The organism is Citrobacter sp. Ct235 (genome assembly GCF_030332305.1).
GTDB classification, from domain to species: Bacteria; Pseudomonadota; Gammaproteobacteria; order Enterobacterales; family Enterobacteriaceae; genus Citrobacter_A; species Citrobacter_A telavivensis.
Genome location: NZ_JAOWIC010000049.1, coordinates 56157 through 113542, shown reverse-complemented (window position 1 = coordinate 113542; position 57386 = coordinate 56157). Strand labels below are relative to the sequence as shown.

Sequence of the window (57386 nt, the reverse complement as noted above, 5' to 3'; positions counted from 1 at the left end):
TGGACAGACCGCGAACACCGTGAGCGGACTGCCCGTCAGGGCGAGCGAAGCGAGTCAATCCCCCCCTCACCGCCATATTTGATACAAAATCAATCAATTACAACGTAAAATTGGTTTTGTCCTGCATAAAATGCAGCATAAAGAAGCTCGTGTAAACGGGATTTTTTTGCATCTAAATTCCATGCTTTTTCGGACTTTATCTCGACTTAACTATTTAAAACCGCCAGCAGGCAGTTTCGCCATCCAGCACAAATCCGTTTAAACATGGTCTGGATCAGCACCAAAAAAGTGCGCCATCTGTACTATCGTTCCCTGCCTTCACGTACCCAGCTCCATATTTATCTCGGAAGCGATGTACCTTTTCCGCTGGACAAGACTGACTTTACCTTTTTCATATTCTTTCCCTTCTCGCACGTTCCATGTGCTTACCGCCCGTTTTTTCATCTGAGAATAATGATTTTCCCGTTTCTTACTATACCGCCTTCATTCAACATCTATGAGTAACTGTAATGGGGGCCTTTTATGTCAGATAAGTTTATCCGCGTTGCTGAAGTTGAACATCGGACGGGATTCCGCCGCGCTTGGATCTACCGACTGATAGCACAGGGAGAATTTCCGCGCCCAGTCAAAACGGGAAAACGTGCGGTATCCTTTATTGAAAGAGAAGTGGATGCCTGGATTGAGGATAAAATCAATACCCCAACCTCCCGAAGATGATACCGTTACTGCAATAACAGTCTTATTAATTTGTAGTAACAATCCAGTTATTCATTTGATGACATCTGCCGCTATACGACACTAAGAAGAAAGGTAAAAGACTCAATAATTCACCATGCGGCCAGAAATCGCGGAGTAAATAGACTGTAATCATTGAGTAAGGGGACGGTATAGTGACCACCGCAGGGATCGGCCAAACTCTAACCCTAAGCGATGGCGACGTTTGATGGGCAGCTAATAACCTGGCCATGGTTTCCAAAGCAACCTTTAACTCAACCTGATTTTTAGCCACCGTTAAACTGATACGAATGGCATTCAACGTAGCCGTTCTCGCCGCGAAAAACGTCTGCCGGCGCAACGCAAATCCCCCGCTTGAGAACAGAGCTCGACCAATTCGGGTTTCTCGAAAGGAGCCGTAAGCCACACATGTGGGCTTGCGCAATCAATATCCAGCATATATTGCCCCACGAACTTACGCGCCAGGCCCCACCGTTGCGCCACTTCTTTACGCTGCCAGTTTAGCCTTTTTTCAGCCGTTCCATCCTCAACCCACTGATTCGTTATCATCAGACTTAGCGAAGATACCGCCCAATGCGTTAGCTGAGCATCCGGATCTATCTTGTTCAGTATGGGGACTGAGGCCGTGATATATCCCAGTCGTTAGCCCGCCGCCACTGTTTTAGAAAAACTGCTGATAAAAACGCTTCGCTCTGGCAATAAAGCGCTCTGCGGTGGCCGTTCAACCAATCCGCCATAGACATCATCATTGAATAAACTTTTAATCTATCTATATTTTTTCTTTCAAGAATACGTATTATTGTATTTATTAAAAAAACACTCGATATAATATAAAACGGTTCCATCCTGTTATATTATATCGAGCTACATATAATTTTTTCAAAAAACGCGTTATCAAAGTATGTTATTTTGAATTAAGAAGTCCCACCATGGAATACCCACCACCATGTGAACAATAAATGTCAGTAAAGCAACGATAGTACCGACAATCCACCATGACTTAATATCGTTGTAACCCGCAGCAAAAATAATGGGCCCGGCAGCACCACCATAGTGTGTGATACATCCACCATAAGAGTTAGAAAACAGAATGGCTAAAGCCAGGAGTACAGGGGCCGTTCCGGTCACAAGCCCTACCGTTGCAAATACAGGAACCATAGCTGCCACATAAGCGCCTCCTGAAGCGAACAGATAACGAACTACTATGCTTAAGAAGACAATCATCATAATAGTACTGTTCCCCCCGTCTAAGAAATCGAGGTGATCAGACATAAAGGCCGCCAGCCATTTGAAAAAGCCTTCTTTACTCAAGGTGGCGCTGAGTCCAATAATACCGCCATACCAGATCAAGGTATTCCAGCCGCCCTTATTTTGCAGAACATCGTTCCAGCAAATAATGTTAAAAACAAGGGCTCCGACCATCGCGATCACTGCAACAGAGGATTCGTTAAGTCCCAGATAGCGTGAGAAAATCCATCCCAGTAAAGCGGAAATGAACACAACAACAAGACCTTTCTCTTTTCCGCTAATCGGTCCGAGTTCATTCAGACCAGCAGTGGCGATTTGAACATTGTCTAACTTCTTTAATTCAGGACGTGTGATTTTGTAACCTATCCAGGGGATAACCGCTAGCATCAAAAGCCCTACAGGCACGCCCGCCAGCGCCCAGCCAACCCAACTTATCTGGATATGAAAAATGTCCGAAATTAACTGAAGTGCTAAAGCGTTTCCTGCAAACCCGGTTAAGAACATATAACTTGTAGTTTTCGTCACCATGTACACATTCACCATAAGGTAACGCCCAGCTTTACACGGACTTTCGTTTGGCGTTGAACCCAACACCAGGGCAATGCTGTTGATAATAGGAAATACCACTCCCCCTGCGCGCGCTGTATTCGAGGGGGTGGCCGGGGACAGAATTAAGTCCAACAGCGCTGTGACATAGCCAAGTCGCAGGGTCGTACCTCCGAACTTTAATATAAACCAGTACGCCAGACGTTTCCCTAACCCGGTAGTCACAAACGCAGCGCTTAAGGTAAATGCGCTAAAAACAAGCCATGTTGTTCCCGACGAATAACCGCTCAGGACATCCATCGGTTTTACGGGGGAGTCATTGAAGTTTGCCAGCGCGATACATGACAACGCCACTGCTGTAAGCATGATGACGGGTTCAGGATAAGGTTTACTCACCAGCCCGACAATGGATGCGAGATAAATACCAGCCAATATCCATGCTTCCTTTGTCAATCCTTCTGGTGGAGGAATAATGATGAATAATAATATTATTAAAACAAGAAGAGCTATTTTTTGCTTTTTTGATTTCAACATGAGTCACCCCGGCGACAAGCCATTCCGTTGGCAGCAGAAGCTTCAGAGATAAAGACGCCTCTGCTGTATTAGGTTCTGTAACTATTGTTTAATTAAAAAAATAGTTAAATATTCTTAACGGCGAACTTTTTAATAACATCCGTCTCATTAACCGTTGATTGATATTCTGGTAATCGATCAAAGTTCAAATAGCGATAAGTGTCATCACGGGTGTCATTGATTCTATCCATATGCCAGAAATATTGTTCAACCGTCGGCATTTTCCCAACAATCGCAGCCACAGCGCTCAGTTCTGCAGAAGCCAGAAAGACCTTAGCGTCGGTCCCCAGGCGATGGGGAAAATTTCGGGTTGACGTGGATACGACATGACTACCTTGCCGAACACGCGCCTGATTCCCCATGCACAGCGAGCACCCGGCGGGTTCAATTCTGGCACCGGATTTAATAAACTTATTGAAATATCCCTCGCTGGAAAGCTGTTGCGCATCCATTTTTGTTGGCGGTGCCAGCCAGAGCCTTACGGGAATTTCACTGGAATCTGAAATAATTTTACCCGCGGCGCGGAAATGGCCAATATTCGTCATGCAGGATCCAATAAACACTTCCTCTATTGGTGAACGCGCTACTTCGGATAGCAGACGGGCATCATCCGGATCATTCGGTGCACAAACGATGGGTTCGGTAATTTCAGTCAGATCGATGTCAATCACTGCGGCGTACTCAGCGTTTTTATCGGCAACCAGAAGCGACGGATTAGCCAGCCAGGCTTCAATTTCAGCAATGCGTCGCTCAAGCGTTACTGCATTTTCGTAACCCTGACGAATCATCCAACGCAGCAGGGCAGCATTGGAGCGCAAATATTCCGCTACATTTTCTTCTTCAAGGCGAAGTACGCATGCAGCAGCAGAACGTTCTGCGGATGCATCGGCCAGCTCGAAAGCCTGCTCCGCTTTCAGCATACCGAGCCCCTCGATTTCAAGGATGCGACCGGAGAAAATATTGATCTTGTTTTTTTTCTCAACCGTCAATAGACCTTGCTTGATGGCAAAGAACGGAATGGCGTGAACCAGATCGCGCAAGGTAATCCCTTTTTGCATCTCACCTGTAAAACGGACCAGCACAGACTCTGGCATATCAAGCGGCATAATTCCGGTTGCCGCGGCAAACGCGACCAGACCGGAGCCCCCCGGGAAAGAGATTCCCAAAGGGAAACGCGTATGAGAATCTGCCCCGGTTCCTACCGTATCCGGGACAAGCATACGGTTTAGCCAGGAGTGGATGATGCCATCACCCGGCTTTAGTGCAATGCCGTTCCGGCGGGTAATAAAATCAGGCAGCGTTTCATGCAGCTTCACATCGACCGGTTTGGGGTAGGCCGAGGTATGGCAAAAAGACTGCATAACCAAATCTGCCGAAAAACTCAGGCAGGCCAGATCGGTAAGCTCATCGCGCGTCATTCCTCCAGTGGTATCCTGAGACCCCACCGTTGATACTTTCGGTTCACAGTACTGTCCCGGGCGGATCCCTTCAACACCGCACGCTTTTCCTACTATTTTCTGCGCCAGTGTAAAGCCGGCCGATGAAGGTGCCGGTGCCTTTGTCTGCCGGAAAGCGTCGGAAGGAGGAAGTCCCAGCGATTCACGCGCCCTTGCTGTCAGGCTTCTGCCAATGATCAACGGAATACGCCCCCCGGCACGTACTTCATCAAGCAGCACTTCTGTTTTCAATGAAAATGAGGTGATATACCGTTGACTGTCATTTTCGCGAATTTCACCCTGGTACGGCCAGAGATCAATCAGCATTCCCATTGATAGTCCGGAAACATCCATTTCTATCGGAAGCGCACCAGAATCCTCAAGCGTATTGAAAAATATAGGGGCAATATTTCCACCAAAAACGAATCCACCGTTTCGCTTATTCGGTACCCATGAAATGTCGTTACCAAGATGCCATAAAATGGAGTTAGTTGCCGATTTTCGGGAAGAGCCGGTGCCAACAACATCCCCGACGTAGACCAGCGGGTAGCCCTCCTTCTTCAGTTGCTCAAGTTGCTGAATTGGCCCGCGACATCCGGGTTCATCCGGGTTCACGCCATCTCGCGGATTACTCAACATGGACAGCGCATGCAGAGGAATATCAGGACGTGACCATGCCTCAGGTGCTGGCGACAAATCATCCGTATTGGTTTCCCCTGTAACTTTAAATACTTTAAGCGTTATTTTTTCAGGTAGCTCTGGGCGGCGTAGAAACCATTCGGCATTTGCCCATGACTGAATTACGTTTTGCGCCCAAATATTGCCTTGCTTCGCTTTATCTTCAACATTGTTAAATTTTTCAAAGATAAGAAGTGTAGTGCTTAATTGTTCCGCCGCACTTCTGGCCCATTTCGGATTATCCAGTAAATCAATAAGCGGCTGAATATTGTATCCACCCTGCATAGTCCCCAGCAGCTCAATGGCCTGCTGAGGTGCAATAATATTCGCTGGGTTTTCTTCTTCTATTTGCTGATAAAGGTAATCCGCTTTCAGTTTCGCAGCAGGATCGACTCCCGGCGGTACGCGATGCGTCAGCAGTTCAATAAGCGTGTTTTTATCCTCACTTCTCCCGCTAACCAGAGATGTAATTAATGCTTCCGTTTGCTCTGCGGTTAAGGGTTTAGGCGGAATATTTTTTAACGCACGTTCATGTACATGCTTGTTATAAGCTTTTAACATATGCTCTCCGGATCAGATATGACTTATCTGAATTGTGATCATGTAATAGATAAATTAATTTTTGTTAAACCTGGTTTTTATTCTCGATCTTTAGGCCTTCCCCAAATTCCGCCAGTTGTTCGAGGCCATATTCCCACTCCCCGAATCCGGATTCTGTATTGATATGCCCAGCATCACCGATATCAATGACGTGTGCGCCCCAGCATTCGGCCCAAAACTGCGCACGTTTAAAAGACATTAACGGATCGTTTCGACTTGCGAACATGATGCTCGATGTATGCAATTTCTCAGGGAGTACCGCCTCGTCCAGTTCGAAGAGCGAAGGCTCCGCTGGCGCAACCATGACAATACCTGCGATATTCATTTTGTACGTCTGAACCAGGCGACATGAGGCAAGCGCGCCAAAACTGTGTCCAACCAGAATCGCAGGTAGATGACAGGTGACTAACTCGCGACGGATTGCACAGATCCAGGCGTCGATATCAGGCTCCAGCCAGTTTCGCTGGCTGATCCGCTTCCAGAAAGGAAAACGACGACCCCAGCAACTTTGCCAGTGATACTGATCACTGTCTCTCAGCCCTGGCACCAGAATGATTGTGAACATCTCACTCAGTTGTTCCAGACGTTGCGTAGTCATAACGTTGTCCCCTCCACATTCAGTGCCCCCATCAGGCCGGATAATGCGAAAGTACCCAACCAACGGCAAGGAGGTCCGCACTACCGCCAGGGCTAATATTCTTTTTAATCAGTGCGTTATCCATATCCATCAACGCTTTTCTGAGCTTTTCGCCTGACAAGTTTTTTATGTTGAGCACTCTTTTTGCATAGCGCTGCACATATTTCAGGCCTTCCAGCCCTCCCCGAAAAACCACATTGGTATCAGGATTGGTTGCCATCAAGGCCAGTAGCATCTTCAGTAACGCATCCTGTTCAGATAACCCCTCCCGCAACGATTTTTCCCACTGCGGCAGTCCGTACTGCCTGACGGTGACAAATCCACTCTCGACCTCGCCACGAGCCCCAGCCATCCCAAACGATTGAAAAATATGTTCACCTTTGGTTTTTGCCTGCCCAGTTTTGCTAAGTTCATTGTCAACCAGGCCCGCACACATCGCACTGGTTTCCCGGCACAGATTGCTCTGACTGAGCGTTTTGTTTTGTTTAAAAAGACGTCCCGCAGCGGCGCACAGTAGGCCAAGTGAAAAAATCCCGCCTTTATGCGTATTTATGCCACCTGTAGCCTTGAACATCGCTTGTTCGCAGGCAAGCCCTGTTGGCCTTATCGCCAGGAGAGTTTGAGAGGCTGGCAAATTCGCTGTGGCTTTCCCTTGCTCAAAAAAACGGGGAAACCAGGGAGTGACGGCGTGAATGCTGGCCATGAAGTGTGTGATAGTCATATCACGATGTGCGCCATTATTGTCGCTATCAACCAGCCCCGGCTTAGGTGTTAATTTCACCTCCCGGTACATCGCTTCAGCGGACAGCCAGGCGATGCTCTGCGACGGCTCAGCCTGCTTAACGTTGACTGCTAAAGTAGTCATAGGTTAAATCCTCAATAACTTGCGCAAGTTCATTCAGAGAATGGCGACGCATACGCGAGCAGACATGGGCAGGTTCATCGCAAATGAAGCACCTGCGCATAGGCTGATGTATTGCGCTGCGCTTGATTAAGCCGGATTTAGGGCAAAATACATCAATGTCCCACAAACGCCCGAGGGGATGGTTATCTTCCAGATGCGCCGTGACATGTTTTATCATCCAGGCTGGCGCTGATATGGACCAGAACGCCTCTGGCCCGGTAGGCTGGAAACGGATTTCGTGTCTGGAGACTCCCCATCGATGCTTTTGCAGCAACGGATTAAGGGCTTCTTTCGCCTCTGCCATCACCTGGCGGGCCAGGGGGGTATCTTTCACCTCTCCTGGCCAGACGAGCGTTGTTGAAATCACCGACTGCCCGAACCCGAGCAGCCACTCTTGTTGCAGACTTGCGCGCGCTTCTCTGGCTTTAAGGACATCCTCAAGCGTGAGGACCGCACATGATGCTTTTGTTGTTTCGCGGATCATTCTTTCACCTGCCTTACCACATCAATGACGCTACCATCGCGATAGCGCACAACACCGACAATACGGGACGTAAACTCGATAGGTTTGGGTTCGCCAGAAATCACCAGAGCGCTCTGGTAGAGGGCCTCGATATCAACAACCGGTAAACCGGCGGCAATCAGCTTCTCTTTGACTTCCGGTCGGGCAGGATTCACAGCAATACCATGGTCAGTGACCAATACGTCTATGCTTTCACCCGGGGTAACGCGGGTCGTGACGTGCCTGACGACGGTAGGAATACGGCTGCGAATCAGTGGCGCGACCACGATAGTTAAATTCGCGGCTGCCGCAACATCGCAATGCCCGCCGGAAGCGCCGCGCATGACGCCATCGGAACCGGTCAGTACATTGACATTGAAATCCGTGTCAATTTCCAGCGCGCTTAAAATGACAATATCAACGCGATCGCAGCAGGCTGCTTTAGCAGCAGGATTGGCATAAACGCTGGTTGAGATTTCAACATGGTTCGGGTTTTTCGCCAGCGAAGCACCTGCGGCACCATCAAAACTTTGCGTGTCCAACAGTTTGGTGATGAGCCCTTTTTCATGCAGATCCACAATGCTGCCGGTAATGCCACCTAAGGCAAATCTCGCAACAATATTCTGTTTGCGCATGCGTGATTCCAGAAATCGCGTGCAGGCCGTCGACGCGGCGCCAGAACCCGTTTGCAGTGAAAAACCATCACGGAAATAACCTGAATGCTCAATCACATCGGCGGCAGAGCGCGCAATCATCAATTCACGCGGATTGCTGGTCACGCGAGCGGCACCTACGCTGATTTTTGCCGGATCGCCCACACTGTCGATTTTGACAATGTAATCAACCTGATCCTGAATAATGCTGGCGGGCATATAGGGAAACGGTTCAATACTTTCCGTCAGCAACACCACCTTTTTGGCATATTTTGCATCGACCATTGCGTAGCCCAGCGAACCACACCGGGATTTGCCGCCGCTGCCGCTGGCATTGCCATACTCATCGCAGCAGGAGACGGCCAAAAAGGCGACATCAATAGTAATTTCACCTTTCTCAATCAAATTGACCCTGCCGCCATGCGAGTGGATCTGTACTGGTTCTTCCATCAGTCCATGTGAAATCGCATCGGCTAATTCACCGCGCATGCCTGACGTATAAATTTTGGTAATAACACCACTTTTAATATGTTCAATCAGTGGCACGTTGCAGGTCATCAGAGAACTTGATGCCAGCGTCAATCCTTTTAAGCCTTTTTCCGCCAGTTTGGCCATAACGTAATTTATCACTTTATCACCCTCGCGGAAGGCGTGATGAAATGAAACGGTCATACCATCATGCAAATCGCAGCGGGCTAAAACGTCATCTACTGTGTCGAAAAGTTTGCGTTGATATTTTTGATGGGGATCAACGAGATAGGGGGTATGCGTATTGGCGCCGGTAAATAGCTCATAATTATGCTTGCTACCAGATATGTTATGAAGTGCTTCAGCTAAATGACTCATCGTTTAATCCTGTTGCTATAGGGTGAATGGAGATTACTGACGAACGCCGGAGGCATTTTTTCTATCAATAACCACACGGGCATGGTTAATGATCGGCGCATCAATCATTTTGCCGTTCAGTGAAATCACCCCAAGTCCATTACGTTCACCTTCTTCGGCTGCTGCGATTACACGTTCTGCATAATCAACTTCTTCCTGAGTTGGGGCGTATGCATTATGTAAAACATCGATTTGCCGAGGGTTTATCAGTGACTTGCCGTTGAAGCCCATACGCTTAATTAAATCGACTTCTTTTAAAAAACCAACTTCATCGTTAATGTCAGCATAAACCACATCAAAAGCATCAATACCCGCTCCGCGAGCGGCATGTAATACTGCGCATCGCGCATAAAACAGCTCAGTGCCGTCTCCACGTTCAGTTTGCATATCCATGACATAATCAAACGCCGCCAGCGCAATTCCCATTAAGCGTTTAGACGATTTGGCGATAGCGACGGCATTAATAACGCCTACTGCAGATTCAATTGCCGCCATTAATTGCGTCGATCCGACCGGTCGACCGCAACTTTCTTCAATACGGACAATTTCACGCTCAAGCTGATAAATATCTTCCGGCGTATCCGTTTTAGGCAAACGGATAACATCAACACCCGCCCGTACTGCTGCCTCAAGATCTTTTAAACCAAAGGGGGTATTTAGCGGATTAATCCTGACGACTGTTTCAATATTTTTATACATGGGATGCTGTAGGGCATGAAAAACCAGCAGTCGGGCGCTATCTTTCTCTTTTAACGATACCGCATCCTCAAGATCAAACATGATTGAATCTGGTTTATAAATATAGGCTGTCGAAAGCATTGCGGCACTAGAACCAGGCAAAAAAAGCATACTGCGACGTAATTTTTTCATCATAATTTTTCCCAAACAATTTCTTTACTGTCCGTTCCCCGGAGGATGGCAGCCTGCATTCTTGCCCGGATAACACAGTCCAGCGCACCTTTGTCCTCAACGATAATTTGGCCCTGCGTAATGTTAAATATGGAAAGCGTTTCCTTCACAACCGCAGTAATCTGTTCGCCAAATTGTTTGTATACTTCACTGTTAATGGTGACATCCAACCCTTCCTCACAGGGACTAACTTTGACAACCAGGTCACTTGACTCCAGCGTCCCGGTCATTGCCGTATTGACTATTTTCATATTAACTTCCTGAACAATTATTTATTAAGCACCTGCCAGTTCTGGATCTGGCTGTGTAGATTGATTTTGTGATAGCCATTTAAACAAATAAGGCATCGTAGTTGTTGGCACTCTGCTTTTAACAGCCTGAACGTCTCCTTTGTCTAATAATTTTCTGACTGCGGAGGCAGATATCGGAAAATTATTATCATCGGTCATTCTCTTAATCTCGTTAACTTTTATGCTGGCTGCTGGCATTGTCATTTCATCTTCTAGCCAGTGGTGCATTGCGCAGTTATATTGTGCTGTCACTTTGCAAAATGGTTCTGTGCCAACAAAACGCTGGTTAATATTTAAGGCTGGCGCGATGTAGCGCCGGAACATCATCAAATCAATGGCGGCATACACTTCATTAACGATTTGCTTTTCTTTGAGAAAATAACCTGGAAAGGTCCCGCGAGAAATAATATATTTTGACCCAGGATGAACCGTAATATTAGGTAAATGACACGAACCATCCTGAACCATGGCGAAGCGTTCCCGAAAGGAAAACGTGGACAAGTCCTCTTCGACGACAAAAACGTGCAGCCAGTCACATGCTTTTGCTGCCTGCTCAATCAGATACTGGTGACCTAATGTGAATGGATTGGCATTCATGACAATCCCCCCCACATTTGCGGCCATCACCAGATGATGATTGCGTAATTGTCGGCAGTAACGATGGATCCCCACTGGCGTATTCTCCATAAGGGCCGCGCGGTTATCGAGGGTAACCAAGGGATAAAATCCGCCTCCCTGAAATGACTTAACATTCTTCGGATGGGTCAGGAGAAAAAGTTGATGTTCTCCGTTCTGAATAGACTGCAATTCCGCTTCATGGATAATTTTCAGCCCCAGGGATGTCCCACGCCACGCCCTCTCGACAGCAATGCATTTCAGCGTATTACCCGCAAGACCAGCACAGGCAACCAGATGTCGGTCACAACGTGCAACCACAAACTGCTCGATATCTTCATCCATGCCCAATCCATTACGCTTTAAAAAGAGAACAATCTCCTCTCTTAAAGCGCCATTGCTAGTTTCAACTGTTTCGAATTCTAGCGGTTGGTCGGTAAGCATCTTATTTCTCCTGAAAATATCTTTTATTTTTTCGACAAGGTTGTCCGAGCCACCGGTTATTACGAAGCCAGCAAGTCTCGCTGAGGCTGAGATTCCACAATCGTATTCGTTAAGCGCCCGATATTTTCAATTACCACTTCGACCCGATCGCCTTCGCGCATAAAAAGAGGAGGTGTTCGTTTTTTCCCGACGCCGCCAGGTGAGCCTGTAATAATGACATCACCCGCGCTGAGGGTGGTGAAGGTACTGATATAGCTAATCAGGTCAGCGACTTTATGGATCATACTGGCCGTAGAATCATTCTGAACTAACATGCCATTCAGATATGTCTGGATAGAAAGAGTATGCGGATCAGGAATTTCATCAACGGTTGTCATATAAGGACCGAATGCCCCCGTCTGACGCCAGTTTTTACCTGCCGTAAACCAGGCATGCTGCCAGTCGCGCACTGAACCATCCATATAGCAACTATAACCGGCAACATGAGTCAGGGCGTTGCTCGCATCGATATTGCTCCCCGGCTTGCCAATAATAACGGCCAGCTCTCCTTCATAATCAAATTCGTTTGATAAGGCGGGTTTAACAACGGGTGTTTCATGGCCGGTTTGCGAGTCAGGAAAGCGCACAAATAGGGTTGGTGCGCTGTTAGTTTCAGCGAACTCTTTACGCTTATCAGCATAATTCATGCCCACGCAGAATATTTTCCCCGGTGCCTCAATCACTGGCAGGAAAGTAATATCCTCAGCCATGATATCAGCGTGGTTGTCAATATACTGCCTGGCGACGTCAATGGCATTCCACTGAAGGAGATCTTTCAGTGTTGGATATTGATGACCAATTTTATTGCCAAGATCAATAATACCGTTATCGGTAAAAATGCCGTAGCTTTTACGATCACGATGGCAGTAGCTTGCTAATTTCATAGTGAAACCTGTTTTATCTCTTTCATATTCTTTTTTGTTCACGCCGCTTAGGCGCGGCGTGAACGACGAGTTAATTATTTACAGATTCAGCGGTAACCAGCGCTTTTCTTTCGCTGGAGGCTAAATAGGTTGCGACAATGGCACCCACACCAAGTAAAGCGATGATGAACGCCGTCATCCCCTGCCAACCCATGGAGTGGAATATGAAACCGTTCACAAAACCGATAACCGACCCCCCCATGTAGTAGAAGAACAGATACAGTGCAACGGCCTGACCACGTGCCTGGGCGGCGTTTTTGCTGACCCAGCTCAGGCCGATGGAGTGACACCCAAAGAAGCAACCGGTGAAGATGACCGAACCAATAATAAAGGTGACAACGTTCGACGTCAGTGTCAGCAGCATTCCCAGCGCCATCAGGATGAACAGCACCCGCAGGACGTTCATGCTGCCGTATTTGGCAGACAGACGCCCCGCCTGAGGTGCGGTAAAGAAACTCAGTGCGAAGCTAAATGACAGCAGTCCAGCATTAGCCGGGGAAATATGGAACGGTTCGCCCTTCAGGAAGAAGGCCAGGTAATTATAAAGGGACGTAAATACCCCAAAGATGATGAAGCTGATAACAAAGGCCAGAGCCAGTTTTTTATTTTTAAAATGTGCCGCGCCACCTTTTACTACACGCAGCACGTTCAGGTTTTGCGTAGGTGTAAATTTTTTAGATGCAGGCAGCAGGAAGTTTACCAGAATCGCCACAACAATCAGGCTGACAGCAAAACCGTAGAAAATGGTATTTATTGAAATATGTTCAATTAACTGACTGGCAATAATACGTCCGGACATACCGCCCATCGAGTTACCGAAGACAAAATAGCCGGTGACAACGCCTGCCACAACAGGTGCGACTTCTTCACTGATATAAGCCGTTGCCGCAGCGGCAATACCGCTGAGAGCAAGCCCGATAACTGCACGTAAAGCAACCAGCATTGCCCAGGATTCTACCAGCGGACACAGCAGGGTCAGGAAACCACCTAACAGCAGAGAGACAATAATTAATTTTTTTCGGCCATAATGGTCGGATAACGTGCCGGTAAATAAAAGTCCAATAGCCAGAAGCGCCGTTTCAGCAGAGAGAATAATGCTAACCTGACTGACCGGTACATCATATTCAACAGCCAGAATCGGCAATAGTGGCTGAATAAAGAAAAGCGAGGCTAATTCAGCCAATCCAGATAATGCCAGCGCAAGGATGACACGAATATAGGTACTGGTCTTAGATGGGTCCGGACCGTTCAGATTCTTTACCGCATTAGTTATAGACATAATATCCTCAATATTATTTTTTTAGGTACAGAGTACAGTAGCTCCAGGGAGCTAAGGGTATTGTTGGTTGCAATAATGAAATACTTTTAAACAACTTCTGTTAGAACATGTTCCGGAACACAAACAGTACCTTCAAAAAGCTTTCTGGAAGTTCGAATCACTGCCGCGCGAGTTTTCTCGATCTCATTTCCCTCTTTTAGCAATGAGACAGAAATTTTCCCGCTTGGATGTTCAATATTAACGATGTTGGTATAAGGTGTTTTGGGTTGTTCTGAGATAATCTTATACGCCACGGAGCCTTCAATAAGGGTGGCCGTTGAAATACCAATCGATCCGGTAATTGCCAGTGATTTATGGCAGTTGTGCGGCATAAAGTAACGTACTCTGATCGTACCACCCGCGCCCGGTTTACTCAGCAGAACCGGTTTGGGGATCACTTTATCGGTGACATCGCCAAGTCCCATTGCGGCACCGGCCTGGCGGCGAATGTGTTCCAGTCGCGTCATAAATGCCCGATCCGCTTCAAGCTCTGCCGGAGTTTCACCACCCGTTTTTCCCATCTGCGTGGCATCCATCAGTACCATCGGCATCGCCATATCAATGCAGGTCACTTCGACACCATCAAAGAGGTCTACCGCGTTACCGGTAGGCAGCAATTTACCTGTCTTGCACCCCGCCGAGTTCAGGAATGTTAGACCCACAGGTGCTGCGGTGCCCGGGACGCCGTCAATGTGCGTATCGCCTTCATAATTAACATAAAAATCAGGTGTCTGCACTTCGGCATCAACCAGCGTACCGGTGTTGAGATTACGAATACGCACTGTCGTTACGGGGTTTTTTGCTTTCACAAGACCTTTTTCAATCGCAAAAGGGCCTACAGCACACAACATGTTTCCGCAGTTTGGCGTGGTATCGACACGGCGCTCATTGACCATAACTTGTACAAACAAATAGTCGACATCTGCATCAGGGCTGTCTGATGGACTCACGATCGCCACCTTGCTGGTCTGTGGGCTTCCCCCACCAATACCATCAATTTCGAGTTCATGGCCTGCGCCCATCAGGCCAAGCAGCACCGCATCACGCTCCTCAATTTTTGTTGGTAAATCGCTGGCCAGAATAACCGGACCTTTGGAAGTACCACCACGCATCAGTACGCAAGGAATCTTTAACATTTTGTTTTCTCAATTTCGCCTGGTAGTTAGAACAACATCAGGATTTCATAACCAGATAAATAACTCTAATGTCAAAAAACGAATGATTAATACGCTTTGCGTATTAATAGACGTTAGGTTAGTGTGAGCATTACACGGTGTGCCAGGAGTGAAATCTCATGCAACATGAGCTACAAGGTATACAAGCATTTGTTAAGATTGCAGAAATCGGATGCTTTACAAGGGCATCACATTTTCTACACATCTCACAACCCGCATTAACACGCAGAATTAAAAAACTTGAAGAGAGCCTGGGAACGACCTTATTCGAACGGTCAACCCGAAATGTAAAACTCACAGCGGTTGGAAGAGAGTTTTTACCTAAGGCAAAGAATTTAATCGATTTCTATGAAAGCTCGATCCTGAGCATTAAGGAAATGGCTACACACCAGAGCGGTGTCATCACTTTATCTTGCCTGCCTACAGCCGCCTTTTATTTTCTTCCTTCCGTCATAAGAGATTTTAACCACCATTATCCTAATATACGTATTCGAATCCTGGAGCACAGTGCAAGCGACTGCCTTGAAGCAGTATTAAACGGCGATGCTGATTTCGGCATAAATATGATAAACATCACACATCCTAATATCGATTTTACCCCTCTCGTGAACGAACCTTTCGTTCTGGCCTGCCGGCGTGACCATGAGTTAGCGCAAAAATCGTTGGTTCTTTGGGAAGATCTGGTGAATTTAAGACTCATTGGCGTAAGACGTTCAAGCGGTAATCGGTCGTTGATCGACCAGGCGTTTGAAGGCGTAGAGTGGAAGCCCAACTGGTTTTATGAAGTCAGGCATCTGTCGACATCGCTTGGCATGGTGGAAGCCGGACTTGGCGTTGCGGTGGTTCCCAGTCTGGCAATGCCAACAGATGAGCATCATATCCTTGTCAGCCGCCCACTGGTTGAACCCGTTATTCGTCGAACGTTAGGGCTCGTGCAACGCAGAGAGACGTCGCTGAGTCCAGCTGCAGAAAAGTTCAGAGAGATGCTTTTACAACTTTGGTCCCAGGACGCAAATAGCCCATGGATTGGAAAGTTTACAACATAAGCCAGTGTTTCACTCCATATTCTTTACATTGTATGCGGGGGTTAATCCAGGGTAAGCATATGTCTCCAGCGAAGAGCCCCGCTGCGCAATATGCTTCTTATTCTTAAGTTCACTACCCTTAATTTCCTGTACCGCTTCCGCGCATTCACGGAACGTTTTTTGTTTACGTGCGGCCTTTTCCTGATGCTCTTTTCTGTCATGCTTTTCCTGCAGGGGATCAATGCCATTACGAATCTGCTTACGAACCTCACGAGCCTTATCACGAGCTTCAGCTAATGAAACTTCCTGACAGGGACCAAGCCCCATGTTCAGACGCCGGGGAACCGTCTTACCAGCCCTGTTGATACGGGTTCCCATCGCCACACTCAGGACCCATGCGCGTGAGCGTCCTGCAATCCGCAGGTATAATCCATCCACCCCACCAACGGCATAACTCCCGTCAGCTTTGAGTCTGGAGTGAGCAGGCTGCCCGTCAGGGCGAATCAAGCCCCCCCAGAATGCCCCCCTACCTGCGCTTGATTTAATCGGCCGTTAATCATGTTAATGTGATATCCCTTTTATATTTGTGGACAACACAATGAGCGTGCTTTACGTCGTCGTCTTAACCTATGTCAAACCATTGCATGAAATTGATACGCAACTTTCCGCCCATGTTGAATGGTTAAAAAAAGGTTACGCCGCTAATCTTTTTCTGGCTTCCGGACGCAAGATCCCGCGACCAGGAGGCGTAATACTCGCGAAATGCGATAACGAGGAGCAACTCAAACACTATTTGGCACAAGATCCCTTTCAACGCTCCGGTGTCGCTAATGTTGAATTGATTCCATTCGAACCCTCGATGATGGTCACTGAATTGCAGTCTCTTTTATAATGCTTAAAAAACAAAGCCCGGTCTCCCGGGCTCTGCACGCAGCATTAATTAGAACGACCAGCTTATCCCTGCAGCCGCACGCCACGGAGACTCCACATTCGCCCCGTTGCCGTAACTGGCGCTAATGTGTCCGCTCAAATCCTCAGTGAATTTCGCGCGAATACCCGCCTGGTATACCCCTCGGGTTCCGGACAGATCGTTAACGAAATGTCCGTCATCATTCACATTAACCTTATTGTCATCAGCGTATTCCTGTCTCACCGCCGCTTTCACCCATGGCTGAATCTCAACGCCATTATTCAGCGTCACATGATAATCGGTCTTCAGGCCAGCTTCTGCTCGAGCGATACGCGTGTTGTCCACTTCGGCACGCATCCCGTTTGAAAGGGTGTACTTGTTGCTGTCGGTGGTAAACCCAGTAAAGGCCGCATAAGGCGTTACGCCCAGGTCGCCTGCGGACAAACGCATTCCGCTTTCAAGATGCGCACCCGCACCGTATGCACTGTAGCTGCCATTTGCCGCGCCGCCACCGGTCATTCGGCCTTTGACATCATTTTCAAAACGGTTCACTTTCACAATGCCGTCGACATAAAGACCATTGTTATGCTGCCAGCTTGCATAAGCGCCCAGCGCGTAGCTGTCCACATTGCCTTTACCGCCACGGTCGAAGCCTACGTTCGAATGTGAGTAACTGAAAAATCCGCCTGTCGTTATTCCACCGTTCTCGCGCTGGAAATGACGATCCGCACCAATCGTCACCCCGCTCAGCGTGTGATCGAAACCCGCCCCCGCCGAAGTGGATACGTCATCACGCGTATTGTAAACCGTGCTCCAGACGGCTCCATCCCGACTGAATGAATCGCGACCATCCATACGTTCACGCACACTATCCAGTTCTGCATCGAATACGAGCGACTCCACTGCGGCCATATTCAGTACGGCAGCCGTTGAGGGTGTGATGCGTTTTTTAACGATCTCAGGCTGTGGCTTCACCACCGGTACAGAATCAGATGGAGTATCTGGATTCGGTTCAGGTTTAGATTGTCCCGGTTGTTCAGGTTCTGGCTTTTGGGTCAGATCCGCAATAAGCGACCACTGGCCCTCTTCTTTTTCTTTCAGCGTGTATTGGTATGTACCCAAATCGACTATGCCATCTTTATTACCCAGCGCAAATGTTGCATCACCGCTTGCTGTTTTTACCAGCAACAGACTTTGATCTTTATCCGGGCTAGAACCCGTATCTTCGACAAAAACATTGAAAGCGCCAGAGGCATTTCCAGTCACATCAAGAAGATCACTTTTCCACGCAGACACATTGGTTTGCATGTAAAAGTCACCTTTTCCTTCCAGCGTATCCAGAGTCAGGGTGTTCCAGCCACTGCTTTTGCTAACTGGCATGTCATGCAAATAAACTTTACCGCCGTCCAGTTGCAGGGCTTTCAGTGAATATGCAACATCTTCGGCACCCGCATTCAGTCGGAGTGTGCCCTGACCGCCAACCTTAACATTCGCGGTTTCAGTCATGGCCTCTTTATAAAGAACCATCTGACCACCATGAATGTTGAAATCACCTTTGACCTTACCTGTTTCGGCATAGAAAGAGCCGCCAAAAATATCTGCACTCTCGACGGTTCCACCCTTTAAATAAAGTGAACTTTCATTGTTAAGCGTGGTTTTCTCTGCGGTTCCGCCTTCATTTATGAAGCCCTTACTCGAATTATAGAGTCTGGTATATAAGGCCCGGCCACCCGCAACGACATGCAGCTCGCTCGAATCGTAAAGTTCAGAGTTTACTGCAGTCCCTGCCACGTATTGATAACCTTTGCCCTTAACAACCGTGCTTTCAGCAACTCCACCTCTTTTTACATTCTGTATGCCGTCCGCAATTTCCGTCAGGATTGCACGGCCTTCGACATTTTGTGTACCGCCATTGTTTATATGAGTATTATGCGCCAGTCCAGAGAATCTAACTTCCTGAGTCCCGCCGTCAATATTCACGCCCTCTGTTTCGGCGAAAACATCTTGTGTTCCACGAACTGTCGTTTCTGTTGCTAAACCATATTCGACATATTGAGAGCCGCCAGCCTCGATAGTACTGGAATAGTCCTTGCCACCCATGAGAAGGAAGAGCCCGCCAGATTCGACCGTAATATTCTCGCTCGTAGCACCGTCTTCAAGATAGAGTCTTTCGGGGCCTATAATAGTCGTATTTTCAATAGATTCTCCTTTACCCACCACGGTTATTTCTTTGATTTCATATCCTTTTGTGGTAGCAGCTAATGCAACAGGTATATAACACGCAATCGCAGAAAGAAATGTCAATGACTTTATTTTCATCAAAACTATCTCTTCACATATCCTTAAACATAAAGTTCCATCTTAAATAACAATTTTTGCTATCTCCGCGTGATTTATAGCTGAAATACGCGAAAATCATGATACTGGTGATAATAATTTTTTCAACCTAAAAACATTCTTTATTATTTTTTAATAAGATCGGAATTTCCGAAGAATAAGTAAAGTATAGAAAAGAATGAATGGCAATTAGCTTGCAAATTAATATTACCCATCGAAATTAGTAAAGGTGAAATATAAATTACACTTCGGCTTAAATATTTTTCTTTTCATTGTGGGGTATTATTAAAAAACATAGTGTTCGTTCTTTGCGTAACAATAAAAACAAAGCCCGGTCTCCCGGGCTCTGAACACAATGGTGCTTAGCTGTACGCATTCAGCGTTCGTTGGCAGAGCGCCGAGCGAACGCAATCATCTTTACTGAAGCGGACAATCCCTATCATCTCATCTTCTTTAAAGCGGCCCAGCGCGTCACTGAGTCCTGACTGAACGTGAGAGGGTAAATCGCACTGGGTAATGTCCCCATTTACGATAACCGTCACGTTCTCCCCGAGGCGCGTTAAGAACATCTTCATTTGCGCAGCAGTGACGTTCTGAGCCTCGTCGAGAATGACCACTGCATTTTCAAATGTACGTCCGCGCATATAGGCGAACGGCGCGATTTCCACCTTACCGATTTCAGGTCGCAGGCAATACTGCATAAAGGATGCCCCCAGTCGTTTTACCAGGACGTCGTAAACCGGCCGGAAATACGGGGCAAACTTCTCCGATACATCCCCAGGTAAGAAGCCGAGATCTTCATCAGCCTGCAGAACTGGACGGGTGACAATGATCCTGTCTACATCTTTATGTATCAGGGCCTCTGCTGCTTTTGCCGCACTGATCCAGGTTTTGCCACACCCGGCTTCGCCCGTAGCGAAAATCAGTTGTTTACTCTCGATAGCATTCAGGTAGTGCGATTGAGCCTCATTGCGCGCCATGACAGGCGTGGTGTCGCGACTGTCGCGCGCCATGCCTATCGCTTCTACGCCACTCATCTGCACAAGCGAGGTGACCGATTCTTCTTCACGCTGTTTATGACTACGTGAGTCCCGTCTCAGCACACGTTTTGCTTCACGACGAGCTTTGATCACTGCTTTTTGTCTTCCCATGGATAGCACCTTGAGTTGTTGGTATTCATCACACGCGCCGCTGGCAGCGCGATTATGCGCACGAACATCTGAGGGTTGGCTTCCTTGTAAGCCATAGCTTGCCTTTGGAAAAGACGCCACACACGGCTACGCGCACCGAATATGGCGTCAGTAACACGAGTAAGAGAGGAAAGTGAGTGAAATTTAGCGGTGACGAGGTTGCTACCGGAGGAGAGACTTCCGCGTAAGGGACGGCAATAACTGTCAGAAACGTGTCCACGAGAGGACTTTACCATTCGCGATCTCCATAGTGAATAAGCATCACAGCCGGGAACTACCGCTATTACGTATAATTACATCAGAACTTAGCAAGAACGCAACAATAATTTTACCTGACGTTAACTAAATTCTCATTTTCTGCTGGCAACAGTCTCTTACGGGGATATTACAAAATTATTTCAAAAAACGGATCATATAAAAAAAGAATATTTTCATAAGCGTGAGACACAGCATACCCCGCCCGCAGACGGGGTTTCACTGTCAGGCTTCAAGCAAAGACTGGCCCAGATAGCGATCGGCCTGCTTAACACCCGGTAGTGCGAAGAAATAACCTCCGCCAATCGGCTTAACGTACTCTTCCAGCGCTTCACCATTCAACCGCTTCTGCACGGTCAGAAACCCTTTTTCCAGATCATGTTGATAGCAGACAAACAACAATCCCATATCCAGCTGTCCGGAGGGCGTCACGCCGAGGGAATAGCTATAGCCGCGGCGCATCATCAGGCTTGACTGCGTCTGCGCCGTACGCGGGTTCGCCAGACGAATGTGGCTGTCCAGCGCAATAACATTGCCCTCCGGGTCGCTGGCGTAATCCGGCACGTCATGCTCGTGCTGCATACCCAGCGGCGCGCCGGAGTGCTTATCGCGACCAAAAATGGTTTGCTGCTCTTTGAGCGGCGTGCGGTCCCAGAATTCGACGCGAAACTGAATCAGACGTACAGCCTGATAAGACCCGCCGATTGTCCACTCTGGTTCCCCCTGCTCCGCCGTTACCCACACCACGTCCTGCATCAGTTTTGCATCGCTGCTGTCCGGGTTCGCCGTGCCGTCTTTAAAGCCCAGTAAATTGACCGGGGTCTCTTTACCTTTACTGCGTGCTGCATGGTCGGAAATAAACCCTTCCCGCTTCCAGCGAACGCTCAGTAAATCCGGCGTGTGCTTGATGACATCACGCAAGGCATGGATCACCGTGTCCTGAGTGTTGGCGCAAATCTGCAGCAGCACATCCCCATGACAAAGCGCCGCATCCAGCGAGTCATTCGGGAAGCGGGTCATTTTTTGCAACGTCTTTGGCATCTGTGCCTGCAGCCCAAAGCGATCATCAAACAGCGAATACCCCACCGACAGCGTCATGGTCAGGTTATCCGGCGCGATGAAGGCACCGAGGATCCCGGAGTCCATCGGCGGCAAACGCGGATTCGCCGTTTCCGGCGCCGGTCCGCCGGTGGTCAGGAAGGCGATGCGTTTCGTCAGCAGGCGAAACAGTCGTTCAAGATCACCTTTGTCGGTCGCCAGTACGTCAAACGCTACCAGCATCATTGAGGCCTGTTGTGGCGTCAAAATACCCGCCTGATGGGGACCATAAAAAGGTTGTGTTTCGCTACGAGCATCCGGTGACAAGGTACCCGGCGCGCTTTGCGGTTTTTGCGCGTGCGCAACCGGGCAACCACCGACTAATGCCAGCGCGCCACCAAGCGCGCCCATTCCTTTCAACAAACGTCGGCGTGACGGTTCGCTCACGCCGTTTTTATCATCATGCTGCATGGTGCTTAATCCAGACCCAGTACACCGCGTAATTGCGCGAGATCTTCCGCCAGCGTCGTAATCGGGCCTTTCAGCGCGTTACGGTCCGCATCGGTCAGTTTATCGTAAGTCTCAAAACCATCTTTAGTGCGATATTTGGCAAGGATGGTGTCCACTTTTTTAAAGTTCGCATCCACTTTCGCCAGCAACTCCGCGTTGGATTTCTGCAGTTGCGGACGCAGCAGGTTTACTATCTTCTGCGCACCGTCAACGTTAGCCTGAAAATCCCACAGGTCAGTGTGGCTGTAACGGTCTTCTTCGCCGCTGATTTTACTGGCCGCGACTTCTTCAATCAGCCCTGCCGCGCCGCCAACCACTTTGGACGGCGGGAAGGCCAGTTCACTGATGCGTTTTTGCAGTTCCAGCACATCGGTATTCAACCGATCGGCGTATTTCTCCATCCCTTTGGTCGAGTTATCACCAAACAGCGCTTTTTCCAGACGGTGGAAGCCGGTAAATTTCGGATCGGCGGCTTTTTGTTCGTAGTCGTCTTCACGGGCATCGATACTGCCGTCAAGATCGGAGAACAGCTCAGCAATTGGCTCAATACGCTCGTAGTGCTGACGGGTTGGTGCATACAGCGACTTCGCTTTCTCCAGATCGCCCGCTTTAATGGCATCAGTGAAGGCTTTGGTTCCCGCAACCAGCTGCGCGGTCTCTTCGGTCACATAGGCTTTATAGTCGGTGATGGCACCGCCCAGACTCAGCAACGCATCACTCTGTGCGGCATCTGCCGTCGCGCTGCCTTTGACAATCAGCTTCCCTTTCGGATTGGTCAGCAGGCCGCAGGTCATGTCATATTCGCCCGGTTGCAGATTGGCCGTCATCTTCTGGCTGAATCCCGGCGCAATGTTTTCGCGCTCTTCAACCACCATCACGCCCTTCAGGATCTCCCATTCCAGCGCTTTCTGACTGTGGTTTCGAATGAGGAACTGTGTTTTGCCGGCATTAACCGTAATGCTCATCGGCTCACATTGTTTATCGGTTACCGTAACGTTAACCTGCGGAATATCCGCAGCATGGGCAGTAAAAGCAGAAGCAAACAGCGCAGCCATGCCAAGCTGCAGCGCACTACGGCGAAAGTGATTCGTCATGACCATCCCTTTAAATAAGTATGTTGTAACTAAGTAAATGTCTGCGTCGCAAAGCGTCAAGGTGCTGTGCGGGACGCGGTTGTGCCTGTGCGCGGCGGCAATGCAAATACCACCAGCGCCGGTATCAAGTAGATAAACCAGACCGCGACCTCACTGACGCTCGGGGCTTCCTGGTAGCCAAAAATGCCTTCCATCAGGGTGCCAAACAGAGAATGCGTCGAAAGGATGGCGCTCATATCAAAAGCCACGTCCTGGAAGTGGTTCCACAATCCGGCCTCATGGAAGGCGCGAATCGCGCCCGCAGCAAGACCTGCTGCCACCAACAAAATGAACAGGCTGGTCCACTTGAAGAAGGCGCCCAGATTCAGGCGAATACCGCCCCAGTAGAGTAAGAAACCGAGAACAACAGCGGTCGCCAGTCCCAGCATTGCGCCAACCGGCGGCCAGATCCCGACGTCCTGTTGGAAGGCGGCCAGCAGGAAAAAAACGGATTCCAGCCCTTCGCGCGCCACGGCGAAAAAGACCATCATGATCAGCGCCCAACCGTGGTGGTTGCCGCGCTGTAAGGCGCTGTCGACCGCCTGTTCCAGTTGAACTTTGACGTTGCGCGAAACCTTACGCATCCAGAACACCATCCAGGTGAGGATCACCACGGCAATCACCGCAACGAGACCTTCAAACAGTTCCTGCTCCTTCTGCGGAAACTCACCGGTGGTCTCGTTGATAAAGATCCCTAACCCGAGGCAAAGCGCCGCCGCCAGAAATACGCCAATCCACATCACGCCAATCCAACGACCCCGTTGGGTGCGCTTCAGATAACTGGCAATCAGGCTGACAATCAGCGCGGCTTCCAGCCCTTCACGCAACATAATTAGAAACGGAACAAACATGCCTGACACCCTTAAACGTTATTCTTAGTCAACTGATGCAAAGAAAGGTAAATTACAGTGATAGTGATTATCATTACGAAAGAAGAAAACTCAAGCGGAATGTAATGATAATGATGTCAGAATGTAAATGCTTAGCAGAATAATGGTTATTGCAGGAAGTCATCGCTGACAGCGACAAAAAAGCCCGCACGAAGCGGGCCTGATATTCAGTGGACTGAAGCGTTAGCTTTCCTGCAAACGCGACGGCGGTGCGGAGTGGTAGTGCGCATCTGCCTCAGCAAAGCGTTTGAGCATCGCCGGGGATGGCGCTTTACCCAACAGACTGAAGACGACGATACCGAGGCTACCGAAGATAAAGCCCGGAATGATTTCGTACAGATCCAGCCAGTCAAAATGTTTCCAGACGATCACCGTCAGTGCGCCGATAATCATCCCGGCCAGCGCACCGTTACGGGTCATGCGCGGCCACATCACGGAGAACAGCACCACCGGACCAAACGCGGCGCCAAAACCGGCCCAGGCGTAGCTCACCAGACCCAGCACCCGGTTCTCCGGGTTCGCCGCCAGAGCGATGGCCACCAGCGCGACCACCAGCACCATAATGCGACCTACCCAGACCAGTTCCTGCTGGCTGGCATTTTTACGCAGGAACGCTTTGTACAGATCCTCAGTGATGGCGCTGGAGCACACCAGCAGCTGGCAGCTCAGCGTTGACATCACCGCCGCAAGAATTGCAGACAGCAGGATACCGGCAATCCATGGGTTAAACAGGATTTGCGCCAGTTCAATGAACACGCGCTCCGCGTTCTGATTCACGGAACCTGCCAGCGCTGGGTTATTATTGAAATATGCAATACCGAAGAAACCGACCGCAACCGCGCCCGCAAGACAGAGGATCATCCAGGTCATGCTGATACGGCGCGCATGCACGATGCTGTGGTGGGAATCCGCCGCCATAAAACGCGCCAGAATGTGCGGCTGACCAAAGTAGCCAAGACCCCAGCCCATCAGGGAGATGATGGCGACAACGTTCAGCCCTTTGAGCATATCGACGTTTTCAATACTCTTTTGCTTGATGACTTCCAGCGAATCGCCAAAGCCCCCAACGCTAATGATGACGATCACCGGCGTCAGGATCAGCGCAAAAATCATCAGGCTGGCCTGCACGGTATCCGTCCAGCTTACCGCGAGGAATCCGCCAATAAAGGTATAGATGATGGTGGCTGCCGCGCCCGCCCACAGTGCGGTTTCATAGCTCATGCCAAAGGTGCTTTCAAACAGACGCGCCCCAGCCACAATGCCGGACGCACAGTAAATAGTGAAGAACAGCAAAATCACCAGCGCGGAGATAATGCGCAGAACCCGGCTCTTATCCTCAAAGCGCCCGGTGAAATAATCCGGCAACGTCAGGGCGTTATTATTATATTCGGTATGCACGCGAAGACGTCCGGCCACCAACTTCCAGTTGATCCACGCCCCTAGAGTCAGGCCGATGGCAATCCAGCTTTCTGAAATCCCCGAAATGAAAATCGCGCCCGGTAAGCCCATCAACAGCCAGCCGCTCATATCCGATGCGCCTGCGGATAACGCCGTCACGAAAGGCCCAAGGCTGCGGCCCCCCAGAATATAATCATCAAAGTTCTTGGTTGAACGCCAGGCGATAAAACCAATCAATATCATGCCAAAAATGTAGACACAGAACGTCACCAGCATCGGTGTACTCATTGCCATAAACTCTCCAGACTCTTCTGTTTTATTGCCCTGCCGGAACGTGGCAAAGCATGTTGTATTTCCCAGGCGACCGTATCCTGCCGGAAGCGTGAGTTATTCACAATCGATTTAACACATCATTTACATCAAATTTTGCTGCCAATGAACTCTAATTTTCGCCAGGTTGCACTCTCTCACACTTTTTCCGGTTGCACCTTTTAAAAGTGTTAAGTGTCGCAGAGAAAAAGATAGCGTTATTACTTTTCCCAACGTCATACATCTTTCTTTTATTAACATTTCATTCATTTTTAAGCTTGTCGTACAGGTCACATTTAACGTGGTTGCACAAAGTTGCAACATGGTGGATATTTCTCGATAACTATAAGCAGTGCATTATCGAACAACAGGAGCAGATGGCATGGGAACCACCACGATGGGGGTTAAACTGGATGACGCAACGCGCGAGCGTATTAAGTCAGCGGCAACGCGAATTGATCGCACCCCGCACTGGTTGATTAAGCAGGCAATCTTTAATTACCTGGAAAAACTGGAAAACGATGACACGCTACCAGAACTTCCTGCGCTGTTAGCCGGAGCCGCCAACGAAGGCGATGAGTCGACGGCACCGCAGGAAGAGATCCATCAGCCTTTCCTGGAATTTGCCGAACAGATCCTCCCTCAGTCGGTCTCTCGTTCCGCCATCACCGCCGCGTACCGCCGCTCTGAAACTGACGCCGTTTCGATGCTGATGGAGCAGGCGCGTCTGCCGCAGCCGGTGGCCGAACAGGCCCACAAACTGGCTTACCAACTGGCGGATAAACTGCGTAATCAGAAATCGGCCAGTGGTCGTGCCGGTATGGTGCAGGGGCTGTTGCAGGAGTTCTCCCTCTCCTCGCAGGAAGGGGTGGCGCTGATGTGCCTGGCGGAAGCGCTGCTGCGTATTCCGGATAAAGCCACGCGCGACGCCTTAATCCGCGACAAAATTAGCAACGGCAACTGGCAGTCACACATTGGCCGCAGCCCGTCGCTGTTCGTCAACGCGGCCACCTGGGGTCTGCTGTTTACCGGTCGTCTGGTTTCCACCCATAACGAAGCCAGCCTTTCGCGCTCCCTGAACCGCATTATCGGTAAAAGCGGTGAACCGCTGATCCGCAAAGGCGTCGATATGGCGATGCGCCTGATGGGGGAACAATTCGTCACCGGGGAAACCATTGCTGAGGCGCTGGCAAATGCCCGCAAGCTGGAAGAAAAAGGTTTCCGTTACTCCTACGATATGCTGGGTGAAGCCGCGCTGACCGCTGCCGACGCACAGGCCTATATGGTCTCCTATCAACAGGCGATTCATGCAATTGGTAAAGCGTCGAACGGGCGCGGGATCTATGAGGGGCCTGGGATCTCTATCAAGCTCTCTGCCCTGCACCCGCGTTACAGCCGCGCCCAGTACGATCGGGTGATGGAAGAATTATATCCACGCCTGAAGTCGCTAACGCTGATGGCGCGCCAGTATGATATTGGCATCAATATCGATGCCGAAGAGGCTGACCGTCTGGAGATCTCCCTCGATCTGCTGGAAAAACTGTGTTTCGAACCTGAACTGGCCGGCTGGAACGGTATTGGCTTCGTGATTCAGGCCTACCAGAAACGCTGTCCGTTCGTCATCGATTACCTGACAGACCTGGCAACCCGTAGCCGTCGTCGCCTGATGATTCGTCTGGTCAAAGGTGCTTACTGGGATAGCGAGATCAAACGCGCCCAGATGGACGGTCTGGAGGGCTATCCGGTTTACACTCGCAAGGTCTACACCGACGTCTCCTATCTTGCCTGCGCGAAGAAACTGCTCGCCGTGCCGAATCTCATCTACCCGCAATTTGCGACCCATAACGCCCATACGCTGGCCGCCATTTATCAACTGGCCGGACAGAACTACTATCCGGGCCAGTATGAGTTCCAGTGTCTGCACGGGATGGGTGAGCCGCTGTACGAACAGGTCACCGGTAAAGTCGCGGATGGCAAACTGAACCGTCCGTGCCGTATTTATGCGCCGGTTGGCACCCATGAAACGCTGCTGGCGTACCTGGTACGCCGTCTGCTGGAAAACGGCGCCAATACCTCCTTTGTTAACCGCATTGCGGATACCACGCTGCCGCTGGACGAACTGGTGGCCGATCCGGTCGACGCCGTCGAGAAGCTGGCGCAGCAGGAAGGTCAAACCGGTCTGCCGCATCCGAAAATCCCCCTGCCGCGCGATTTGTACGGCAAAGGTCGCGATAACTCGGCCGGTCTGGATCTTTCCAACGAACATCGTCTGGCCTCGCTCTCCTCTGCCCTGCTCAACAGCGCGCTGCAAAAATGGCGGGCGCTACCGATGCTCGACACACCGGTTGCCGAGGGGGAAATGAGTCCGGTGGTCAACCCGGCAGAGCCGAAAGACATCGTTGGCTATGTGCGTGAAGCCAGTGAAGAGGAAGTGGAACAGGCGTTGCAAAGTGCGGTGAACAACGCGCCCATCTGGTTTGCGACACCGCCACAAGAACGTGCCGCCATCCTCCATCGCGCAGCCGTGTTGATGGAAGGCCAGATGCAACAGCTGATCGGCATTCTGGTACGCGAAGCCGGTAAAAGCTTCGCCAACGCCATTGCCGAAGTGCGAGAAGCGGTAGATTTCCTGCACTATTACGCCGGCCAGGTCCGTGACGATTTTGATAATGAAACTCACCGCCCGCTCGGTCCGGTTGTCTGTATCAGCCCGTGGAACTTCCCGCTGGCTATCTTCTGCGGACAGATTGCCGCGGCGCTGGCCGCAGGCAACAGCGTCCTGGCAAAACCGGCAGAACAGACGCCGCTTATCGCGGCCCAGGGGATTGCCATCTTGCTGGAAGCTGGCGTACCGCCGGGCGTGATACAACTGTTGCCTGGACGGGGTGAAACGGTAGGCGCGAAGCTGACTTCCGACAGTCGTGTGCGCGGCGTGATGTTTACGGGTTCGACCGAGGTGGCGACGCTGCTGCAACGTAACATCGCAACGCGTCTGGATGCTCAGGGTCGTCCGATTCCGCTGATCGCCGAAACGGGCGGCATGAACGCGATGATCGTTGACTCGTCCGCCCTCACCGAACAGGTCGTGATCGACGTACTGTCCTCGGCGTTTGATAGCGCCGGGCAGCGTTGTTCCGCACTGCGCGTGCTCTGTTTGCAGGATGATATCGCCGACCACACGCTGAAAATGCTGCGTGGCGCGATGGCCGAATGTCGGATGGGCAACCCAGGGCGTCTGACGACCGATATCGGTCCGGTTATCGACAGTGAAGCCAAATCCAACATTGAACATCACATTCAGGCTATGCGGGCGAAAGGTCGTCCCGTGTTCCAGGCCGCACGTGAAAACAGCGAAGATATCCGTGAGTGGCAGAGTGGTACATTCGTTGCGCCAACCCTGATTGAGCTGGAAAGCGTTGACGAGTTGCAAAAAGAGGTCTTTGGTCCGGTTCTGCACGTCGTGCGTTATAACCGCAACAACCTGGACGCGCTGATTGCGCAGATCAACGCCTCTGGCTACGGCCTGACGCTGGGCGTTCACACTCGTATTGATGAAACCATCGCCCAGGTCACCGGCTCGGCGCACGTGGGTAACCTGTACGTCAACCGTAATATGGTGGGGGCGGTCGTCGGCGTACAACCGTTCGGCGGCGAAGGGCTGTCGGGTACCGGTCCGAAAGCCGGTGGGCCGCTCTATCTCTACCGTCTGCTGGCAAACCGTCCGGAGAATGCGCTGTCTATAACCCTGGCGCGTCAGGATGCGGACTACCCGGTGGACGCCCAACTCAAAGCTGTGCTGACCCAGCCGCTGGAAGCGCTCAGCGAGTGGGCAGCCGATCGCCCTGCGTTGCGCCAACGCTGTCAGCAGTTTGGCGAACTGGCGCAGGCAGGTACGCAGCGTCTGCTACCGGGTCCCACCGGTGAGCGTAACACCTGGACACTGTTACCGCGTGAGCGCGTGTTGTGTATCGCGGATGATGAACAGGATGCGCTGGTACAACTTGCCGCCGTCACCTCGGTCGGTAGTCTGATTTTGTGGCCTGACGATGCCTTCCACCGGGACCTGGCGAAACGTCTGCCGGCAGCGGTTTCCGCCCGTGTTGAGTTTGCGAAAACCGACAGCCTGACGACGCAGGCGTTCGATGCGGTGATCTTCCACGGTGATTCCGATCAGCTTCGCGCCCTGTGTGAAGCGATTGCAGCCCGTGAAGGCGCGATTGTCTCGGTGCAAGGTTTCGCCCGTGGCGAAAGCAATATTCTGCTGGAGCGACTGTACGTCGAACGCTCGTTGAGCGTGAACACGGCCGCCGCCGGGGGGAACGCAAGCCTGATGACAATTGGCTAAGGCTGTGGTTAATTAAGGCTCCGGAAACGGGGCCTTTTTTTATGGATCCAGAGGGAATGATGAAACGAATACTACTCACCTGCGCTGCGCTGCTGCTCAGCGGTCAGGTGCTGGCCGATGATTGCGCAAATGCCAGCACGCAAGCGGAAATGAATGCCTGTGCCGTTACCCAGTACCAGACGGCAGACAAAGAATTGAATGAAACGTATCAGAATGCGCTGAAACGCGCGGCCCCGCCCCAGCAGGCGCTGCTGAAAAAGGCGCAGACCGCGTGGATAGCCATGCGCGATGCCGACTGCGCGCTCATCAGCTCCGGCACCGAGGGCGGTAGCGCTCAGGCGATGATCGCCAATCAGTGTCTGGCGGATAAGACCGCCGAACGGGAAGCGTTTCTCGCCTCACTGCTACAGTGCGAAGAAGGCGATATGAGCTGTCCGCTGCCGCCAGCCAATTAACGGACGCGAATTCCCTCAATAATCATGCGCTGAACGTTCTCAACCGTCTGATTAAAAAAGGTTTCGTCACGCAGCGTTGCGCCCGTCACCGCCTCCACCTGAGGTGCGAAATCGGCGTAATGCTGTGTTGAGGCCCAAATCATGAAGATCAGATGCTGCGGGTCGATCGGCGCCAGTTTGCCACTCTTCACCCACCCCGCAATCAGCGCGGACTTCTCATCAATCAGCGTTTTCAGATCGCCGGTCAATTCATTCATCAACAGCGGTGCACCGGCCAGCATCTCCATGCAGAAAAGGCGTGAGGCCTGCGGGTAGTCGCGAGACACTTCCAGCTTCAGCCGGATGTACTCTTCAATGGCGGCCAGCGGCGCAAAATCTTCACGAAAGGCCTTTAAGGGTGCCAGCCAGATATCCAGAATCTGTCGTAGCACTGCCACATACAACGCCTCTTTTGACGGGTAGTAATAAAGGAGATTGGTTTTGGAGACGCCGGCCTGTTCGGCAATTTGCTCAATGCGTGTGCCGTGAAAACCATATTGTGAGAACGCATTTAATGCGGCCGTCAGAATCGCCTCGCGTTTCGCACTGACCGCCTGCGAGCGCTTACCTGTTTTTTTCCCCGCATGTTGAACCATGCCCCTCTCCTTGTTCCGTAAATCTGGCAGTGGCGCATAGTCTGCGGGGCGTTTCATTTCAGTTCAACCTGACAGGCAAAAAAAACCGCCGGAGGATCCGGCGGCGGTGGCATCATCACGCAGAGATAGCACGCTTTCGTGATGATTTTCCGGGGTAGCAGGCCAGGCCTTTACGAATTGCGGTTGCCGTGGCTACTTTTGCCCCCTTTCTTACCGGCTTCTGATGCACGCTGCGGGTCATTCTTGAAATTCCCCCCACTATGCTGACCACCTTTACGACCTGCTTCTGATGCTCTTTCACGGTCTTCGGCAAAATTGCCGGAGCCGCCGCGATGGTTTGCCATTTCTGACCTCCGTCATTGATTAGACATCGTCGTGCCCAGGTGTCGGGGAGTTTCCCCTCGCGGCGTATGACTGACGCCATAACGTTCGCCGCGTGGAACTAAGCATAGTGAACACCGGTCGTTCAGGAGGAGATTTGTAATATTCTGTAATATCTTTGCCCGCGTATGGCTTTATTGTGGTCAACAAACCGCATAATTGTTTCTTATGGCAAAAGAAAGCCCGCGCGGAAAAAATGTATCATGATAATTCATGAACGCTCCGTCGGCATGAGGCCGCTAAATATCATGATTAAATTTATTATAAATCAAAGAAATGTTTCTAAAGCTTGCACTCTCGTCGACACGACTTATCTTTAAATAAGTGCAGCAATGAGCTGCTTTCGATAAACCGAGGAGTAGTGCAAATGGCAAAAGTTCTGGTGCTTTATTATTCCATGTACGGACACATCGAAACGATGGCACATGCGGTGGCAGAAGGAGCAAGCAAAGTGAATGGCGCGGAGGTCACCATCAAACGCGTACCAGAAACGATGCAGGCGGAAATCTTCGCTAAAGCAGGCGGTAAAACACAAAATGCCCCCGTCGCAACCCCGCAGGAACTGGCTGATTATGACGCCATTATTTTTGGTACGCCGACACGCTTTGGCAATATGTCAGGTCAGATGCGTACCTTCCTGGATCAGACAGGTGGACTGTGGGCGTCTGGCGCGCTGTATGGCAAACTCGCCAGCGTTTTCAGTTCTACCGGGACAGGCGGCGGCCAGGAACAAACTATTACGTCCACATGGACTACACTTGCCCATCATGGGATGGTGATTGTCCCTATCGGCTACGCCGCACAAGAGCTGTTTGATGTTTCGCAGGTTCGCGGTGGTACGCCTTATGGCGCAACGACCATTGCCGGTGGTGACGGTTCACGCCAGCCAAGTCAGGAAGAACTCTCTATTGCGCGTTATCAGGGCGAATACGTTGCCGGTCTGGCAGTGAAGCTCAACGGCTAATCTTCAACGGGAGGATAAGAATGCCAACTCAAGAAGCGAAAGCTCATCACGTCGGTGAGTGGGCAAGTCTGCGCAATACATCGCCAGAAATAGCCGAAGCCATATTTGAAGTTGCCGGATATGACGAGAAGCTGGCAGAAAAAATTTGGGAAGAAGGCAGTGATGAAGTACTCATTAAAGCCTTTGATAAGACAGATAAAGACGCGCTCTTCTGGGGCGAACAAACCATCGAACGCAAAAACGTTTAATCCGTCAGTTCCCCCGCTCGCGCGGGGGAATCTCACTTACTTCGCGGCCTCATTCAGCAGCGCGTCAAACTTGTCAATCGGACAGAAACCATTCGCATCAATCGGGCATCCTTTCAGCTCCAGCGTGACGCGTTGCGCCGGTGCTTTCAGCGTCAGCACATCCGCATTACGCAACTGATCTGAACTCTGATACACATACTCGATTTTCATCAGATCGCGGTTGGCTTTCGTGTCATGCCAGCGCTGGAACACAATCTTGCCACCGATCGGCGTACGTTCGTTCTGATCGTGTAGCTGATAGGGTTTGAACTCCAGTGCGGAGAGCAGCGAGGCGATGTTTGAATCATGCCCCACCAGCACGGTGATTTTCGGCGCTTTCGCCTGTTCGGTTACCAGCGTTTTGTCGATGTATTTCACCAGCGGTTTCGCGACATTGCGCGCGACTTCCGCAGAGGTAAACAGGCTGTCCTGGTAGCCGTTTTTCAGTTTCGACAACACCTTCCATTGCTGATCGGATTTAATTTCACCCCAGGCCACCTGATCCATCGGGAATCCTTCGTAGTATTGCAGCGTGAAGGCGTCCACCAGCGAATTCCCCACTTTCAGCGGTCCGGAGACCCCCGGTTCCTGCTCATCGTTCGCGCTGAAGGTGTCTTTGGCCTCCGTCAGAGAACACTGCTGTTTCTCCTTGCACGAAGGTGAATCTTTGTAGTTGATCATCTGCTCCAGCAACTTGTAGCTGTCATCAAGTTGCATCTGGCTACGTTCTTTTTCCATCGCCTGCACGGCTTTCTCACGGAAAGCCGCCGAGTCATCGGTGATCACCGGGTTGAAGGTTGGGTCCATGGTGCCCATTTTTTCCTGGTGATGTACCGGAACATCACAACCGGGGAACGCGCCGGTGATAAAGAACTGGGCGGTCGCCACCGTACGTTGCAGACTGTTAGCATAGGTATAGACCGTCTCCGGTGCCGGGCACTCGCCGGATTTCACCATCCCCTGCTCTGCCAGCCATTCACGCATGTAATGACCCATATACACTTCCAGCACGCCACCTTTGGTGGTGAGCTGTCCGCCCGGCACATCCCATTCAGGCCACTTATTCGGTGTGGACTGCTCCAGCACGCTGCCATTATTCGCCAGCGGTGCGCGTAAGTTGTGTCGACTCATCATCAATACTTGCTGTAGCTGATAGCCTTCCGGCGCGGCTTGCGCCTGTGCTGCAGAAGACAACATCACAACCCCTGCCACAGCGGCGGCAATTAACGATTTGTTCATCCCTACGACCTCGCGTTGTTATTCGTCATCCATAATTGTGACAGATATATTACACTTTTCCGGGAACGAGACCGCAAAACCGGGATTCAGCGCATCATCTGGATGCCAAATATCATTTGCAGCTTGCGGGTCCCGGAAGGCGTGAAGGTGACATGGCGGCTTCCCGGTGTCGTGTTGATCCACCGTTGCCCGGCAAACCAGGTCAGCAGCGCTGCGCCGAGCATGCCGCCCAGATGATAACGTCGCTCACTCCAGTCCAGACAGCCGCAGCTAAATTTGCGTCGTGACGCGCTGGCCTGTACCACGACGCCCAGTTCCGCCAGTTTTTCTTCCCCCAGAGGCGTCAGCGTTTCGCCATCCGCCGTCAGCCACTGACGGGAAACCAGCGTATCAAACAGCCTCACCGCCACTTCCCCCGCCAGATGGTCATAACAGGTCCGGGCCTGTCGTAAACCCGGCGGGGTGCTGATTTTTCGCGAAGCGGTTGATGCCCAGGCCACTCCCATCAGGCGCTCCAGCAGTTCAGCAATGTCAGCACTTGCCAGGCGAAAATAGCGATGCCGCCCCTGGGAGAGCGAAACCACAAACCGCTGCTCGCACAGACGGGCCAGATGCGCACTGGCGGTGGAGGCTGAAATATCCGCCACCGCACTCAGTTCCGTCGCCGTCCATGCCCGACCGTCCATCAGCGCACACAGCATTCGGGATCGCGATTTGTCCGCCATCACCGCCGCCGTCAGCGCCATTCGCGACTCCAGTTCGCCTTCTTCTTCATTCACGACTACTGACGTCATACAAACCTCTCTGCCTAGGGGATGATTTAACGATGGCACGAATGTGTTATTAAGTCACAGCGCGGATGATGATGCACGGAACATCATTTCCACGCTCAGTCCCATCAGACAGAATAAAAAGCAGCGTTTAAAGACAACGGGCGAGATCGCTCGTCGGATACGGGTGCCGGCCCACTGGCCGATCAGCGCCGGAACGATGGCGAATACCGATAAGCTCATCGACTGCACGGGTAGCGCGCCGTGCCACCACAGTCCCAGCGCTAACGCCAGCGTGGAAAAGGTAAAAGAGATACCGAGCGCCTGGACCAGTTCATCCTTCCCGAAACCCAGCGACTGGATCCACGGCACCGCCGGCATCACAAAAACGCCCGTTCCGCCGGTCAACAACCCCGTGGCAAAGCCGACAATCAGCGAGACTGGCTTTTCACGCTGGGGTGAAACCGCGATCCGTTTTCCCGCCAGAGTCCAGAGCGCATACACCATCAGCGCCAACCCCAGTGCAAACTGAGTGCGGGAGGTCTCGCCGCCCGTGATCCAGACGCTGGCCAACAGCGTGGCAATCACTACCGTAAGCAGCATCGGCCATAACCGCTTCAGCAACGTTCGGGTATTCCCGCCACCGCCAAACTGAAACAGATTACTGACCAGTGAAGGCAACAGCAGCATGGCCGCCGCCGCAACCGGTGAGATCAGCGAACCGAGGATCCCCATCGCCACGGTGGGCAACCCCATGCCGGTGACGCCTTTCACCATCCCGGCAAGGACAAAGGTCAAGGCAATCATCACTATCTGCTCGGGGTCGAATGCAAAAAGAAGGGTCATGCTTCCTGTTCCTGTCAGGAGAAGATGACCCATCCTGAATGTTCGCGATAGCGCTTGCTTCGTCAGCCAGCGAAATATGGCTTCAGGCTATTCAGAAATAATGACCTCATGGCGGATGTTACGCGCGCAGTAGGTCGTCCCGTCTTTGAGATACAATTCCTGAAAACGGGTCTTGTCCACCGACTGCTGCAGCAATGTGCGTTCGGTATCGACAAACTCTTTTTGCACGCGGTAATGCACCGCATCCTGCGTTTCAAACGCGATAAACTCGCGGGTGGCGTAGGGCTTATGTTTCAGTTTGACATAGACGATATACTGTACCGTGCTGAACGTAAGCCCGGTCTGCGCGGCAATCTCCTTCATGGTCAGCGGTTCATCGGACTCATACAGCGCCTGTACCTGTTGAATTCTCTTCTGGTTATACGTTGATACGCGCAGGCTGAGTTTCAGCCGGTAAGCCATATTGCGCACCACGGTCACATTGGTGCACAACATCTGCGCAATGTGTTGCGTCGAGAGGACGCCTGCGTTTTCACGCAGGAGCGTCAGGCTCTCGTCGTTCCAGATAAATGCCATCAGCGGTATCCCTCCACCGAAAACTTATCGCGCCGCGAGACGGGCGAACGTGGCGGCTAATTCAGCCGGTTTACGCATTCCCTGATGCCATTCCAGCACCCGGCCCTGTGAGTCAATCAGAACCGAGGTCGGCGTGCCGATGACCTGATACCTTTCCTGGGTTATCTTCATCTGGTCGCGAAGGACCGGATACGACACCTGATGCTTCGCCAGTAGCGCATCCAGGCTGACCGTTCCCGGATCGGTATTTACCGCCACCACCACCACGCTATCGCCCCATTTTTGGCTTAGCGTTTCCAGCGAATCCATCTCCGCCAGACAGCCGCCGCAGCCCGCAGACCAGAAGTTCAGGTAGATAGACTTTCCCTGCCAGCGATCCAGTCCGGATTCCTTGCCCTGTAAATCGAAGGCCGCCAGCGCCGGGGCCGTTTCGCCCACCGCCAGTTTTTCCTCTTTGCAGCCGCTGAGCAGTACCGCCAGTGAGAGAATGAAAACGTTAAGCCAGCGCATGTTGCATCGCCTCCTCTCCCTGATACTTACCGTGTTGCAGACGTAAAATGCGATCGGCAAACTGCCCGAGCGCCGGGTTATGCGTCACCATCACGATCGTGCGCCCCTGGCGATGTAAATCGGTAAGTAGATCTAACACCCGCTGTTCATTCTCTTCATCCAGGTTGCCCGTCGGTTCATCGGCAAAAATGACCGGCGGCTCATTCACCAGCGCCCTGGCAATACAGACACGCTGCTGCTCCCCGCCGGAAAGCTGGCTCGGCAAATGGGTCACGCGGTGCCCAAGCCCGACCTGTTCCAGCACGTTTCTGGCCGCCGCCTCGTCCACCACGCTATGGTAATGCTGCGCCAACATGATATTTTCCAGCGCGGTTAAAAAGGGAATGAGATGGAATTGCTGGAATACCAGGCCAATCTTCTCAGCGCGAAAACGGCGACGTCCCTCTTCGTCAAGCGCCGCCGCGTCAGTTCCGTCAAGAAACACCTGACCTTCCGTTGCGGTGTCCAGACAGGTGAGAATGTTCATCAGCGTCGTTTTCCCGGAACCGGAGGCCCCCATAATGGCGACGAACTCCCCTTGCGTAATCCGCAGGTTAATATCATCCAGGGCGGTAACGTCGCCGAACCGTTTATAGAGGTGACGCGTTTCGATCGCCACCTGTGGAATCTGCGTCACGGACATGGCGCTATTCTCCTTTCAGCACTTTAGCGGGTTCGACGCTGACCGCGCGCCGCACCGGAACAATCGCCGCCAGAATGGCGACCAGTAAAGACAATACGAGGGTGATGGGCAGCACCGGCAGACGCAGCGAGATTGCCGCGTTGAATACCGTCAGTCCCAGTAGTTGCGCCAGCAAATAACCCAGCAGCCAGCCGCATACCACGGCCGCGAGGGCGATAATGCAGGTTTCCAGCAAGATTTGCCGCACGATGTCGCCATTGCTGGCACCCAGCGCTTTTTGCAGGGCGAACTCGCGGGCGCGTTCGCCCACTATCGCCATCAGGGTGGTATTCACGCACAGGGAAGAGAGCGCCAGAATGACCAGCGATACCAGTCCCATCAGCCCTTTAATTTTATCCAGCACCTGCCCTTCGGACGCGGATACCTTACGTACCGGACGAATCTCCAGATCCGGATACTGGCTTTGCAGGCGACTGGCGTAACGATCGACCTGGCCGACATCGTTACTCACGCTCAACAGGCCATGGCTGATTTTTCCCGGCTGATGTAGCCAGGCCTGCGCCACGTCGAGACTGACGATCAGCATGTTGTCCGTGGCGTCACCCGCTTCGACAATGCCTTTAATCTGCAGATTTTTTCGCTGGTTATGATCGACCAGCGTGACGCTATCGCCGGGCTGAACGTTGAGACGCTCCGCCAGCTTAACGCCAATCATCGCGTTGCGATCGTCAAAGCTGACGCCAATCCAGCTCCCCTGCACCTGCCAGTACGGCACCAGTTTTTGCAGCGATTCAAACCAGACGCCAACGATCACCACTTTTTCCAGTTCGGTACGCGCCATGCCGTACAGCCACGGACTGGCACCATGAACCAGCCCCTGCGGCGCGTCATCCAGAATCGTCTGTAGCGCCTGCTGTGGCATACTCGCACCGTGCCCCGGTCCGATGTAGAAATTGGCGCCGAAGGTGCGCAGTTCTTCACTCATTTTGGTATTGATGTCGAACCATACCGCGCTCAGCGCCGTCACGATGGTCGCTCCCACCATCAGCGCGGCAAAAACCACGCTAACCCGCTGAAAGCGCAGACGCAGTGCTCGCCACACCAGCAACCAAAGCATTGTCCGTTTAGCGGCCATACAGCACCTCCACGGGATACAGTCGCGCGATGCGTCGCGCCGGGAACCAGGTGCCGATCAGGGCAATCAGCACCGCAACCACGAGTACGCACGGCACCACAATCCAGGCGAAATCGAGCGGCGCGTCGAACAACATCACGCCAATCGCTTTCGCCAGCCCCCATCCGGCAACGCATCCCAGCGCCCCGCCGGCCAGTCCACTGGAGGCGGCTTCGAGGTAAAACAGCAGCATTATCTGCCACTGGCGTGCGCCGAGCGCCTTCATCAGACCGATCTCTTTGGCGCGCTCCATAATGGTGCTGGTCATCAGCGAGGCGATCCCCATTGCCGACGCCGCCAGCGCAGCAATCGTCACCACCACCATCAGTAACTGAATTTTATCAATCACCACCCCTTCAGACGCGGCGACCTGCCAGACCGGACGCACCTCAGCCCCGGAGATCGCCTCTTCCAGTTGGTGGGCAATCGAAGACACATAAGCGGTGCAGTACCAGAGGTCGTACTCTTCTGCATTCAGTGCATCCAGATTTTCCCGCGCGCGGCGCGAAAGCTCATTTTCCGGTACGGTCAGCGCCGAAACGCGAATGGCCTGTACTTTGCCGGGCAACCCCAGCAGCGTCTGCGCGGTCGCGAGCGGCATCACCAGTTGGCTGTCTTCCTCGCCGCCGCTGGAGAGGATGCCGCTGACAGTGACATGGATTGTCGTATCCGCATTGTTTACTACCAGCGTATCGCCCACTTTCCATCCTGTTTGTCGCGCCAGTGCGTGTCCCACCAGCGTTTGTGGCGTACTGTTCTCTCCTTCCTGCGGCCAGTCGCCGGTCACCTGCCAGAACGGACTGACCGTCTTCTGTCCGGTTTCGTATCCCTCTTCATCAGGAATATCGACCGGTTGACTAAAGAAGGTTCCCAGAATGCGCACCGCGTCACCGTTAGCGGTGACCTCACCGCCCAGCATCGGCGCAAAACCGACAATGTTATTGCGCCAGAAAATATCTTTGATATTCGGCAATTCGGCTTCATCAAGGAAATCCTGTCCCGAGAGCGGATTGCTGCTTTCGCTGAACAGTGCGGGTAATGCCGCCTGCCCGGCAGGCTCAATCAGGATATTCGCGCCGTAGGATTTGAGTTCACGGGACATTTTGTCGCCGATGTCGATAGACACCGCCAGCAGCGCCGAAATCAGGCTGGCCGCCAGAAACACGGTGACAATCGCCAGCCCTTTACGCCGTAAGTTGCGTCCCCAGGATTGTCGTAACATTCGCCACAGCATCGTTACTCCTCCCTCAGTTCAGCAGGGACAAACTGTTCAGGCGTCTTGCGAAAGCGGTCATAGTTCGCTTCGGATGAGAAGAACCAGGTCTTACCGCCGTAGCTGTATTTGAAGTCTGCCGCCGTATTGGTTAGCGTTGAGCCGTCGACCGGATCGGTTACCTGAATGGTCATCACCGTCGAGAAGTAGTTCACGCCAGCGGCCAGTTCTTTACCGGGGATCACCAGCTCTTTTTCATCGTTGTGCCAGTTTTCAATCGGCACCGGGTTGCAACCGCCGGGTTTACCAATGGAAGGGATAAAGATGTGTACCCCGCAGGCAACGCAGATCACCTGATTGCCTTCCATCACATACCCCTGGTCGCCGCACAGCAAACAGGCGTCGAACACCACGCCAAAGCGCAGTTTGTCGGGGTAACGGTTGATGATGAAAAAGCGTACGGCTTTGCCATCGTCAGCCACCCAGACAAAGCGATGCAGCTTACCGTCGCGGAGTTGTTCAACCGGCAGATGGACACTGCCGTCGCTGTCGAGCGTTACCGGGATCGCTTGCGAAAGTTGCGGCGGTTGAGAAGCGACGTTGTCCCACCACAGTTGTCCGGCAATCACCACCACGGCACAGCCGAGGGTGACCAGCCAAAGCCGTAGCGCATTACGCCGCTGCGCCAGCGCCAGGCGATGTGCTATCGGTTCATCTGTAGCCCGCGTCAGCCGGTGGGCGCTCAGCAGCGACGGCAGCCAGCACAGCGCCAGAAGCAACAGTAATCCCGCCGCCATCCAGTTATACGCCGGGGCGTTATTGGTGACTTTCGCCACAAAGCTCAGCAGCGATTTTGCCAGCGGCAGCACCTGCAGTTTCATCAGCAGCAACAGCAGACTGCCGCTTAACGGCAGCCACAGCATCACCAACAGAATAAAGGTGAACGGCCAGAACAACACGCGGATACGGCGCAGCAGCATGGCGCAAAGCACGCCAGCCAGACAGAGGATGGCGAAAGCAAGGACCACTGCCGTCAGATTCAGCAGCAGTTCAGTATTCAGGACATGCGTGCTGGTTAATCCACCGAGATTCGGGTCGAGCGCCCAGTGACGCGCCGCGCCAAAAACCAGGATGCCCTGCCAGAGATAGCGCACGCGGTTGCCCACCCACCAGAAGCTGAGTACAAACAGCAGCGTGACCATCACTTCCGCTCCCACCAGTAACAACTGTACCGGTTGTGATCCACGGAGCGTCAGTCCCGCCAGCACGCCGGTCGCCAGACCGACTACCAGCGTCCAACCCAACGGGCGCAATGAGGGAGGATCGTTTCGACTCCAGAGGACACCGGAGAGTAGCGCGATGCAGAAAAAGACCTGTAGCGTGGTGACGAAAAAGTAACTCATGACATCGACTCAGAACAGCGGATTGACTCAGCCGGGACGAGCATTCATCCCGGCGCATCGGTTTTCTTAGTTCAGACCGACGTATTTAAATTCGTAGCTCACATCAAACGGTTTCCACCAGCGACCGACACCGGTGTCACTGTCGGTGTGACGGTGCATACCCGCTTTTGACGGCGGCTCAATGTGGTATGTCACTTTGTAGTTGCCCACACCCATCATTTTGACGTTCGCGCCGTAGTGAGGGCCATCGCTGGCGACCATCGGCATAAACGTCCCTTCCTGTTTTTCACCGGTATCGCTGTTGACCAGGGTGTAGCTGATGGTCAGATACGGGATCCACTCACCTGCGCCAAAGCCGTTTTTACTGCCTTCGACCGCGTGAATATCCGCCTCAAGGTGAATATCGGCTTTCGCTGCCGGTAAGCCCATGCCGCGCGGCTCCATGTCGATCGGCTGCAGGTAAACGGCGGCCAGCTCCATTTCATTCATCACGACAGGCTCGCCCGCCGGGTACTCTTTAAAGGCGAACGCTGCCGGTGCGGTGAAAATTCCGGCCATCACTGCGCTGGCAATCAGGGTTTTCTTCATGGTCATCAGACATATCCTCTCGTCTAAAATCACAACTACAGAGTGTTTTTTATTGTTTCCCCGGGAACGGCGCTTTTACGCCGCATCACCCACAGCGCAACCAGCGCAGCGAGCAGTAATACCGCCTGCGGTAACAGCGTTTCCACATAGGGATAAATCCCCAGCCAGCTGATTTCCGGGAAGCCGTTAATCAACGTTGGCTGGAACAGTTTGCCTTCCACCAGTTCCAGAACCCCCTTGCCCGCAAATACGAAGGCCATCAGGTACATGAAACTGCCGGTAAACATAAAGAAGGGTTTCAGCGGCAGACGCACCACCGAATAACGCATGACCAGCCACGCCGCCAGTAATACGACACAGCCAATGACAAAGCCCGCGCCGATCGCCATGTGTCCGGCGACATCGTTGGCATCGCCTATCAGGGCGTAGTAAAACAGAACCGTTTCGGCGCCTTCACGATAGACCGCGAGGAAACTGGTCAGCCACAGTCCCACCAGCGACCCTTTCGACAGCGAGTGCGACAGTTTGCCTTCAAGCCAGGCCTTCCAGTGTCGGGCTTCCACTTTGGACAGCAGCCAGTAGCTCATGAAGAAGAGCATCACGACCGCAATCAGCATTGTGATGCCTTCCAGCAACTCCCGACTGGCGCCCGAGTTGGTAAACAGCAACTGGAAAATCACGGCGGTTATCACGCTGGCAACCAGTGCGACGATCACCGACTGGCGAATCAGCGGCAGCTTATCCTGATGATTGTTTTTCACCATGTAGGCGACAATTGCCGCGACGATCAGCAGGGCTTCCAGCCCTTCACGGACGATGATCATCAGGCTATAGAGCAGCAGGCTCCACTGCGTCTCTTCCCCTTCACCAAGCATCGTTACCGCTTTTTGCAGATCCTGCCCGAGCGCGCTGGCTTCTGACTGGAGTCTTTCCACCGGCTGACCGGCCTTCATCAGACTGACCAGACGGGTAAAATAGGCCTCCAGCGTGGTTTTAAACGCCGAATCACGGGAGCCGATTTTGTTTTCCATGCCGCTGGCTTCGAAGCGGTCGAAATAGCTGTCCTGCACATCCAGAATGGCATTCTGCGCCTCGCCGCGCTGATACCGCGCGATAGCCTCCTGAATACTCTGATTAATGCCATCCGCCACTTCACCCCAGTTTGCGCGCGAACTCCCCTCCTCCACCGCCGGCGCGTTATCCGCAGTTTGCGGAGGCGCAATCTGCTGATCGTCGCGGGTTGTCGGCAGGCCGGGCAGAATATCCTCGATATCCTGTAACAGCGTAGTGACCTGATAAGAGACGTCGTTGAGGCGATCCGGTTGGGCGGCAAGGGCAATCAGCGCGGAGAACTGTTGGTTGATAGCGGCGGCATCTTTGGCCGAGCGATTCTGCCTGACCGACATTTCCATCTCAGAGTTTTTGAATCCCTGATAGTGCGCCTGCTGAACGTGTTGACTGGCGGTGACGTAGTTCCCGGACTGATAGTCGTTCACCGCCTGGGCCAGCAGATCGTCGATCGTCCGGAAGCTCTCCTGCCAGTGGACGGCGATATCCGTTCGGGTGAGCGCACTGTGCTGTTCTTCCGCGACCAGTCGGTGTCCGCCGTCCAGCACCGGTTCGACTTCACGTAGCGATGCCTTCAGCCAGTCAATTCTCGACTGCACGTCTGCGATCGGTTTTTTCTCGCCAATCATCCGCCGGATTTCACCGAACGCGCTCTCCATCTCGTAGCTTTTGCTGGCAGAAATGTTGATGCGAATGGGGCCTTCCAGGTTTTCGAACACTTCGAAGTAGGCCATTTGCACCGTGCGACGCGCCTCATCGGTTTGTTGCTGAGAATAGAGTTCTGCTGTTTTATCAAGGCGTTGCTCAATATCCTCAATAAACGGAGCATAGTTTGTCGTGGCCCATACGCTAACGCTTATGAACAGACTGAAGAGAGTCACCAGCAGTGAGAGGCAAAACTTACGCACGTTACGCACCAAAGAACACAAATGATAATTATTATCATTATCGATTTTTGCTGGTGTTGTACATGACCTGGATCATAAAAATGTCAACGGGTGACAACTTATGTAAATTTATTTCATCGATATGTGATGGAAGGCGAAATCTGACGGCGGGTAATATACCCACTCGCCGTCTGGAATTGAATGACTACGTTGCGTAAATCCGCAAGGAATTAATGATGCTGCGCCCACTCGCTTAAATGAAATTATCCGCAGGCGAAAATCACTCAGCGATTCAACATCTCTGGGTCCTGTTTTAACCGCTGTAAAAATGGGCCATAGCCCTGTTCACTGATCCAGTAGTTAATACTCTTTTCAACGCCCTTTGACGTCAGCGTCGCACCGGAAATACCATCAACGGTATATTCATCATTCTTCCCTGATTTCTCCTGAACTATTTTCAGCACCGGCGTTCCATTGTCATCTGCCACTTTTTTCCCCGGCCATTGTTGACGCCAGTTTTCATCTTTCACTCTGGCCCCCAGAAATGGCGTCTCTCGCTGCTGGTAATAATACAGATTGTTCACCGTACGGCCGTCCAGTCCCAGAGAGAGAAACGCGTGCATCATCGATTTCGCGCCTTTGCCTGAAACAGGAATGATAACCTGCTGAATCTTATTATACTTATCTTTTACCAGGTAAACTTCTGCCAGCGTACAGCGCTGGCGAATCTGTGCGGGATCATGGTCCGGAGCGAGTTTTTTACATCCTTGTGCGGCCGTTTTATCCGTCACCCACTCGCCAGAATCCAGATTCACCGAGCGCTCGATAATCGAACGCTGATACAGGTTCTCTCTCGATTTTTTATCCTGAGAATCCGCTTTAAGTAAGCCCGCAGCCTGTAAAACAGCGGCATTTTTTTCTTCTGCCGTCGGTTCCGTCATTTCCCCCTGAAACAACATAAACCAGGCGACCGCAATCAGAAAAATAAGAACACAAAGCACCATCATTGATGCAACAATAATTTTACCCTTGCGCATTTCTTTATAATCCATGTAAGCATTAACATCGTAATATCGTTACATGATATGCCATCACTCCTGGCAATTTGCAATAATAAAAACCGAGAGAATATATAATCAACCCGACTTAACTTTCGTCTTAAATATTTGAATAGCGTATTATTACGGCTACTTTATGGCGTAAAAGCGCCGGGTTTCCCCGGCGCTTTATTCAACTGACTTTCGCCCACCATAGCCGCAGGACCATCCCCCAGTAGCTGGTCCAGCCACTGGTGGTTGAAACGACCTGCCCTTTCGACACCACGACCAGCGTGGGGGTAACGCTGATATCCCAACGGCGGGAAAGTGCCCCGTTGGCGTCGTTAATCACGGGAAAGGAAAGCCCTTTACGCGCCAGCCAGTGCGTGAGTGTCTGTTCATCTCCCGAGCGCAGCGCGATGGTCAGCACGTTCTTCCCTTGAGCCTGCAAGCGGGCAACGTCCGGTGTGGTATAGCGGCAGACGCCACACCAGGTGGCCCAGAAATAGATGAGCAACGGTTCTTCCTCGCTCAATGCCGCCAGCGTCACCCGTTCTCCATCCAGCGTGTTGAGCGGTGTACTGTTGAAAGAAGTCGGCGCCTGCGGCGCGCGCCAGGCATCCATCAGCAGCATCCCGCCAGCCAGCAGCGTCAGAAAAATCAGACCTTCACGCAGCCAGCGCCGCAGCTTACTGACCATTCGCCACCGCCAGTTTTTCTTTGACGACCTCTTCAAGCACCTCCCAGGAGACGGCGCCAGGGATCAGTTCATCACCAACGATTGTCGCCGGCGTGCCCTGGATGCCAATCAATCGTGCCAGTTGCAGATTGGTACTCAGCGTTTCATTGCTTTTTTCATCCAGCGTGACCGGGTTGGCAGCCGATTTTTCCTGCGCCTGCTTAATGCTAACGTCCGTGTGATACCCCTTCTTTTGCATCAGTTTTTCATGCAGCGCGAGGAACTGCTGCGGATATTCACGCCAGGTGGTAAGCGCCGTGCGCGCAGACAATACCGAGCTTTCCCCTTTGAACGGCAGCGGTTTGATGACTACCGCCACGTCAGGGTATTTCGCCACAATTTTCTCCAGCAGCGGATCAAGCTGTTTGCAGTATGGACAGTTGTAATCCGTGAAGTTAACCAGCGTCAGTTTTGCCTGTTTTGCGCCAATGCGCGGACTGGCGGGATCGTTAAACAACGCCTCCTGAATGAGAGCTTCGATCTGTTTTTCCTGCGCTGGGGTAAACGGCGCACTTTCTTTGGCGAAGCTGAACGCGCTGAACAGGGAAAATAACAGGATTATCAGGGATTTCATGGTGTTTCTCCTTTCGCCCCGGCCAGCATGTTTAACAGACCGTCACGCGTTAATAATGTCGGCAGCGCCTGACCTTTCGGTAAGCCGGGGCCATAAATTTGGTTATACGGTACGGCAACCTGACCGCGGGATGTCAGAAACGCGGTGATGTCATCGGATGGCAACGTCCAGTCGCCGCGCAGGGCCACAACATCCGGCTGCTGTAGCGCCGCCTGCACCGCGTCGGTGTTCAGTACGTTGTATTTATTAACCTTGCAGGTAATGCACCAGTCGGCGGTCACGTCAATGAATACGCGCTTATTCTGCGCAAGCGCATCGGTAATCGCCTGTTCACTGAGCGGTTGCCAGTGGACGCTCTCTTTCGCCGCACTCTGGGAGGTAAAACCCAGATGAGGCAAAAGCAGCGTTGCCAGCCAGAGGGCAGAACCGAGCATCATCAGGCCGAGCAAGCGTCGCAGCCCGTTCATCCAGCGTCCCGGCTTCGGCAGACGAAGCGCCAGACCAGGACGCAGCGCGACCAGCAGCCATGGCAGGCTCATCCCGACGCCGAGGGCGAAGAAAAGCCCCCACAGCACGGGCAGCGACGCCGTCAGCGCCACCGCCACCGCCGTGCCGAGAAACGGCGCGCTGCACGGTGTTGCCAGCAGCGTGGCGAACGCGCCCTGCCAGAAATGTCCAGCCAGACCGTTGCCGCCGTAAGTCGCCAGTCGGGTGGTCATTGATGACGGCAGACGGAATTCAAACAGACCGAACAGACTGGCGCTGAAAACCAACATCACCAGCGCCATCGCACCGATAAACCACGGATTCTGGAACTGGATCCCCCATCCCAGCGCCTGATTGCTCAGTCGTAGCACGGTCATCAGCAGCGCCAGCGCCATGAAGGAGAGCAGAATACCGCCCACCGAGGCGAGAAACTGGCGTCGTATTTGCTGACGGTTTTTCTCTTCGACGAGCAGAATGGAACCCAGTTTCATCCCCAGCACCGGCAACACGCAGGGCATCAGATTGAGGATCAATCCGCCCGCCAGCGCCATGAGGATCACCTGCCAGAGCGGTAGCCCGGCGTGCTCGGCCATCGGCTCATCGCCAACGGTAAGTTGGCTCTCTTGCGCCACGCCGTTATCTGCCAGCACCAGCGTGAGCGATTTGCCACGCAGATTCGGCGCCCCTTCCCCCCAGCTATCGTGAACCGGCACCGTCGCGCGAAGTCTGTCTCCGTCGACCCGGATAAGCGGTTTGGCGAAATCCGCATCCTCTACGCTATCAAGGAATAGCGCTGGCGAGATCCAACCACCGCTGCGCTGCGCCTCGACGATCAGCTCACCGCTACGCGCACTGGCGCTCAGCGTTTGTGTCAGACCTTGCGTCAGGGGTACGCGCCCCATCGCCTGCGCATAGTCATGCGCAAACCCGGCATCCTGCGAAGACGCCGTGAGTGAAAACGGATAGTCGGTCAGCAGACACACGTTGCTACAGGTGGAGAGCGTCAGCACGCCAGCGATGCGGCTGGGCGCAGGTCCCCGGACGGCCAGCACAAACGTGACCTGCTGGTGATAGCCCTGGGTGGTGATACCGGCGACGTCAAAACGGGCCGGTGTCGGCCAGAACCAGTCCACCGTCGGCATCTCTCCTTTCCAGGTGATGGCAGGCGCAACGCCGCCTTCCCCCGGCGAGCGCCAGTATGTCTTCCAGCCGTTTTCCAGTTTAACGTCGATCAACAGACGGGTTTCCCCCTGCGCTGACGTATCGGCGCGCAGTCGTACGCTGGCGTGGTCGTTCTCCGGGGAACGCAGCCAGCCGCTTTCTGCTGCCCATGACGCGGGCAGCCAGAGTAATAACAGGCAGATCAGTGCCTGCCTGAAGGCATAAATCATAATTTTTCTCCATGAATGATTAGCTAACGGTACGAAACAGCCGCTCTGTCATTCGCGGAAAACGCAGAATCGGAGATGCACCCGGAGTCCGGGAGGGGAAATAACGCGCTGTGGGAAGAACGGTAAGCGAACCGTCCTGAACGGGGTTAACAAGGCGAGGAGTAAACAGAGCGCGAGAATCGCCCCCTCAAAAACAACCGGTGGCGCAGTCAGCAGTGATTTCGCACTGAGCTCGCATGGGGTCGCGGGTGACGTTTCCTCTGCCCCGGACGTCGGCGATGTCGTCGCCGTGATGCTGGTTGTCTCCATCTGCAACGCGTGCAGGCCCGCCATGCGCTGCGCGATACAAACTATCACCACGACACATGCCAGGCAGAGGAACCACCATCCCATCCGTTGACGTTTCGCCATTACACCCTCACTCATTGACGCGAGTTATCTTAGCGGCTGGCGTGTTTTACGCAACCTCCGGGCTGTAAAGTTATGTTGTCTCGCGGGTTGGCATTCGCCCGCGACAGGATTACCCTACACTTACTGGTGACACCTTTTCAGGGCTTCCTTTAGCCTGTATTGATTAACCCGAGAGAACGCTATGGAATTAAAGGATTATTACGCCATCATGGGCGTGAAGCCGACGGACGATCTCAAGACTATCAAGACCGCTTACCGCCGACTGGCCCGCAAATATCATCCCGATGTCAGCAAAGAATCCGATGCCGAAGCCCGCTTTAAAGAGGTTGCCGAAGCCTGGGAAGTGCTGAGCGATGAACAGCGACGCGCCGAATACGATCGGCTCTGGCAACACCGCAATGACCCACAGTTCAATCGCCAGTTCCAGCAGGGCGAGGGCCAGAGCTACAACGCCGAAGACTTCGACGATATTTTCTCTTCTATTTTTGGTCAGCACGCGCGCCAGTCGCGCCAGCACCGTGCCAGCCGGGGACATGATATTGAAATTGAAGTTGCGGTTTTTCTTGAAGAAACGCTCGCGGAACACAGCCGAACCATCAGCTATAACCTGCCGGTCTACAATGCGTTTGGCATGATTGAACGTGAAATCCCGAAAACCCTGAACGTGAAGATCCCGGCAGGCGTCGGCAATGGCCAACGCATTCGTCTGAAAGGCCAGGGTACGCCGGGGGAAAACGGTGGACCGAACGGTGATTTGTGGCTGGTTATCCACATCGCGCCGCATCCCCTGTTTGATATCGTTAATCAGGATCTGGAAATTGTGGTGCCGCTCGCCCCGTGGGAAGCCGCGCTGGGCGCGAAAATTGCCGTCCCCACACTGAAAGAGAGCATTCTGGTCACCATTCCCCCCGGCAGCCAGGCTGGACAACGGTTACGCATCAAAGGTAAGGGTCTGGTCAGCAAAAAACAGACCGGTGATTTGTATGTCGTGCTTAAGATTGTGATGCCGCCGAAACCGGATGAACGCGCAACGGCGCTGTGGCAACAACTGGCAGAAGCACAGTCAGGATTTGATCCGCGCAAAGATTGGGGGAGAGCATAATGGCTAACGTCACCATCACCTTTACGGTTACCGAGTTTTGCCTGCATACCGGCGTGACGGAGGAAGACCTGAATGAGATAGTGGGTCTGGGCGTCATCGAACCTTATGCCGAAACGGCGGACAACTGGCAGTTCGACGATCATGCGGCCGCCGTGGTGCAGCGCGCCCTGCGACTACGTGAAGAACTGGCGCTCGACTGGCCGGGGATCGCCGTGGCGTTAACGCTACTGGAAGAGAACACCCGTTTACGCCAGGAAAATCGCCTGCTGCGACAACGACTCGCGCGGTTTATCACTCATCCATAAATTCAGGGCAGCGAAAGCTGCCCTGGGAGTGATGACAAACCTCATCCCGATACCGGACAAGCAGAGATCACCTAATTAAAAACAAGGAAAATCAATTCATTGATTTTCGGCTGATCATCACAAAGAAAGAAAAACCACGTTTTTTCCTTCTTTGTCAGCGGTCTGAGGGCAGCGAAAGCTGCCCATTTATCAGGCGATGATATAAATCAACGCTGGCTCAAAGGGATAACCGTAGGATAGTGGTATTCAAAATGCCACTTTATGGAAGTCAGAAGGCAATGAGCGAAAAAAGCAGAAAGCGCTGGCAACGCCGCCCAGGAACAACGGGTGGCAAATTGCCGTGGAACGACTGGCGTAATGCCTCCACCTGGCGCAAAGCCACACAGTGGCTGCTGCTGGCGATCAATATTTACATTGGCGTGACGTTTTACTACTGGGTACGTTATTACGAAACCGGTGGGTCCAGTGTGTACGTTCCCCGACCTGGCGGCATTGAGGGCTGGCTACCCATTGCGGGTCTGATGAACCTGCGCTACACGCTGGAGACCGGCATTTTGCCCCCTGTTCACGCCGCCGCCATGCTCCTGCTGGTCGCGTTTATGCTGATCGGCCTGCTGCTCAAGAAATCGTTCTGCTCGTGGCTGTGCCCGGTGGGTACGCTGTCTGAACTTATCGCCGATGCGGGTAAGACATTATTTGGTCGCAACTTTTCCCTGCCTCGCTGGCTGGATATCCCCCTGCGCGGCCTGAAATATCTGCTGCTGGCCTTTTTTCTCTACATTTCGTTGTCGATGCCGGCACAGGGCATTTCGTATTTTATGATGTCGGCCTACGGCATTATTATCGATGTGAAGATGCTCGATTTCTTTCGTAACATCGGCACGATCACGCTGCTGAGCGTCGCTTTACTGGTGGTGATAAGCCTGTTCATTCGCAACGCGTGGTGTCGTTATCTGTGTCCCTATGGCGCCCTGCTCGGGCTACTTTCCCTGCTCTCACCATTCAAAATCCGCCGCAATGCGCAAAGCTGCATCGACTGCGGGAAATGTGCCAAAAACTGCCCGTCGCGCATCCCGGTGGATAAGCTGATTCAGGTGCGAACGGTTGAATGCACCGGCTGTATGACCTGCGTGGAATCCTGCCCGGTCGCCTCAACGCTGACATTTTCCCTGCACACGCCAACGGGAAAGACAGAAACGCGCCGGGGAACGCTGTCAGGTATGGCGATGACGCTGCTGGTACTCGGCATTATGTTTGCCCTCATTGCATTCGCGATGCTGATGGGCGTTTGGGACAGTCCGGTGCCGGAGCAGCTTTACTTCCGTCTGATTCCTGAAGCAAGGATGATTGGACATTAACAGGAGCCGGATGGGGCATCTGCCGCCATCCGGTGGTTGACGATCACTCCGGTTTCTTGTCCTCGTGGATGCCATCCTCAATAAAATCTTTATCGAGCTCTTCGGCATTCCCCTCGTGATCGCGACCAGAGAGAATGTTCCAGCAGGCGATAAACAGCGCGGCAACGAGCGGACCAATAACAAACCCATTGATGCCGTAAATCTCCATTCCGCCCACCGTGGTGATCAGAATCAGGTAGTCAGGCATTTTGGTATCTTTGCCGACCAGAATGGGGCGCAGAATATTATCCACCAATCCCACCACCACCACGAAGAAGCCGACGATGAAAAAGCCCTGCCACAGTTGCTGCGTCGAAAAGAGATAGATAGCCGCTGGCACCCAGATAATCGCGGAACCCACGGCGGGGATCAGCGACAGGAACGCCATCAATGCTCCCCACAGAATGCTGCCATCAATACCGACAATGTAAAACGCAATCCCGCCCAGCGTCCCCTGCACGATCGCCACCACAACGGTGCCTTTCACCGTCGCCCGTGAGACCGCGGCAAACTTTGCAAACAGGTGCTGCTTAACGAAATTCGACAACGGCAGCGAGTCGAGAATTTGCCGAACCAGATACGGCCCATCCTTGAGCAGGAAAAAGAGCAAGTAGAGCATGATGCCGAAACTGATCGCGAAACCGAAGGTGCCTTTGCCAATCAGGAAGGCGCTACCGGCCAGATATTGCCCGCCCTTTAACGCCACATCAGACAGTTTCTGCTGGATTTTGGCAGCGTTATCGAGACCGTGATCGGCAAGAAACGAACGCGCCCACTCCGGCATATGTGCAAACAAACTTGCCACTACCTCCGGGAACTGAGCGTCGTTGTGCTGCAGCTTGTTGTAGACCACGTTCAGTTCAACGGCGAGCGAGGAGAGGATCAGCATTAACGGGATGAAAACAATCAGGCAGATGATACCCAGCGTCAACAGAGACGCGACCCCGTTACGCTCCCCCAATGCCGAACGCAGCTTATTTTTAACCGGGTAGAAGATAACCGTCAGAATTGCGGCCCATAAGATGGCGGAAAAGTACGGCGACAGCACATCGAAGAAAGCCCATGTCACCATAGCGAGAAGAAAAAGGAAAAAACCTTTATTCAGTCCGTTAAAACGCATTTGAGGATCCTGTAAACAAAGAAACTCAGTGGACTATAGGACTGATTGCGGATTTTACAAAGCCGACAGGAAGAAAACCGTCTGCCGATACTTCACATTCAAAGTGTGACAGTGCTCATTGTTTCACCAAAAGGAATTGCATTTAGCGCAGAAACAGATCAATCATAATCATATACACGAACACAGTCCGTATATACGAACAACATGGAGAAATGATGAGCGCATTCGATTACAGCAATCCGGTTAAGTTTTATTTCGGCGCGGGTAAATTCAATCAGTTAGGCGAGATAGCGTCGAAGCACGGGCGTAATGTGTTGCTGGTCGTGTCTGACAGCACCAAACACACGGGTCAACTCGAACGTGCGCAACAGGCGCTTTCTGACGCCGGTATTGCCTTTGCCATTTACGATCGCTTTATGCAGAATCCGCTTTCGACACGGGTTGAGGAAGGCGCGGCACTGGCCAGAGACGAACGCTGCGATCTGGTTATCGGAATCGGTGGCGGCAGTGCAATGGACATGGCCAAAGGCATCGCCTTCTGCGCCTGTAATGAAGGCAGTATCTGGGATTATGTGTTTGGCAAAAAACAGGCGCAGCGCGCGTTGCCGGTGATATTAATCCCCACCACTGCCGGTACCGGCAGTGAAGCGAACCGTACTGCCGTGTTCACCAATCCGCAAACGCATGACAAAAAGGGGCTGGTCAACCCACTCATTTACCCTGTCGCCGCCATTATCGATCCTGAGCTGATGCTCACCCTGCCTAAACGCGTTATCGCCGGACCGGGTGCAGACGTTCTCTTCCATGCCCTGGAATCCTATATCTCGCGCAACGCAAATCCATTCAGTGAGATGCTTTCCCTGCAGGCCATTCGTCTGCTGGCAAAAAACCTGCCGCGGGTTTACGAAGACGTGAGCTGTCTGGACGCCTGGGAAAAGGTAACGCTGGCCAGCACACTCGCGGGAATGGCGATCGACTGTGCGGGAACGACATTACCGCATGCACTGCAACATCCGATGGGCGGATTGCTGGATGTGGTGCATGCAGAAGGGATTGCCGCGGTCTATCCGGCCTTTCTTGAATACACCTGGTCCGCATCTCCAGAGAAGTTTGCCGCCATCGCGCAGGCAATGGGCGTTAACACGCAGGGAATGACCAGCGAGCAGGCGGCACAAAGCAGTGTCGTCGCAGTCACCGATTTCCTGAAAGGCATCAATATGCTCCCGACGCTGACCGATCTTGGCGTGAAGGAAGCGCATTTCGACTGGATCATTAATAACGTGCTAACCACGATGAATGTGGTTTTAAACAATAATCCACGCGTGCCTGATGCGACGATGCTTCGCGATCTTTTAACCCGCAGCCTTTAAACGACAAAGGAATAGTCATGTTTATTATTATTGACTCTGGCTCGTCGGCAACACGATTGTATCTTATGGATTCAGGCGATCTCCGTGTCATCGACAGGTCTGTTATCCAGGCCGGTGTAAATTCCACCATTGATAAGGGAAGTAATGAATTTCTGAAAACGGAGATGGCCTCCGGAATAAAAGCATTGCTCAGCAGGCACTCACTGTCGACTGAGGAGATTGAATTTATTATTGCCTCAGGAATGATTACCTCTAATCTGGGACTTCATGAAATACCGCACCGGGAAGCGCCGGCAGGTATTGAGCAACTGGCTAAACATGCCGTGCGTTTCGCTGGTCATACCCTTCTGCCGCTGAATATCCCGGTAATACTGATTCCAGGGATAAAAAATAAAACCACGGCACAGTGGGAGGATCTGAGGGGTATCGACCTCATGCGCGGGGAAGAAACCCAGGCCGCAGGCGTATTGTTAGCCTGGCAACCCACATTGCCCTGCACGCTGATTGAACTGGGCTCAACCACCAAACTCATCTCCATCAACGAAAAAGGAGAAATTGCCGGCAGCATTACCTCACTCAGCGGTCAAATTTATGCCGCCATTCTGAAACAGACATTCGTTGCCTCCAGCGTAGAGAATGCTGAAGACGCTGTTTTAGATGAAACGATTATTGATGCGGCGTACCGTTCCATTTCGCAAAGCGGTTTCCTGCGTACCGTATTAATGACGCGCTTCTTACAATTTTCCTTACCGACCACGGCGGCGCAGAGAAAATTATTTCTTGAAAGCGCGATGGCCTGCGACGATCTAAAACTGCTGTCAGATGCCCAGCACCAGGGATTTAATCTTAACGGTGACGTCTATCTCATTGGGAATGCGTCACGCTGCACCTTATACCACTATATCTTTTCACATTATGCAGAACGTAATGCGCGCTTCCACATTATTTCCGATGCGGAAAGTATCGACATGCTGGCAATAACCGGAGCGAGCGCCATCGCCCGCGCGATACAAAATAACCCGCAATAAGGTGAAAACAACATGACAATTATTACCATTGATACCGGAACAACGAATACCCGCGTCTGCGCCTGGCAGGACGGAACATTACTCGCAGAAGCGGCGCGTGCCGCTGGCGTGCGGGACACTGCCATTACCGGCAGTACGGCCACATTGATGCAAGGTGTCAGCGACGCCGTACAGGACGTGAAACAGAAAGCTGGCATCCCTTGCGACGCAAAGGTTATTTACCTCTCAGCCGGAATGATTACCTCCAACGTGGGCTTATTTGAGATCCCCCATCTCGTCGCCCCTGCCGGATTAAAAGAACTGGCAGAAGGCATGACGCCCGCGCATCTACCAGAGATTACCGATGAACCCATTTGGTTCGTTCCTGGCATACGTAATCACAAAGATGCCGTCTCACTGGATAACGTCGAGCAGATGGACATGATGCGCGGCGAAGAAACGGAAGCAATTGGCGTACTCAGTAGCCTTGATATCCGTGGGCCTGCGCTGATCATTTTACCGGGATCGCATTCTAAATTTGTCAAAATTGATGCGCAAAACCGCATTGAAGGCTGCGTAACCACCCTGGGTGGCGAGCTTCTGGAAGTCATTACCCGACATACTATCCTCGCCAGCTCTTTACAGCATCAATTCGCGACCAGCATCGACAGCCCCTCGTTATTGCAAGGGGCCAGCCAGTGCCTGCAAACCGGACTTTCCCGCACCTGTTTCTCGGTTCGCGTGCTGGACATGTTTGCTTCCTTATCACTGAACCAGAAAGCGAACGTACTGCTTGGCGCCGTATTACAGGATGACCTTCAGGCAGTTAAAAATAGTCGGGCATTTGACTGTCCGCCGGATACGCACATCGTGGTATGCGGTAAAGAAGTTCTCAAACTCGCGTTCGCCACCTTAATTGATCATGACCCGTGGTTTAACGGAAAAATAACCGTCACACCGGAAAATAAATCCTTGTCCGCAGAAGGATTACTGGCTTTGGCGAAACGAAAAAATATTATTTAACTCCTTTGTACCCTACAAAAATAAAGGTTTAATTTATGAACACGACCGTAAAAGAAAGTGCCGTAGTAAAAAAACGAGGCGGTAAAAGATGGTTTGTTGTTTTCCTCTTATTAATCGGCGGGATTATTAACTATCTGGATCGTGCGAGTTTATCCATTGCAGCGCCCGATATGATGAAAGAATTGAATCTGTCCAATACCGATATTGGACTTCTGGGGTCGGTATTCGCGCTGATTTACGCATTGTGCCAACTCCCTGCTGGTTTTCTGGTTGACCGCTTTGGTCCTAAAAAAGTCTATGGCTGGGCCGTCGCGTTGTGGAGCGGCGCCACCATGCTGACAGGGGCGTGCAGCAGTATGATGACCCTGATTTTCGCCCGCGGAATTTTAGGGATTACTGAAGCCCCCTGCTGGCCTGGTGCAGCCAAAATTACGGCCTCATGGTTCCCTAAAAAAGAGCGTGCGCTGGCGACGGGGTTCTGGGATGCCGCCTCAAAATGGGGGCCGGCCATTGCTCCACCGATTCTGGTGGCCATCATCGTGCCGTTGGGCTGGCGTTCTTTATTTTATATTGCCGGTGCGATTGGTCTGGTCTTCGTGGTGTTCTTTATTTTTGCTTACCACCAGCCAGAAAAACATCCGAGTATCACCAAAGAGGAACTGGATTATATCAAGGAAGGCGGCGGTGGTACCGCGGAAAAACTGACCAGTGAGTCAGAGAAAATTAGCTGGGGTGGATTATTCAAATACCGTTGCATCTGGGGAATGATATTAGGCTGGTTTTGCTATGTATGGATGATGAATATTTTCACTACATTCCTGCCGCTCTATTTGATGAAAACCCAGAATATTCAGCTTAAAGAGTTAGGGATCTATGCCAGTATTCCTTATTTCGGCGGTATTGTCGGTGCCATTATGGGGGGATATATCTCCAAATGGTTAATCGATAAAAATATCTTTACCGACTCCCTCAAAGCAAAACGCGCCACGATCAGTATCTCAGCGTTACTCGCGGGTATTGCGGTCATTGCCGTACCGATGGTGGATGGTCTGTTTGCAACATTAACGCTGCTGGTGATTGCCATGGCGCTGCTTTCCGCGCTCTCAGCGACCGGTTGGGCTTTGCCTGGCGACGTTGCCCCGTCGTCGATGGTGGCGTCAGTCGGCAGTATCCAGAACTTCGGCGGCTATTTTGCCGGATCGCTCTCCCCCCTTGCCACCGGCTTGATCGCCGATATCACCGGTTCTTATACCCTGGCTTTCGTCAGCGGCGGGATCATCGCGGCCTGTGCTGCAC

50 protein-coding genes and 2 pseudogenes (1 of these 52 only partly in view) are annotated in these 57386 nt (G+C 52.2%); 14 read left to right on the top strand and 38 right to left on the bottom strand.

Going from position 1 to position 57386, the window contains the following annotated elements; genetic code table 11:
- The first annotated feature begins 522 nt into the window (after nucleotides 1-522).
- Nucleotides 523-717 (top strand): helix-turn-helix transcriptional regulator, encoded by a 195-nt coding sequence (locus OGY35_RS17650; RefSeq protein WP_286632998.1) that lies wholly within the window; start codon nucleotides 523-525, stop codon nucleotides 715-717.
- 912 nt (nucleotides 718-1629) lie between these two features.
- On the opposite strand, the gene OGY35_RS17645 is transcribed toward OGY35_RS17650, so the two are convergent.
- The 12 genes from OGY35_RS17645 to OGY35_RS17590 form a co-directional block, all read right to left on the bottom strand.
- Entirely contained in the window at nucleotides 1630-3063 is a 1434-nt protein-coding gene (locus tag OGY35_RS17645) for an anion permease (protein WP_286632997.1), read from the bottom strand.
- 104 nt (nucleotides 3064-3167) lie between these two features.
- A complete protein-coding gene (locus OGY35_RS17640) occupies nucleotides 3168-5777 on the bottom strand; it encodes a bifunctional aconitate hydratase 2/2-methylisocitrate dehydratase (RefSeq protein ID WP_286632996.1) in 2610 nt (869 codons plus the stop codon).
- Nucleotides 5778-5841: 64 nt separating this feature from the next.
- Nucleotides 5842-6414, bottom strand: a complete 573-nt coding sequence (locus OGY35_RS17635) for an RBBP9/YdeN family alpha/beta hydrolase (RefSeq protein WP_286632995.1) — start codon at nucleotides 6412-6414, stop codon at nucleotides 5842-5844.
- A gap of 31 nt (nucleotides 6415-6445) precedes the next feature.
- Nucleotides 6446-7318 (bottom strand): triphosphoribosyl-dephospho-CoA synthase CitG, encoded by an 873-nt coding sequence (gene citG / locus OGY35_RS17630; protein ID WP_286632994.1) that lies wholly within the window; start codon nucleotides 7316-7318, stop codon nucleotides 6446-6448.
- Entirely contained in the window at nucleotides 7293-7841 is a 549-nt protein-coding gene (citX, locus tag OGY35_RS17625; RefSeq protein ID WP_286632993.1) for a citrate lyase holo-[acyl-carrier protein] synthase, read from the bottom strand. Before citX ends, citG begins: the two co-directional genes overlap by 26 nt.
- Complete coding sequence (gene citF / locus OGY35_RS17620) at nucleotides 7838-9358, bottom strand: citrate lyase subunit alpha (protein WP_178823234.1); 1521 nt, start codon at nucleotides 9356-9358, stop codon at nucleotides 7838-7840. The genes citX and citF overlap by 4 nt, the downstream gene beginning before the upstream one ends.
- A 33-nt stretch (nucleotides 9359-9391) precedes the next feature.
- Nucleotides 9392-10267 (bottom strand): citrate (pro-3S)-lyase subunit beta, encoded by an 876-nt coding sequence (citE, locus tag OGY35_RS17615; protein WP_286633704.1) that lies wholly within the window; start codon nucleotides 10265-10267, stop codon nucleotides 9392-9394.
- On the bottom strand, nucleotides 10267-10557 hold the full coding sequence (gene citD / locus OGY35_RS17610; RefSeq protein WP_178823232.1) for a citrate lyase acyl carrier protein: 291 nt from the start codon (nucleotides 10555-10557) through the stop codon (nucleotides 10267-10269). The genes citE and citD overlap by 1 nt, the downstream gene beginning before the upstream one ends.
- Before the next feature lie 24 nt (nucleotides 10558-10581).
- Entirely contained in the window at nucleotides 10582-11655 is a 1074-nt protein-coding gene (gene citC, locus OGY35_RS17605) for a [citrate (pro-3S)-lyase] ligase (RefSeq protein ID WP_286632992.1), read from the bottom strand.
- A 59-nt stretch (nucleotides 11656-11714) separates the two neighbouring features.
- A complete protein-coding gene (locus tag OGY35_RS17600) occupies nucleotides 11715-12578 on the bottom strand; it encodes a fumarylacetoacetate hydrolase family protein (RefSeq protein WP_286632991.1) in 864 nt (287 codons plus the stop codon).
- Nucleotides 12579-12648: 70 nt separating this feature from the next.
- Nucleotides 12649-13896: an MFS transporter gene (locus OGY35_RS17595; RefSeq protein ID WP_286632990.1), complete on the bottom strand. Its 1248-nt coding sequence runs from the start codon at nucleotides 13894-13896 to the stop codon at nucleotides 12649-12651.
- 86 nt (nucleotides 13897-13982) lie between these two features.
- Nucleotides 13983-15071, bottom strand: a complete 1089-nt coding sequence (locus tag OGY35_RS17590; RefSeq protein ID WP_178823224.1) for a 4-oxalomesaconate tautomerase — start codon at nucleotides 15069-15071, stop codon at nucleotides 13983-13985.
- A gap of 158 nt (nucleotides 15072-15229) precedes the next feature.
- On the opposite strand from OGY35_RS17590, the gene OGY35_RS17585 reads away from it, so the two are divergent.
- Complete coding sequence (locus tag OGY35_RS17585) at nucleotides 15230-16156, top strand: LysR family transcriptional regulator (RefSeq protein ID WP_178823222.1); 927 nt, start codon at nucleotides 15230-15232, stop codon at nucleotides 16154-16156.
- Between the two features lie 48 nt (nucleotides 16157-16204).
- Here the strand turns inward: OGY35_RS17585 and OGY35_RS17580 are convergent.
- Nucleotides 16205-16642 (bottom strand): annotated as a pseudogene (locus OGY35_RS17580) (Arm DNA-binding domain-containing protein); the annotation flags it as partial.
- 91 nt (nucleotides 16643-16733) lie between these two features.
- Between OGY35_RS17580 and OGY35_RS17575 the strand changes: the two are divergent.
- Entirely contained in the window at nucleotides 16734-17027 is a 294-nt protein-coding gene (locus OGY35_RS17575) for a YciI family protein (protein WP_286632989.1), read from the top strand.
- Nucleotides 17028-17075: 48 nt separating this feature from the next.
- Here the strand turns inward: OGY35_RS17575 and OGY35_RS17570 are convergent.
- The 6 genes and pseudogenes from OGY35_RS17570 to putP form a co-directional block, all read right to left on the bottom strand.
- Nucleotides 17076-19016: pseudogene (locus tag OGY35_RS17570) on the bottom strand (autotransporter outer membrane beta-barrel domain-containing protein); the annotation flags it as partial.
- 728 nt (nucleotides 19017-19744) lie between these two features.
- Entirely contained in the window at nucleotides 19745-20533 is a 789-nt protein-coding gene (gene phoH, locus OGY35_RS17565) for a phosphate starvation-inducible protein PhoH (RefSeq protein ID WP_286632987.1), read from the bottom strand.
- A gap of 519 nt (nucleotides 20534-21052) precedes the next feature.
- Entirely contained in the window at nucleotides 21053-22336 is a 1284-nt protein-coding gene (efeB, locus tag OGY35_RS17560; protein WP_286632986.1) for an iron uptake transporter deferrochelatase/peroxidase subunit, read from the bottom strand.
- A gap of 5 nt (nucleotides 22337-22341) precedes the next feature.
- Complete coding sequence (gene efeO, locus OGY35_RS17555; protein ID WP_286632985.1) at nucleotides 22342-23469, bottom strand: iron uptake system protein EfeO; 1128 nt, start codon at nucleotides 23467-23469, stop codon at nucleotides 22342-22344.
- Between the two features lie 56 nt (nucleotides 23470-23525).
- Nucleotides 23526-24359 (bottom strand): iron uptake transporter permease EfeU, encoded by an 834-nt coding sequence (gene efeU / locus OGY35_RS17550; RefSeq protein WP_152405122.1) that lies wholly within the window; start codon nucleotides 24357-24359, stop codon nucleotides 23526-23528.
- A 222-nt stretch (nucleotides 24360-24581) separates the two neighbouring features.
- Nucleotides 24582-26090: a sodium/proline symporter PutP gene (gene putP / locus OGY35_RS17545; protein ID WP_286632984.1), complete on the bottom strand. Its 1509-nt coding sequence runs from the start codon at nucleotides 26088-26090 to the stop codon at nucleotides 24582-24584.
- A 397-nt stretch (nucleotides 26091-26487) separates the two neighbouring features.
- Between putP and putA the strand changes: the two genes are divergently transcribed.
- Both putA and OGY35_RS17535 read left to right on the top strand, forming a co-directional pair.
- A complete protein-coding gene (gene putA, locus OGY35_RS17540; RefSeq protein ID WP_286632983.1) occupies nucleotides 26488-30450 on the top strand; it encodes a trifunctional transcriptional regulator/proline dehydrogenase/L-glutamate gamma-semialdehyde dehydrogenase in 3963 nt (1320 codons plus the stop codon).
- 59 nt (nucleotides 30451-30509) lie between these two features.
- Nucleotides 30510-30905, top strand: coding sequence for a lysozyme inhibitor LprI family protein (locus tag OGY35_RS17535; RefSeq protein ID WP_152406354.1), 396 nt, complete (start codon nucleotides 30510-30512; stop codon nucleotides 30903-30905).
- Here OGY35_RS17535 and rutR read toward each other — a convergent pair.
- Complete coding sequence (gene rutR / locus OGY35_RS17530) at nucleotides 30902-31540, bottom strand: HTH-type transcriptional regulator RutR (RefSeq protein WP_152405125.1); 639 nt, start codon at nucleotides 31538-31540, stop codon at nucleotides 30902-30904. The genes OGY35_RS17535 and rutR overlap by 4 nt on opposite strands.
- A 170-nt stretch (nucleotides 31541-31710) precedes the next feature.
- Nucleotides 31711-31884, bottom strand: coding sequence for a con-10 family general stress protein (locus OGY35_RS17525; RefSeq protein ID WP_012132907.1), 174 nt, complete (start codon nucleotides 31882-31884; stop codon nucleotides 31711-31713).
- A 404-nt stretch (nucleotides 31885-32288) separates the two neighbouring features.
- On the opposite strand from OGY35_RS17525, the gene wrbA reads away from it, so the two are divergent.
- Together wrbA and OGY35_RS17515 are read left to right on the top strand one after the other, a co-directional pair.
- Entirely contained in the window at nucleotides 32289-32885 is a 597-nt protein-coding gene (wrbA, locus tag OGY35_RS17520) for an NAD(P)H:quinone oxidoreductase (RefSeq protein WP_042319755.1), read from the top strand.
- Nucleotides 32886-32905: 20 nt separating this feature from the next.
- Nucleotides 32906-33133 carry a YccJ family protein gene (locus tag OGY35_RS17515; protein WP_042319758.1) on the top strand — a complete coding sequence of 76 codons (228 nt, stop codon included), beginning with the start codon at nucleotides 32906-32908 and terminating at the stop codon, nucleotides 33131-33133.
- A 36-nt stretch (nucleotides 33134-33169) separates the two neighbouring features.
- Here OGY35_RS17515 and agp read toward each other — a convergent pair whose 3' ends face one another.
- From agp to OGY35_RS17435, 16 genes are all read right to left on the bottom strand, one after another.
- Nucleotides 33170-34411, bottom strand: coding sequence for a bifunctional glucose-1-phosphatase/inositol phosphatase (gene agp, locus OGY35_RS17510; RefSeq protein ID WP_286632982.1), 1242 nt, complete (start codon nucleotides 34409-34411; stop codon nucleotides 33170-33172).
- An 86-nt stretch (nucleotides 34412-34497) separates the two neighbouring features.
- Entirely contained in the window at nucleotides 34498-35205 is a 708-nt protein-coding gene (locus OGY35_RS17505; protein WP_286632981.1) for an ArsR/SmtB family transcription factor, read from the bottom strand.
- Between the two features lie 54 nt (nucleotides 35206-35259).
- Nucleotides 35260-36027, bottom strand: coding sequence for a sulfite exporter TauE/SafE family protein (locus OGY35_RS17500; RefSeq protein WP_286632980.1), 768 nt, complete (start codon nucleotides 36025-36027; stop codon nucleotides 35260-35262).
- Nucleotides 36028-36114: 87 nt separating this feature from the next.
- Nucleotides 36115-36603, bottom strand: a complete 489-nt coding sequence (locus OGY35_RS17495; RefSeq protein ID WP_152405129.1) for a hypothetical protein — start codon at nucleotides 36601-36603, stop codon at nucleotides 36115-36117.
- 24 nt (nucleotides 36604-36627) lie between these two features.
- Complete coding sequence (locus tag OGY35_RS17490; RefSeq protein ID WP_152405130.1) at nucleotides 36628-37113, bottom strand: TlpA family protein disulfide reductase; 486 nt, start codon at nucleotides 37111-37113, stop codon at nucleotides 36628-36630.
- Nucleotides 37100-37795, bottom strand: a complete 696-nt coding sequence (locus OGY35_RS17485; RefSeq protein ID WP_178826182.1) for an ABC transporter ATP-binding protein — start codon at nucleotides 37793-37795, stop codon at nucleotides 37100-37102. The genes OGY35_RS17490 and OGY35_RS17485 overlap by 14 nt, the downstream gene beginning before the upstream one ends.
- Before the next feature lie 4 nt (nucleotides 37796-37799).
- A complete protein-coding gene (locus tag OGY35_RS17480; RefSeq protein ID WP_286632979.1) occupies nucleotides 37800-38930 on the bottom strand; it encodes an ABC transporter permease in 1131 nt (376 codons plus the stop codon).
- Complete coding sequence (locus tag OGY35_RS17475) at nucleotides 38920-40203, bottom strand: ABC transporter permease (protein WP_286632978.1); 1284 nt, start codon at nucleotides 40201-40203, stop codon at nucleotides 38920-38922. Before OGY35_RS17475 ends, OGY35_RS17480 begins: the two co-directional genes overlap by 11 nt.
- 2 nt (nucleotides 40204-40205) lie before the next feature.
- Complete coding sequence (locus OGY35_RS17470; protein ID WP_286632977.1) at nucleotides 40206-41585, bottom strand: Fe-S-containing protein; 1380 nt, start codon at nucleotides 41583-41585, stop codon at nucleotides 40206-40208.
- 66 nt (nucleotides 41586-41651) lie between these two features.
- On the bottom strand, nucleotides 41652-42179 hold the full coding sequence (locus tag OGY35_RS17465) for an iron transporter (protein ID WP_042319779.1): 528 nt from the start codon (nucleotides 42177-42179) through the stop codon (nucleotides 41652-41654).
- A 29-nt stretch (nucleotides 42180-42208) separates the two neighbouring features.
- The gene (locus tag OGY35_RS17460) at nucleotides 42209-44149 is read right to left on the bottom strand and encodes an FTR1 family iron permease (protein ID WP_286632976.1); all 1941 of its coding nucleotides are present in this window, start codon (nucleotides 44147-44149) and stop codon (nucleotides 42209-42211) included.
- A 263-nt stretch (nucleotides 44150-44412) separates the two neighbouring features.
- Nucleotides 44413-45165 (bottom strand): NADH:ubiquinone reductase (Na(+)-transporting) subunit C, encoded by a 753-nt coding sequence (nqrC, locus tag OGY35_RS17455; protein WP_286632975.1) that lies wholly within the window; start codon nucleotides 45163-45165, stop codon nucleotides 44413-44415.
- Between the two features lie 193 nt (nucleotides 45166-45358).
- Nucleotides 45359-45865 (bottom strand): protein disulfide oxidoreductase, encoded by a 507-nt coding sequence (locus OGY35_RS17450; RefSeq protein WP_286632974.1) that lies wholly within the window; start codon nucleotides 45863-45865, stop codon nucleotides 45359-45361.
- A complete protein-coding gene (locus tag OGY35_RS17445; RefSeq protein ID WP_286632973.1) occupies nucleotides 45855-46478 on the bottom strand; it encodes a DsbA family protein in 624 nt (207 codons plus the stop codon). The genes OGY35_RS17450 and OGY35_RS17445 overlap by 11 nt, the downstream gene beginning before the upstream one ends.
- A complete protein-coding gene (locus tag OGY35_RS17440) occupies nucleotides 46475-48355 on the bottom strand; it encodes a protein-disulfide reductase DsbD family protein (protein ID WP_286632972.1) in 1881 nt (626 codons plus the stop codon). The genes OGY35_RS17445 and OGY35_RS17440 overlap by 4 nt, the downstream gene beginning before the upstream one ends.
- Before the next feature lie 48 nt (nucleotides 48356-48403).
- Complete coding sequence (locus OGY35_RS17435; protein ID WP_286632971.1) at nucleotides 48404-48766, bottom strand: copper resistance protein; 363 nt, start codon at nucleotides 48764-48766, stop codon at nucleotides 48404-48406.
- A gap of 181 nt (nucleotides 48767-48947) precedes the next feature.
- On the opposite strand from OGY35_RS17435, the gene cbpA reads away from it, so the two are divergent.
- From cbpA to OGY35_RS17420, 3 genes are all read left to right on the top strand, one after another.
- The gene (gene cbpA / locus OGY35_RS17430; RefSeq protein ID WP_286632970.1) at nucleotides 48948-49868 is read left to right on the top strand and encodes a curved DNA-binding protein; all 921 of its coding nucleotides are present in this window, start codon (nucleotides 48948-48950) and stop codon (nucleotides 49866-49868) included.
- The gene (gene cbpM / locus OGY35_RS17425) at nucleotides 49868-50173 is read left to right on the top strand and encodes a chaperone modulator CbpM (protein ID WP_286632969.1); all 306 of its coding nucleotides are present in this window, start codon (nucleotides 49868-49870) and stop codon (nucleotides 50171-50173) included. Before cbpA ends, cbpM begins: the two co-directional genes overlap by 1 nt.
- A gap of 278 nt (nucleotides 50174-50451) precedes the next feature.
- On the top strand, nucleotides 50452-51531 hold the full coding sequence (locus tag OGY35_RS17420) for a 4Fe-4S binding protein (protein ID WP_286632968.1): 1080 nt from the start codon (nucleotides 50452-50454) through the stop codon (nucleotides 51529-51531).
- A 43-nt stretch (nucleotides 51532-51574) separates the two neighbouring features.
- On the opposite strand, the gene OGY35_RS17415 is transcribed toward OGY35_RS17420, so the two are convergent.
- On the bottom strand, nucleotides 51575-52690 hold the full coding sequence (locus OGY35_RS17415; protein ID WP_152405143.1) for an AI-2E family transporter: 1116 nt from the start codon (nucleotides 52688-52690) through the stop codon (nucleotides 51575-51577).
- Between the two features lie 212 nt (nucleotides 52691-52902).
- On the opposite strand from OGY35_RS17415, the gene OGY35_RS17410 reads away from it, so the two are divergent.
- The 4 genes in view from OGY35_RS17410 to OGY35_RS17395 are tightly spaced (at most 35 nt apart) and all read left to right on the top strand, a layout consistent with a single transcriptional unit that may run on beyond the window.
- Nucleotides 52903-54060: an iron-containing alcohol dehydrogenase gene (locus tag OGY35_RS17410; protein ID WP_286632967.1), complete on the top strand. Its 1158-nt coding sequence runs from the start codon at nucleotides 52903-52905 to the stop codon at nucleotides 54058-54060.
- Between the two features lie 17 nt (nucleotides 54061-54077).
- Nucleotides 54078-55088, top strand: coding sequence for a 2-dehydro-3-deoxygalactonokinase (locus tag OGY35_RS17405; RefSeq protein WP_286632966.1), 1011 nt, complete (start codon nucleotides 54078-54080; stop codon nucleotides 55086-55088).
- A gap of 12 nt (nucleotides 55089-55100) precedes the next feature.
- Complete coding sequence (locus tag OGY35_RS17400; RefSeq protein WP_286632965.1) at nucleotides 55101-56090, top strand: 2-dehydro-3-deoxygalactonokinase; 990 nt, start codon at nucleotides 55101-55103, stop codon at nucleotides 56088-56090.
- Nucleotides 56091-56125: 35 nt separating this feature from the next.
- Nucleotides 56126-57386: the 5' portion of an MFS transporter gene (locus tag OGY35_RS17395; RefSeq protein ID WP_046478879.1), read on the top strand. The gene runs 47 nt beyond the window's last position; only the first 1261 of its 1308 coding nucleotides appear in the window; the start codon lies at nucleotides 56126-56128; its stop codon lies off the right edge, out of view.

Bases quoted from the DNA above. Each gene is read 5' to 3' on its own strand.
- OGY35_RS17480 (WP_286632979.1), bottom strand. From the start codon at position 38,930: ATGGCCGCTAAACGGACAATGCTTTGGTTGCTGGTGTGGCGAGCACTG.
- agp (WP_286632982.1), bottom strand. From the start codon at position 34,411: ATGAACAAATCGTTAATTGCCGCCGCTGTGGCAGGGGTTGTGATGTTG.
- OGY35_RS17500 (WP_286632980.1), bottom strand. From the start codon at position 36,027: ATGACCCTTCTTTTTGCATTCGACCCCGAGCAGATAGTGATGATTGCC.
- citX (WP_286632993.1), bottom strand. From the start codon at position 7,841: ATGATCCGCGAAACAACAAAAGCATCATGTGCGGTCCTCACGCTTGAG.
- citD (WP_178823232.1), bottom strand. From the start codon at position 10,557: ATGAAAATAGTCAATACGGCAATGACCGGGACGCTGGAGTCAAGTGAC.
- OGY35_RS17475 (WP_286632978.1), bottom strand. From the start codon at position 40,203: ATGCTGTGGCGAATGTTACGACAATCCTGGGGACGCAACTTACGGCGT.
- OGY35_RS17485 (WP_178826182.1), bottom strand. From the start codon at position 37,795: ATGTCCGTGACGCAGATTCCACAGGTGGCGATCGAAACGCGTCACCTC.
- OGY35_RS17435 (WP_286632971.1), bottom strand. From the start codon at position 48,766: ATGGCGAAACGTCAACGGATGGGATGGTGGTTCCTCTGCCTGGCATGT.
- OGY35_RS17640 (WP_286632996.1), bottom strand. From the start codon at position 5,777: ATGTTAAAAGCTTATAACAAGCATGTACATGAACGTGCGTTAAAAAAT.
- OGY35_RS17525 (WP_012132907.1), bottom strand. From the start codon at position 31,884: ATGGCAAACCATCGCGGCGGCTCCGGCAATTTTGCCGAAGACCGTGAA.
- citE (WP_286633704.1), bottom strand. From the start codon at position 10,267: ATGAAAAAATTACGTCGCAGTATGCTTTTTTTGCCTGGTTCTAGTGCC.
- phoH (WP_286632987.1), bottom strand. From the start codon at position 20,533: ATGGGAAGACAAAAAGCAGTGATCAAAGCTCGTCGTGAAGCAAAACGT.
- cbpM (WP_286632969.1), top strand. From the start codon at position 49,868: ATGGCTAACGTCACCATCACCTTTACGGTTACCGAGTTTTGCCTGCAT.
- putA (WP_286632983.1), top strand. From the start codon at position 26,488: ATGGGAACCACCACGATGGGGGTTAAACTGGATGACGCAACGCGCGAG.
- efeO (WP_286632985.1), bottom strand. From the start codon at position 23,469: ATGACGAATCACTTTCGCCGTAGTGCGCTGCAGCTTGGCATGGCTGCG.
- OGY35_RS17515 (WP_042319758.1), top strand. From the start codon at position 32,906: ATGCCAACTCAAGAAGCGAAAGCTCATCACGTCGGTGAGTGGGCAAGT.
- OGY35_RS17585 (WP_178823222.1), top strand. From the start codon at position 15,230: ATGCAACATGAGCTACAAGGTATACAAGCATTTGTTAAGATTGCAGAA.
- putP (WP_286632984.1), bottom strand. From the start codon at position 26,090: ATGGCAATGAGTACACCGATGCTGGTGACGTTCTGTGTCTACATTTTT.
- OGY35_RS17600 (WP_286632991.1), bottom strand. From the start codon at position 12,578: ATGAAATTAGCAAGCTACTGCCATCGTGATCGTAAAAGCTACGGCATT.
- OGY35_RS17645 (WP_286632997.1), bottom strand. From the start codon at position 3,063: ATGTTGAAATCAAAAAAGCAAAAAATAGCTCTTCTTGTTTTAATAATA.
- wrbA (WP_042319755.1), top strand. From the start codon at position 32,289: ATGGCAAAAGTTCTGGTGCTTTATTATTCCATGTACGGACACATCGAA.
- OGY35_RS17595 (WP_286632990.1), bottom strand. From the start codon at position 13,896: ATGTCTATAACTAATGCGGTAAAGAATCTGAACGGTCCGGACCCATCT.
- citG (WP_286632994.1), bottom strand. From the start codon at position 7,318: ATGACTACTTTAGCAGTCAACGTTAAGCAGGCTGAGCCGTCGCAGAGC.
- OGY35_RS17405 (WP_286632966.1), top strand. From the start codon at position 54,078: ATGTTTATTATTATTGACTCTGGCTCGTCGGCAACACGATTGTATCTT.
- citF (WP_178823234.1), bottom strand. From the start codon at position 9,358: ATGAGTCATTTAGCTGAAGCACTTCATAACATATCTGGTAGCAAGCAT.
- OGY35_RS17465 (WP_042319779.1), bottom strand. From the start codon at position 42,179: ATGACCATGAAGAAAACCCTGATTGCCAGCGCAGTGATGGCCGGAATT.
- OGY35_RS17635 (WP_286632995.1), bottom strand. From the start codon at position 6,414: ATGACTACGCAACGTCTGGAACAACTGAGTGAGATGTTCACAATCATT.
- efeB (WP_286632986.1), bottom strand. From the start codon at position 22,336: ATGCAGCATGATGATAAAAACGGCGTGAGCGAACCGTCACGCCGACGT.
- OGY35_RS17575 (WP_286632989.1), top strand. From the start codon at position 16,734: ATGAGCGTGCTTTACGTCGTCGTCTTAACCTATGTCAAACCATTGCAT.
- nqrC (WP_286632975.1), bottom strand. From the start codon at position 45,165: ATGCGCAAGGGTAAAATTATTGTTGCATCAATGATGGTGCTTTGTGTT.
- OGY35_RS17450 (WP_286632974.1), bottom strand. From the start codon at position 45,865: ATGGTCAGTAAGCTGCGGCGCTGGCTGCGTGAAGGTCTGATTTTTCTG.
- OGY35_RS17470 (WP_286632977.1), bottom strand. From the start codon at position 41,585: ATGAGTTACTTTTTCGTCACCACGCTACAGGTCTTTTTCTGCATCGCG.
- OGY35_RS17445 (WP_286632973.1), bottom strand. From the start codon at position 46,478: ATGAAATCCCTGATAATCCTGTTATTTTCCCTGTTCAGCGCGTTCAGC.
- OGY35_RS17650 (WP_286632998.1), top strand. From the start codon at position 523: ATGTCAGATAAGTTTATCCGCGTTGCTGAAGTTGAACATCGGACGGGA.
- rutR (WP_152405125.1), bottom strand. From the start codon at position 31,540: ATGGTTCAACATGCGGGGAAAAAAACAGGTAAGCGCTCGCAGGCGGTC.
- OGY35_RS17590 (WP_178823224.1), bottom strand. From the start codon at position 15,071: ATGTTAAAGATTCCTTGCGTACTGATGCGTGGTGGTACTTCCAAAGGT.
- OGY35_RS17490 (WP_152405130.1), bottom strand. From the start codon at position 37,113: ATGCGCTGGCTTAACGTTTTCATTCTCTCACTGGCGGTACTGCTCAGC.
- OGY35_RS17410 (WP_286632967.1), top strand. From the start codon at position 52,903: ATGATGAGCGCATTCGATTACAGCAATCCGGTTAAGTTTTATTTCGGC.
- citC (WP_286632992.1), bottom strand. From the start codon at position 11,655: ATGCTTACCGACCAACCGCTAGAATTCGAAACAGTTGAAACTAGCAAT.
- OGY35_RS17440 (WP_286632972.1), bottom strand. From the start codon at position 48,355: ATGATTTATGCCTTCAGGCAGGCACTGATCTGCCTGTTATTACTCTGG.
- OGY35_RS17495 (WP_152405129.1), bottom strand. From the start codon at position 36,603: ATGGCATTTATCTGGAACGACGAGAGCCTGACGCTCCTGCGTGAAAAC.
- OGY35_RS17420 (WP_286632968.1), top strand. From the start codon at position 50,452: ATGAGCGAAAAAAGCAGAAAGCGCTGGCAACGCCGCCCAGGAACAACG.
- cbpA (WP_286632970.1), top strand. From the start codon at position 48,948: ATGGAATTAAAGGATTATTACGCCATCATGGGCGTGAAGCCGACGGAC.
- efeU (WP_152405122.1), bottom strand. From the start codon at position 24,359: ATGTTTGTTCCGTTTCTAATTATGTTGCGTGAAGGGCTGGAAGCCGCG.
- OGY35_RS17505 (WP_286632981.1), bottom strand. From the start codon at position 35,205: ATGACGTCAGTAGTCGTGAATGAAGAAGAAGGCGAACTGGAGTCGCGA.
- OGY35_RS17535 (WP_152406354.1), top strand. From the start codon at position 30,510: ATGAAACGAATACTACTCACCTGCGCTGCGCTGCTGCTCAGCGGTCAG.
- OGY35_RS17400 (WP_286632965.1), top strand. From the start codon at position 55,101: ATGACAATTATTACCATTGATACCGGAACAACGAATACCCGCGTCTGC.
- OGY35_RS17415 (WP_152405143.1), bottom strand. From the start codon at position 52,690: ATGCGTTTTAACGGACTGAATAAAGGTTTTTTCCTTTTTCTTCTCGCT.